At 72.4% G+C, this 55,735-nt stretch carries 37 protein-coding genes and 3 pseudogenes; 21 read left to right on the forward strand and 19 right to left on the reverse strand.

Going from position 1 to position 55,735, the window contains the following annotated elements; translation table 11 throughout:
• Positions 1 to 396 precede the first annotated feature (396 nt).
• Together K7787_RS32510 and K7787_RS32515 are read left to right on the forward strand one after the other, a co-directional pair.
• Positions 397 to 1,245, forward strand: a pseudogene (locus tag K7787_RS32510) (ABC transporter transmembrane domain-containing protein); the annotation flags it as partial.
• Between the two features lie 186 nt (positions 1,246 to 1,431).
• Positions 1,432 to 2,235: pseudogene (locus tag K7787_RS32515) on the forward strand (ABC transporter ATP-binding protein); the annotation flags it as partial.
• A gap of 310 nt (positions 2,236 to 2,545) precedes the next feature.
• On the opposite strand, the gene K7787_RS23260 reads toward K7787_RS32515, so the two are convergent.
• Positions 2,546 to 3,913 (reverse strand): FAD-dependent monooxygenase, encoded by a 1,368-nt coding sequence (locus K7787_RS23260; RefSeq protein WP_247721199.1) that lies wholly within the window; start codon positions 3,911 to 3,913, stop codon positions 2,546 to 2,548.
• Between the two features lie 83 nt (positions 3,914 to 3,996).
• On the opposite strand from K7787_RS23260, the gene K7787_RS23265 reads away from it, so the two are divergent.
• The 5 genes from K7787_RS23265 (at position 3,997) to K7787_RS23285 (ending at position 10,384) form a co-directional block, all read left to right on the forward strand.
• A complete protein-coding gene (locus K7787_RS23265; protein WP_223002793.1) occupies positions 3,997 to 4,554 on the forward strand; it encodes a TetR/AcrR family transcriptional regulator in 558 nt (185 codons plus the stop codon).
• Positions 4,555 to 4,708: 154 nt separating this feature from the next.
• Positions 4,709 to 5,368 (forward strand): maltokinase N-terminal cap-like domain-containing protein, encoded by a 660-nt coding sequence (locus tag K7787_RS23270; protein ID WP_223002794.1) that lies wholly within the window; start codon positions 4,709 to 4,711, stop codon positions 5,366 to 5,368.
• Between the two features lie 470 nt (positions 5,369 to 5,838).
• Positions 5,839 to 7,896, forward strand: a complete 2,058-nt coding sequence (locus tag K7787_RS23275) for a M4 family metallopeptidase (RefSeq protein ID WP_223002795.1) — start codon at positions 5,839 to 5,841, stop codon at positions 7,894 to 7,896.
• Positions 7,897 to 8,143: 247 nt separating this feature from the next.
• Positions 8,144 to 9,790, forward strand: a complete 1,647-nt coding sequence (locus K7787_RS23280; protein WP_223002796.1) for a M4 family metallopeptidase — start codon at positions 8,144 to 8,146, stop codon at positions 9,788 to 9,790.
• Positions 9,791 to 9,862: 72 nt separating this feature from the next.
• Complete coding sequence (locus K7787_RS23285; protein WP_019983120.1) at positions 9,863 to 10,384, forward strand: DUF1990 domain-containing protein; 522 nt, start codon at positions 9,863 to 9,865, stop codon at positions 10,382 to 10,384.
• Positions 10,385 to 10,478: 94 nt separating this feature from the next.
• On the opposite strand, the gene K7787_RS23290 is transcribed toward K7787_RS23285, so the two are convergent.
• A complete protein-coding gene (locus K7787_RS23290; RefSeq protein ID WP_223002797.1) occupies positions 10,479 to 13,097 on the reverse strand; it encodes a glycosyltransferase family 1 protein in 2,619 nt (872 codons plus the stop codon).
• A gap of 614 nt (positions 13,098 to 13,711) precedes the next feature.
• Here K7787_RS23290 and K7787_RS23295 point away from each other — a divergent pair.
• From K7787_RS23295 to glgB, 4 genes are all read left to right on the forward strand, one after another.
• Positions 13,712 to 15,865, forward strand: coding sequence for an alpha-1,4-glucan--maltose-1-phosphate maltosyltransferase (locus K7787_RS23295; protein ID WP_223002798.1), 2,154 nt, complete (start codon positions 13,712 to 13,714; stop codon positions 15,863 to 15,865).
• The gene (gene treS / locus K7787_RS23300; protein ID WP_164393587.1) at positions 15,862 to 17,565 is read left to right on the forward strand and encodes a maltose alpha-D-glucosyltransferase; all 1,704 of its coding nucleotides are present in this window, start codon (positions 15,862 to 15,864) and stop codon (positions 17,563 to 17,565) included. The genes K7787_RS23295 and treS overlap by 4 nt, the downstream gene beginning before the upstream one ends.
• A 302-nt stretch (positions 17,566 to 17,867) precedes the next feature.
• The gene (locus K7787_RS23305; protein ID WP_223002799.1) at positions 17,868 to 19,346 is read left to right on the forward strand and encodes a maltokinase N-terminal cap-like domain-containing protein; all 1,479 of its coding nucleotides are present in this window, start codon (positions 17,868 to 17,870) and stop codon (positions 19,344 to 19,346) included.
• A 55-nt stretch (positions 19,347 to 19,401) separates the two neighbouring features.
• On the forward strand, positions 19,402 to 22,686 hold the full coding sequence (glgB, locus tag K7787_RS23310) for a 1,4-alpha-glucan branching enzyme (protein WP_223002800.1): 3,285 nt from the start codon (positions 19,402 to 19,404) through the stop codon (positions 22,684 to 22,686).
• 22 nt (positions 22,687 to 22,708) lie between these two features.
• On the opposite strand, the pseudogene K7787_RS23315 reads toward glgB, so the two are convergent.
• Both K7787_RS23315 and K7787_RS23320 read right to left on the reverse strand, forming a co-directional pair.
• Positions 22,709 to 23,967, reverse strand: a pseudogene (locus K7787_RS23315) (IS701 family transposase).
• Positions 23,968 to 24,045: 78 nt separating this feature from the next.
• Positions 24,046 to 24,462 (reverse strand): DUF5958 family protein, encoded by a 417-nt coding sequence (locus K7787_RS23320; protein WP_223002801.1) that lies wholly within the window; start codon positions 24,460 to 24,462, stop codon positions 24,046 to 24,048.
• Positions 24,463 to 24,854: 392 nt separating this feature from the next.
• Between K7787_RS23320 and K7787_RS23325 the strand changes: the two genes are divergently transcribed.
• Positions 24,855 to 25,844, forward strand: coding sequence for a helix-turn-helix transcriptional regulator (locus K7787_RS23325; protein WP_223002802.1), 990 nt, complete (start codon positions 24,855 to 24,857; stop codon positions 25,842 to 25,844).
• Positions 25,845 to 25,907: 63 nt separating this feature from the next.
• Here K7787_RS23325 and K7787_RS23330 read toward each other — a convergent pair whose 3' ends face one another.
• From K7787_RS23330 to K7787_RS23350, 5 genes are all read right to left on the reverse strand, one after another.
• Positions 25,908 to 28,175, reverse strand: a complete 2,268-nt coding sequence (locus K7787_RS23330; protein ID WP_223002813.1) for a HelD family protein — start codon at positions 28,173 to 28,175, stop codon at positions 25,908 to 25,910.
• Positions 28,176 to 28,310: 135 nt separating this feature from the next.
• Entirely contained in the window at positions 28,311 to 28,682 is a 372-nt protein-coding gene (locus tag K7787_RS23335) for a thioredoxin family protein (protein WP_078512169.1), read from the reverse strand.
• A gap of 5 nt (positions 28,683 to 28,687) precedes the next feature.
• Complete coding sequence (locus K7787_RS23340) at positions 28,688 to 29,107, reverse strand: MerR family transcriptional regulator (protein ID WP_223002803.1); 420 nt, start codon at positions 29,105 to 29,107, stop codon at positions 28,688 to 28,690.
• Positions 29,108 to 29,236: 129 nt separating this feature from the next.
• A complete protein-coding gene (locus K7787_RS23345; RefSeq protein ID WP_223002804.1) occupies positions 29,237 to 30,001 on the reverse strand; it encodes a DUF2127 domain-containing protein in 765 nt (254 codons plus the stop codon).
• Between the two features lie 139 nt (positions 30,002 to 30,140).
• The gene (locus tag K7787_RS23350; RefSeq protein WP_223002805.1) at positions 30,141 to 31,826 is read right to left on the reverse strand and encodes an MFS transporter; all 1,686 of its coding nucleotides are present in this window, start codon (positions 31,824 to 31,826) and stop codon (positions 30,141 to 30,143) included.
• Between the two features lie 115 nt (positions 31,827 to 31,941).
• On the opposite strand from K7787_RS23350, the gene K7787_RS23355 reads away from it, so the two are divergent.
• On the forward strand, positions 31,942 to 32,559 hold the full coding sequence (locus K7787_RS23355; RefSeq protein WP_043261309.1) for a TetR/AcrR family transcriptional regulator: 618 nt from the start codon (positions 31,942 to 31,944) through the stop codon (positions 32,557 to 32,559).
• 605 nt (positions 32,560 to 33,164) lie between these two features.
• Here K7787_RS23355 and K7787_RS23360 read toward each other — a convergent pair.
• Positions 33,165 to 34,598, reverse strand: coding sequence for a cation:dicarboxylate symporter family transporter (locus tag K7787_RS23360; protein WP_203622573.1), 1,434 nt, complete (start codon positions 34,596 to 34,598; stop codon positions 33,165 to 33,167).
• Positions 34,599 to 34,719: 121 nt separating this feature from the next.
• Between K7787_RS23360 and K7787_RS23365 the strand changes: the two genes are divergently transcribed.
• The 3 genes from K7787_RS23365 to K7787_RS23375 all read left to right on the forward strand — a co-directional run bounded on the left by K7787_RS23365 (position 34,720) and on the right by K7787_RS23375 (position 38,368).
• Positions 34,720 to 36,570: a sensor histidine kinase gene (locus K7787_RS23365; protein ID WP_223002806.1), complete on the forward strand. Its 1,851-nt coding sequence runs from the start codon at positions 34,720 to 34,722 to the stop codon at positions 36,568 to 36,570.
• Between the two features lie 266 nt (positions 36,571 to 36,836).
• Positions 36,837 to 37,517: a response regulator gene (locus tag K7787_RS23370; protein WP_372456680.1), complete on the forward strand. Its 681-nt coding sequence runs from the start codon at positions 36,837 to 36,839 to the stop codon at positions 37,515 to 37,517.
• 122 nt (positions 37,518 to 37,639) lie between these two features.
• Positions 37,640 to 38,368, forward strand: coding sequence for a helix-turn-helix domain-containing protein (locus tag K7787_RS23375; RefSeq protein WP_009190688.1), 729 nt, complete (start codon positions 37,640 to 37,642; stop codon positions 38,366 to 38,368).
• Positions 38,369 to 38,453: 85 nt separating this feature from the next.
• Here the strand turns inward: K7787_RS23375 and K7787_RS23380 are convergent, their stop codons facing one another.
• On the reverse strand, positions 38,454 to 39,479 hold the full coding sequence (locus tag K7787_RS23380; RefSeq protein ID WP_223002807.1) for an ATP-dependent 6-phosphofructokinase: 1,026 nt from the start codon (positions 39,477 to 39,479) through the stop codon (positions 38,454 to 38,456).
• Between the two features lie 217 nt (positions 39,480 to 39,696).
• Here K7787_RS23380 and pta point away from each other — a divergent pair, with 217 nt between their 5' ends.
• The 3 genes from pta (at position 39,697) to pyk (ending at position 44,608) form a co-directional block, all read left to right on the forward strand.
• Positions 39,697 to 41,778: a phosphate acetyltransferase gene (gene pta, locus K7787_RS23385; RefSeq protein ID WP_223002808.1), complete on the forward strand. Its 2,082-nt coding sequence runs from the start codon at positions 39,697 to 39,699 to the stop codon at positions 41,776 to 41,778.
• Between the two features lie 26 nt (positions 41,779 to 41,804).
• Positions 41,805 to 43,013: an acetate kinase gene (locus tag K7787_RS23390; protein WP_164393782.1), complete on the forward strand. Its 1,209-nt coding sequence runs from the start codon at positions 41,805 to 41,807 to the stop codon at positions 43,011 to 43,013.
• 164 nt (positions 43,014 to 43,177) lie between these two features.
• The gene (pyk, locus tag K7787_RS23395) at positions 43,178 to 44,608 is read left to right on the forward strand and encodes a pyruvate kinase (protein WP_009190684.1); all 1,431 of its coding nucleotides are present in this window, start codon (positions 43,178 to 43,180) and stop codon (positions 44,606 to 44,608) included.
• A 120-nt stretch (positions 44,609 to 44,728) separates the two neighbouring features.
• Here pyk and K7787_RS23400 read toward each other — a convergent pair whose 3' ends face one another.
• From K7787_RS23400 to K7787_RS23415, 4 genes are all read right to left on the reverse strand, one after another.
• Entirely contained in the window at positions 44,729 to 46,099 is a 1,371-nt protein-coding gene (locus tag K7787_RS23400) for a CsbD family protein (protein ID WP_247721200.1), read from the reverse strand.
• 94 nt (positions 46,100 to 46,193) lie between these two features.
• Entirely contained in the window at positions 46,194 to 46,775 is a 582-nt protein-coding gene (locus K7787_RS23405; protein ID WP_223002810.1) for a DUF6114 domain-containing protein, read from the reverse strand.
• A gap of 131 nt (positions 46,776 to 46,906) precedes the next feature.
• Positions 46,907 to 47,584: a DUF6230 family protein gene (locus K7787_RS23410; protein WP_019983695.1), complete on the reverse strand. Its 678-nt coding sequence runs from the start codon at positions 47,582 to 47,584 to the stop codon at positions 46,907 to 46,909.
• Between the two features lie 651 nt (positions 47,585 to 48,235).
• On the reverse strand, positions 48,236 to 49,207 hold the full coding sequence (locus K7787_RS23415) for a tetratricopeptide repeat protein (RefSeq protein WP_037725533.1): 972 nt from the start codon (positions 49,205 to 49,207) through the stop codon (positions 48,236 to 48,238).
• 423 nt (positions 49,208 to 49,630) lie between these two features.
• On the opposite strand from K7787_RS23415, the gene K7787_RS23420 reads away from it, so the two are divergent.
• Positions 49,631 to 50,377 carry a TetR/AcrR family transcriptional regulator gene (locus tag K7787_RS23420; RefSeq protein ID WP_247721201.1) on the forward strand — a complete coding sequence of 249 codons (747 nt, stop codon included), beginning with the start codon at positions 49,631 to 49,633 and terminating at the stop codon, positions 50,375 to 50,377.
• A 145-nt stretch (positions 50,378 to 50,522) separates the two neighbouring features.
• On the opposite strand, the gene icmA is transcribed toward K7787_RS23420, so the two are convergent.
• The 4 genes from icmA to K7787_RS23445 form a co-directional block, all read right to left on the reverse strand.
• Entirely contained in the window at positions 50,523 to 52,223 is a 1,701-nt protein-coding gene (gene icmA, locus K7787_RS23430) for a coenzyme B12-dependent isobutyryl-CoA mutase large subunit (RefSeq protein ID WP_164393774.1), read from the reverse strand.
• A gap of 129 nt (positions 52,224 to 52,352) precedes the next feature.
• Entirely contained in the window at positions 52,353 to 52,691 is a 339-nt protein-coding gene (locus K7787_RS23435; RefSeq protein ID WP_009190677.1) for a DUF3817 domain-containing protein, read from the reverse strand.
• Positions 52,692 to 52,857: 166 nt separating this feature from the next.
• Complete coding sequence (locus K7787_RS23440) at positions 52,858 to 53,367, reverse strand: MarR family winged helix-turn-helix transcriptional regulator (RefSeq protein WP_164393770.1); 510 nt, start codon at positions 53,365 to 53,367, stop codon at positions 52,858 to 52,860.
• Between the two features lie 11 nt (positions 53,368 to 53,378).
• On the reverse strand, positions 53,379 to 54,614 hold the full coding sequence (locus tag K7787_RS23445) for an MFS transporter (protein ID WP_223002816.1): 1,236 nt from the start codon (positions 54,612 to 54,614) through the stop codon (positions 53,379 to 53,381).
• Between the two features lie 338 nt (positions 54,615 to 54,952).
• Here K7787_RS23445 and K7787_RS23450 point away from each other — a divergent pair.
• Positions 54,953 to 55,735: DUF5937 family protein (locus tag K7787_RS23450; RefSeq protein ID WP_223002811.1), on the forward strand; the 783-nt coding region annotated here is incomplete at its 3' end.

Here is a 55,735-nt window from a genome sequence, read left to right on the forward strand (position 1 = left end):
GGCCCTGCAGAGGGGCGGCTGCCGGGTGACGGCTCACCGGAGGGACGGCTGCCGGTCGGTGGGGCCGCGGAGGCCCGGCCGTCGGCCGAAGGCCTCGGCGAGGGACGGCTTCCGGGCGGCCGCTCCTCGGAGGGACTGCCGTCGATCGCCGATCCCGGCAAGGAGCGAGCGCCGGACACCGACCTCAGCGAGGAGCGGCCACCAGTCACCGCCCCCGGCGAGGAGCGAGCGCCGGACACCGGACCGGGCGAGGAGCGGGCAGCGGTCGCCGGCCCCGGCGAGGGGCGGTCTTCGGCCGCGGGTGATGCGCGGGTCGTGGGGCGGGCGGCGGGTGGTGGGGGCGCGGAGTCTCCGGGGATCGCGGAGGGGCGGTTGCCGGTCGCCGGGGTTCGGGAGGTGCGGCGGGCCGCGGGGCGGCTGGTCCGGGCCGACGGGCGGGCCTTCACGGCCGTCCTGCTGCTGAACGTGCTCGCCGCCGCGGCGGCCCTGGCCGGGCCGTGGCTGCTGGGCCGGATCGTCGACCACGTCCGGGCGGGCGGCGGCCCGGACGGCGTGGACCGGATGGCGCTCGCCATCCTCATGTGCGCGCTGGCGCAGCTGCTGCTGGCCCGCTACGCCCGCTACCTGGGCCACCGCTTCGGCGAGCGCACCCTCGCCCGGGTGCGGGAGGAGTTCGTGGACCGGGCGCTGGCGCTGCCCGCCTCGGTGGTGGAGCGGGCCGGCACCGGCGACCTGACCACGCGCGGCACCGCCGACGTGTCGACCGTCGGCACCACCCTGCGCGACGCGGGGCCCGAACTGCTGGTGTGCGGGATGCAGGCGCTGGCCGTCCTGGTCGCGGTGTTCGTGATCGACCCGCTGCTGGGAGCCGTCGGCGTACTGACGCTGACGCCGATCTAGCTGGCGCTGCGCTGGTATCTGCGCCGGGCGCGGACCGCCTACCTCGCCGAGGGGGCGGCCACCTCCGATGTCGCGGAGATCCTCGCGGCGACGGCCGCCGGGGCCCGCACGGTGGAGGCGTTCGGGCTGGCCGGGCGGCGGGTCGCGGCGAGCCGGCGCGCACTGGACGAGGCCCGCCGCACCCGGCTGCACACCCTGTTCCTGCGCAGTGTGTTCTTCCCGGCGGTGGACGCGTCCTACGCCCTGCCGGTGGCCGGGGTGCTGCTGCTCGGCGGGTTCCTGCACGCGCGCGGCGCGGTGTCCCTGGGCGCGGTGGTGGCCGCCGCCCTGTATCTGCGGCAGTTGACCGAGCCGCTGGACCAGATCCTGATGCAGGTGGAGCAACTCCAGAGCAGCGGGGCCTCGTTCGCCCGCGTGGAGGGCGTGGCGCATGCGCTGCGGGCGAGCGGGACGGCCGGTTCGCCCGTACCGGCGGACGACCGGATCGACGTGGTGGGGGCGCGCTACGCCTACGAGCGCGGCGGCGAGGTGCTGGCCGGGGTCGATCTGACGGTGCGGCCCGGGGAGCGGCTGGCCGTGGTGGGGCCGTCCGGCGCGGGCAAGACCACGCTGAGCCGGCTCCTGGCGGGCGTGGACGCGCCGACGGCGGGGGCGGTGACGGTGGGCGGGGTGCCGATCGCGGACCTGGAACCGGAGCGGCTGCGCCGCCAGGTCGTCCTCGTCACCCAGGAGCACCACGTCTTCCTCGGCACGGTCCGCGACAATCTGCGCATCGCCGAACCGGCCGCCCCGGACGCGCGGTTGTGGGCGGCGCTGGCCGCCGTGGGCGCGGACGGGTGGGTACGGGAGCTGGAGTCCGGCCTGGACACCGAGCTGGGGGCGGAGGGCGTCCGTACGGACGGCTCGCGGGCGCAGCAACTGGCGCTGGCGCGGGTGGTGCTGGCCGACCCGCACACGCTCGTCCTGGACGAGGCGACCGCGCTGCTGGACCCGGCGACGGCCCGCCACACCGAACGCGCCCTGGCCGCCGTGCTGAAGGGCCGCACGGTCATCGCCGTCGCCCACCGCCTGCACACCGCCCACGACGCGGACCGGGTGGCGGTCATGGAGTCCGGCCGCCTGACCGAACTCGGCACCCACGACGACCTGGTGGCGGCCGGCGGCGCGTACGCGGCGCTGTGGCGCACATGGCACGGGGACGACGGAGGCACAGCCGAGCCCGGGACCGGGGACGACGAAGGCACCGCCAGAGCCGCCTCCGGGGACGGCGGCGGTTCCGCCCGGAACGGTGCGGGCTCCCCCAGGGACGGCGGGGCCCCACCCCGCGCGGTGTGAGTTCCACCGGGGCCGGCGCGGGCTCCCCCACGGGAAGGGCCGGGGACGCCCCTGCGGGAGCGCAGGGAACGGCCCGGCGGAGGTAAGCGGGGACAGCTCGGCGGAGGTGTGCGGGGGCGGCCCAGCAGAGGTGTGCGGGAACGGCCCGGCAGAGGTACGCGGGACGGCTCGGCCCAGGGTGGCGGCCGGGGGTGGCGCACCGGGCGGCCCCGCCGGGGCGGTTCGCCGGGCAGCCCCACCGGGCCCGCCCCTGAGGCCGAGGGCCGAGTACGCCGTGCCCCGAAGAGCCGGCCGGTCCGGGCGGGCCGCGTCAGGGCAGCGCCGGCGGGACCCAGTTCGCGTGCCGGAGGATGGCCCGCAGGGCCGCTCCGGCCGGGGCCAGGCGCAGGGCCGTATCGCGGGCCCCGGTGGCCAGCGGGTGGGACAGCCGCTGGCCCATGCGCCCGGCCTGCCGTGCCGCGCGGGCGACGGACTGGCTGCGCGGGCGGCGCAGCGCGTCGTAGCGGGTCAGCGCGGCCTCGATGCCCGGCTCGTGGGCCAGCGCGTGCGCGAGCGTGACCGCGTCCTCCAGCGCCTGGCAGGCCCCCTGCCCGAGGTTCGGCGTCATGGCGTGCGCAGCGTCGCCGAGGAGGGCGGTCCGGCCGACGGCGTAGGACGGCAGCGGTGTGCGCAGTTCGTGGATGTCGTGGTGCAGGACGGCCTCGGGCCGGGTGGCCGCCAGCAGCGCGGGGATCGGGTCGTGCCAGCCGGCGAACCGGCGGCGCAGTGCGCCGAGCGGGTCGGCGTACCGTGCGCCGGGCGGCGCGTTGAGCACGGCGTGCCACTCGGCCCGGCCGTCGCGGAAGAGGATGTGGCCGAATTCCGCTCCCCCGCCCCAGGTGAGCGCGAAGTCGCCGTCCACGTCGACCGGCCCCTCGGTGATCGCGCGCAGGACGGTGGAGCCGCTGTAGGCGGGGCCCGGGTGGTGCGGGAACAGGCGGGCGCGCAGGCGGCTGTCGACGCCGTCGGCGGCCACGACGAGATCGGCCTCCAGGACGTCGCGCCCGACGGACGCCGGCGGCGGCCCTCCGTCGGCGTCCTGCCGTACGGGCGCCGCCCCGGTCGGACCGCTGCCGCCGCCCCGCCGCGCAGGCGCCCCGGCCGGACCGTCCCCGCCCCCGCTCCCGCCCCCGCTCCCGGTGATGCCGTCGCCCGTGCCGTCGCCCGCACCCTCGTCGGCCCCGACGCCCACGACCACCCGCACCCGCCCCCCGCTCCTCTCCTCCACCGCGGTCACCTCCGACCCCGTCCGCAGGCATCCCGGCGGCAGGGTGGCGCGCAGGGCGCGGTGGAGGTCGGCGCGGGGGATGCCGACGATGGGCGTGCCCAGCCTGCGTTCCAGGGCCGCGCCGTCCATCCGGGCCAGCCACCGGCCGCCCGGGGTGCGGGTGCCGCCGGTGTACTGGGGCCGGGCCGCCGCGCGGACGGCGTCGCCGACGCCGAGCGCGTCCAGCGCGCGCAGGCCGTTGGCGTGCAGGGAGATCCCGGCTCCGACGTCGGCCAGGGCGGCGGCCCGTTCGGCGACCGTCACCTCCCAGCCGATCGCCCGCAGCCCGAGCGCGGCGGCCAGCCCGCCGATGCCCCCGCCCACGACCACCGCCCTGCCGACGCCACCGCCACCGCCACCGCTGCCGCCCATGACCGCCCCTTCCACCTCTTCTACAGGTGTAGAAGACCCTACTCCGCCCCGCCCCACCCTCTCTACAGGTGTAGAAATAAGAGGTGCCCACCGACCGACGCGCCCTCCTCGCCGACGCGGCCATCGACGTGCTCGCGGACAGCGGTATGCGCGGGCTGACCCACCGGGCGGTGGACCGCGCGGCCGGGCTGCCGGCCGGCACCACCTCCGCCTACTTCCGCACCCGCCAGGCCCTGCTCACCGCGCTGGTACGCCGTCTGGTCGCCCTCGACCAGGCGGAACTCCAGGAAGCCGGCGAGCGGACGCCTCTCCCGCGCACCCCAAAGGACCTGGTGACCGGCCTCGCCGCCCACATCGAGCACCGGCTCACCGGAGCGGGCCGGCGCCGCTCCCTGGCCCGCTACGCGTGCGCCATCGAGAGCGTGCACCACCCCGAGCTGCGCGAGATCCTCACCCCGCGCGAGAACGCGGCCCGCGACGCCGTGCGCGCGTTCCTCGCCGCACAGGGCGTGGCCGATCCCGAGGGACGTACCGTCACCCTGCTGACCTGCGTGGACGGTCTGGTCTTCGACCGTCTGGTGAACGGCGGGAACGTGCCCGCCGGGCAGCTGCGGGACCTGGTGGCCGCCGCGCTGCGGTAATGCGGCGCGCCGTCCGCCGGCCGAGTGCGAGGGTGTGAGCACCCGCAGACGCCCGCAGGCACCCGCACCCACACACAGGCCCCCGCGGACAACCGGCACATCGCCACCGCCGCTCGCCCATCCCCACCGACCCACCCGAAGGAGACCCACAGGCATGGCCGTCATCCACCACACCACCCTCGAGCCGACCAAGCTGGAGCTGCTCACCGACTGGCTCCCCACCCGCTCCTGGTACCAGGGGGCCTCCGGCGCGCCGGAGTTGGCCAAGGCGGGCGGCTTCCGGCTGGACGACCCGGAGGGCGAGGTGGGGATCGAGTTCCTGGTGGCCGCCGACTCCTCCGGGCCGCGCCCGGCCGCGTACCTGGTGCCGCTCACCTATCGCGGCGCCCCGCTCGACGGCGGTGAGGCGGCCCTGATCGGCACTGCGGAGCACGGCGTCCTGGGCCGCCGCTGGGTCTACGACGGCTGCCAGGACCCGGTGCTGGTCGCGCGGTTGGCGGCGCTGATCGACGGCCGGGCCGAGGCGCAGGCGCAGAGCGTCAGTCACACCCCCGACAAGGAGGTCACCGCCGCCCGCTCCACCGCGGACCCGCTGCCCGCCGGCTTCGCCGGGGCCGCCGACGCCGGGGAGGAGACCCGGCTGTCCGCGCCGGACGGCGCCACCCTGCGGCTGCGCCGGGTGCTGCGGGCCGAACCGGACGGGCGGCCGGTTGTGCCGCCGTCGGCGATCGGCCATGTCGTCGGCGCCTGGGGCCTGCCGGACGGCGCCCGCGCCCGCGGGCTGTTCGCCACGGTGCACCCCGCCGCCGGCTGACCGCACCGGGGCGTCCGGCCCCCGAACACCCGAGCCCTGTCGCACGTCGCCGTGCGGCAGGGCTCCGTGCCGCGCCGCCCGCCGCGGCGAAGTGGAGCAGCAGCACGCGCCGTTCTCGCATCCGGTCCGTATACCGAACATGAACATCCGGACAACGAACGATTTCCGGCCAAGTTGATGACGCGGTCCTGACAAGCACCGCGTCCTCCTGCCACTCTTCCCCTCGGTCGTTCACAGCCACACCACAGCACCCCCCACCGTTTCCCGGCTGTGGCCCGGCCGGCACCCCGCCCCCGGGCGCCGTGCACCGCGCACCGCGCACGCACCTCGGCACCACGCACAGCGCTTGACGCACCGCGTTCCACGCACCTCGCACTTCGGCACTTCGCAGTTCTGCCCGGACGGCTCACCCCCCGCCCGGATCTCCCCAAATGGCCGCGCGACCCGCGGCCACGCAGAAGGAGTCAGTGTTGAGTAGCAGCAGCTCTCGCAGACGCACCTCCCACATCACCCACCGCCGGGCCGCGGGCGTCGCCCTGGCCGGCGTCGCCGCCCTCATCGCCACGGCCGTCCAGTCGGGCGCCGCCAGCGCCGCGCCCACCCCGGCGCAGCACCCCGGGAAGGCGAACCCGGCGCACGTCGCCGTGCAGCTCACCCCCTCGCAGCGCGCCGAACTGATCCGCGACGCCGACGGCGCCAAGGCCGCGACGGCCAAGGACCTCGGGCTCGGCGCGCAGGAGAAGCTGGTCGTCAAGGACGTCGTGAAGGACGCCGACGGCACCCTGCACACCCGCTACGAGCGCACCTACGCCGGTCTGCCCGTCCTCGGCGGCGACCTGGTCGTGGACACCGCGAAGTCGGGGCAGACCGAGCGGGTCGTGAAGGCCACGAACGCGGCCGTGCAGGTGCGCAGCCTCACGCCGGCCGTGTCGAAGGCGACCGCGGAGAAGCAGGCGCTGCGCAGCGCGCAGGCGCTCGGCGCGGAGAAGACCTCGGTGGCCCCGTCCTCCCGCAAGGTGGTCTGGGCGGCGAGCGGCACCCCGGTGCTGGCGTACGAGACGGTGATCGGCGGGCTCCAGGACGACGGCACGCCGAACCAGCTGCACGTCATCACCGACGCGAGCACCGGCAAGGAGCTGTTCCGCTACCAGGGCATCGAGACCGGTGTCGGCAACACCCAGTACAGCGGCCAGGTCTCGCTGACGACGACCCAGTCGGGTTCGTCGTACACGCTGACCGACGGGGCGCGCGGCGGCCACAAGACGTACAACCTGAACCACGGCACGTCGGGCACCGGCACGCTGTTCAGCCAGACCAGCGACACCTGGGGCAACGGCACCACGTCGAACGCGGCCACCGCGGCCGCCGACGCCCACTACGGCGCGGCGGTCACCTGGGACTTCTACAAGAACACCTTCGGCCGCAACGGCATCAAGAACAACGGCGTCGGCGCCTACTCCCGCGTCCACTACGGCAACTCGTACGTGAACGCCTTCTGGGACGACAGCTGCTTCTGCATGACCTACGGCGACGGCTCGGGCAACAGCGACCCGCTGACCTCGCTGGACGTGGCCGGCCACGAGATGAGCCACGGCGTCACCTCCAACACCGCGGGCCTCAACTACAGCGGGGAGTCGGGCGGTCTGAACGAGGCCACCTCCGACATCTTCGGCACCGGCGTGGAGTTCTACGCCGCCAACAGCACGGACGTCGGCGACTACCTCATCGGCGAGAAGATCGACATCAACGGCGACGGCACGCCGCTGCGGTACATGGACAAGCCGAGCAAGGACGGCGCCTCGGCGGACTCCTGGTCCTCGGGGGTGGGCAACAAGGACGTGCACTACTCGTCCGGCGTCGCCAACCACTTCTTCTACCTGCTGAGCGAGGGCAGCGGCGCCAAGGTCATCAACGGCGTCAGCTACAACTCGCCCACCTCGGACGGGCTTCCGGTCGCCGGCATCGGCCGGGACAAGGCGCTGCAGATCTGGTACCGGGCGCTGACCACGAAGTTCACCTCGACCACCAACTACGCCTCGGCGCGCACCGGCACGCTCGCGGCGGCGGGTGAGCTGTACGGGACGACCAGCGCCGAGTACAAGGCGGTGCAGGACGCGTGGGCGGCCGTGAACGTCGGCTCGCGCTCCGACGGCGGCGGCGACCCCGGCGACCCGGGCGACGGCTCCACGTTCGAGAACACCTCCGACGTGCAGATCCCGGACTACGGCTCGGCGGTCACCTCGTCCATCTCGGTCACCGGGCGCACCGGCAACGCGCCCTCCAACCTCCAGGTCACGGTGGACATCGTGCACACCTGGAGCGGCGACCTGCAGATCGACCTGGTGGGTCCGAACGGGACGACGTACCGGCTCAAGAGCAGCGGCTACGACCCGACGCCGGACGTGCACAAGACCTACACGGTCAACGCGTCCTCGCAGACGGCCAACGGGACCTGGAAGCTGAAGGTCCAGGACAAGGGTCCGCAGGACACCGGCTACATCGACGGCTGGAAACTGACGTTCCCGTAAAGGTCTCTTGTAGACCGATGTGACCCCAGGTCAGGGCGCCGCTCCGGTGCTGGGACACCCGGTGCGGCGCCCGTTCACATCGCCGAAACATGAACCCTCTGGTCGCTTTTCGGCCAACATCACTTCAGGGTCATGACATGTACGCGTCCTAGATGCCAGTCTTCCTCCACCCGCCGCACAGCAACCTGACACCCGTTCCGGTCCGGCAACCCCACGCCGGGCGGACTCCCCCACAAAAGGAGCTCGTGTGACTCCCCGCTACGCGCGTCGCACCACCCTGGCCGTCGCCACCGCCGTCGCCGCCGGCGCCCTGCTCAGCACCGGTCTGACCACCAGCGCCTCGGCGCAGGTCCCGGCCGACGCCACCACCCTCGCCGCGGCGCCCACCGACCTGACCGCCGCGGCCCGCACCTCGCTCATCCAGCAGGCGCAGACCGACGCGGCCGAGACGGCGCAGAGCATAGGCCTGGGCGCCAAGGAGAAGCTCGTCGTCAAGGACGTCGTGAAGGACGCCGACGGCACGGTGCACACCCGCTACGAGCGCACCTACGCCGGCCTGCCCGTCCTCGGCGGCGACCTGATCGTCCACTCCAAGGCGGGCAAGACCGAGGGTGTGACCAAGGCCGTCAAGGCGGCCATCAAGGTCTCCTCGCTGACGCCGAAGGTCACCCCGGCCAAGGCCGAGAAGCAGGCCGTGGGCCTGGCCAAGGACGCCGGCTCGGCCGCCTCCGCCGCCGACCAGGCGCCGCGCAAGGTCATCTGGGCGGGCGACGGCACCCCGGTGCTGGCGTACGAGACGGTCGTCGGCGGGCTCCAGGACGACGGCACGCCGAACCAGCTGCACGTCATCACCGACGCGGCCACCGGCAAGAAGCTGTTCGAGTACCAGGGCATCGAGAACGCGACCGGCACCGGCAAGACCCTGTACTCCGGCTCCGTCAGCCTCACCACCACCCTGTCGGGCTCGACGTACCAGCTGTACGACACCTCGCGCGGCGGCCACAAGACGTACAACCTGGCGCACAAGACCTCCGGCACCGGCTCGCTGTTCACCGACGCCGACAACGTGTGGGGCACCGGCGCCGCCTCCAGCTCCTCCACCGACCAGACGGCGGCCGCCGACGCCGCCTACGGCGCGCAGGAGACCTGGGACTTCTACAAGGCCACCTTCGGCCGCAGCGGCATCAAGAACAACGGCGTCGGCGCCTACTCCCGCGTCCACTACGGCAACTCGTACGTGAACGCCTTCTGGGACGACAGCTGCTTCTGCATGACCTACGGCGACGGCTCCGGCAACAACCACCCGCTGACCTCGCTGGACGTGGCCGGCCACGAGATGAGCCACGGCGTCACCTCCAACACCGCCGGCCTCAACTACAGCGGCGAGTCCGGCGGTCTGAACGAGGCCACGTCCGACATCTTCGGCACCGGCGTGGAGTTCTACGCCAACAACGCCTCCGACAAGGGCGACTACCTCATCGGCGAGAAGATCAACATCAACGGCGACGGCACCCCGCTGCGCTACATGGACAAGCCCAGCAAGGACGGCGGCTCCGCCGACTACTGGTCCTCGTCGGTGGGCAACAAGGACGTGCACTACTCGTCCGGCGTCGCCAACCACTTCTTCTACCTGCTGTCCGAGGGCAGCGGCGCGAAGACGATCAACGGCGTCAGCTACAACTCGCCGACGTACAACGGCGCCGCGGTCACCGGCATCGGCCGGGACAAGGCGCTGCAGATCTGGTACAAGGCGCTGACCACGTACATGACGTCCACCACCAACTACAAGGGCGCCCGCACGGCGACCCTGAGCGCGGCCTCGGCGCTGTACGGCTCGACCAGCGCCGAGTACAAGGCGGTCGCCGCCGCCTGGACCGCGGTGAACGTCAGCTGATCAGGCTGTAGTCGACGCGCGGCGGCACCCGGGAGGCGGAATCCCCCGGGTGCCGCCCTACTCTTGGGTCCCATGTCTTCGGCCCACTTCACCTACGAGCAGGTCGGCGCGACCCGCGAACAGGGACACTGCCCGCCCGGCTTCCGCCCGATGCTCGTGCGCGCCCGCATCGGCGAGGGCGAGGCGGTGTTCCGGCGCGCCGCCGAGGCCGTCCTCACCTGGGAGATGCACCGCGCCCTCGGGGTCGGCGTCACCACGGCCGCCGAACGCGCCGCGCCCGGCGCGGACGTCACCGTCACGCTGGCCGGCGTCGTCAAGGCGCCCTGCCGCGTCGTCTGGACGGTCGAGGAGCCCCGCCGCGCCGGCTGGGCCTACGGCACCCTGCCCGGCCACCCGGAGTGCGGCGAGGAGTCCTTCGTCGTGGACCGCACCGGCGACGGCACGGTCTGGCTCACGGTCAACGCCTTCAGCCGCCCCGCCAAGTGGTACGCCCGGGCCGGCGGCCCCGCCACCCGGGCCTTCCAGCACGCCTACGCGCACCGCTGCGCGAAGGTGCTGCGCAACCTGTGCGCGGACGCGGACCCGGACGCCTGACGCGCGGCCCCGGACGCCTGACGCCCAAGGCCGCGCCTGCCCCCGCGCCGGAGCCCCGCCGCACCGCGGCGGCCCCGGTCCGCGGGGCGCGCGCTCAGCGCAGCAGCACCCCCGCCTCCTCCGTGGCCCCTTCCGAGGGAACCGTCATCAGGCCCATCTCCGCACCGGAGGCGAGCAGCCGGTGGGCGGGGAGGATGCGGACCGTGTAGCCGTAGGGGCCGGTGCGGTCCAGGGCGAGCGGGCCCTCGTAGACCCAGCGGCCGTCCGCGTCGGGGGCGCCCGCCGGCTTCAGCGGGACCGCGGTGGCGTCCTCGATGCGGTCCTCCTCGTCGACCCGCCCGGAGACGGCCTGCACCTCGATGTCCTCCGGGCCGAGGCCGCCGAGCCCGACCCGCACCCGCAGGCCGAGCGTGCTGCCGAGTTCGGCGGTGGGCGGGCCCGCGATGGTCTCCACGTGGTCGACGGTCACCTCCTGCCAGGCGCCCCGCACCCGCGCCTTCCACGCGGCCAGCTCGCGCGCCGCCTCCGGACCGAGCGCGCGGTGCGCGTGCGCCGCCGGGGTGTACAGCCGCTCGACGTACTCGCGGACCATCCGCCCGGCCAGCACCTTCGGGCCGAGCAGGGCCAGGGTGCGGCGGACCATCTCGATCCAGCGGTCGGGCAGCCCGGTGCGGCCGCGCTCGTAGAAGCGGGGCGCCACCCGCTGCTCCAGCAGGTCGTACAGCGCGGCGGCCTCCACGTCGTCGCGGTGGTCGGGGTCGGTGCCCGCGCCGTCCGCGGTCGGCACCGCCCAGCCGAAGTCGGGCTGGTACCACTCGTCCCACCAGCCGTCCAGCACCGACAGGTTGAGGCAGCCGTTGAGGGCCGCCTTCATCCCGGAGGTGCCGCACGCCTCCAGCGGCCGCAGCGGGTTGTTCAGCCACACGTCGCAGCCGTGGTACAGCTTCTGCGCCATCGCCATGCCGTAGTCCGGCAGGAACACGATCCGATGCCGCACGCGCGGGTCGTCGGCGAAGCGGACCAGCTCCTGGATGAGCCGCTTGCCGCCGTCGTCCGCCGGGTGCGCCTTGCCCGCCACCACGATCTGGATCGGCCGCTCGGGATGCAGCAGCAGGTCCATCAGCCGGTCGCGGTCGCGCAGCATCAGCGTCAGCCGCTTGTACGACGGCACCCGGCGGGCGAAGCCGATCGTCAGCACGTCGGGGTCGAGGACGCCGTCCACCCAGCCCAGCTCGGCGGTGCCCGCGCCGCGCTGCCGCCAGGACGCCCACAGCCGCCGCCGCACCTCCTCCACCAGCTGCCCGCGCAGCTCCCGGCGCAGCTCCCAGATGTCCTCGTCCGCGATGTCGGCGACCGAGTCCCAGCGGTCCGAGCCGCCCACCGACAGCGCGTCCTCGGTGCGCTGCGCCCCGATCTGCCGGGCGCCGAGCCGGAACACCTCCGGCGCCACCCAGGTGGGGGCGTGCACCCCGTTGGTCACCGAGGTGATCGGCACCTCGTCGGCGTCGAACCCGGGCCACAGCCCCGCGAACATCTCCCGGCTGACCTTGCCGTGCAGCAGCGAGACGCCGTTGGCGCGCTGCGCGAGCCTGAGGCCCATCACGGCCATGTTGAACAGGTTCGGCTCGCCGCCCGGGTACGTCTCCATGCCGAGCTGGAGGATGCGCTGCACGTCGATGCCGGGCAGCTCGGCCTCGGGCCCGAAGTGCCGGGCGACCAGTTCCCGGTCGAAGCGGTCGATGCCGGCCGGGACGGGGGTGTGGGTGGTGAACACCGTGCCCGCGCGCACCGACTCCAGCGCGGAGTCGAAGTCGAGCCCGGTGGCGGCCAGCTCCGCGATCCGCTCCAGCCCGAGGAACCCGGCGTGCCCCTCGTTGGTGTGGAACACCTCCGGCTCGGGGTGCCCGGTGAGCCGGCAGTACGTGCGCACCGCCCGCACCCCTCCTATGCCGAGCAGCATCTCCTGGAGGAGCCGGTGCTCGCTGCCGCCGCCGTAGAGCCGGTCGGTCACGCCGCGCTCGCCGAGGTCGTTCTCCTCCACGTCGGAGTCGAGCAGCAGCAGCGGGATGCGGCCGACCTGGGCCAGCCAGATCCGGGCGTGCAGGAAACGGCCCCGGGGCAGCGCGAGGGAGATCCGGGCGGGGCCGCCGTCGGCCTCGGCCAGTTGGGTGACGGGCAGCTCGTTGGGGTCGAGGACGGGATAGTGCTCCTGCTGCCAGCCGTCGCGGGAAAGGGTCTGGCGGAAGTAGCCGTGCCGGTAGAGCAGGCCGACGCCGATCAGCGGTGCGCCGAGGTCGCTGGCCGCCTTGAGGTGGTCGCCGGCGAGGATGCCGAGGCCGCCGGAGTACTGCGGCAGGGCGGCGGTGATGCCGAACTCGGGCGAGAAGTAGGCGATCGCGGCCGGCAGCCCCGGGGGCTGCTCCTGGTACCAGCGGTCGCCGCTCATGTAGTCGTGCAGATCGTCGGCGGCGGCGGTCAGCCGGCGCAGGAACCGGCGGTCGCCGGCCAGCTCGGCCAGCCGGGCCGGGCGCACGCTGCCGAGCAGCCGTACCGGGTCGCCGCCCGAGGAGGCCCAGCGCTCGGGGTCGACGGACTGGAAGAGGTCACGCGTCTCGGCGTGCCAGGACCAGCGCAGATTGCGGGCCAGCTCGCTGAGCGGTCGTAGGGGCTCGGGGAGAACGGGACGGACGGTGAACCGACGGATCGCCTTCACATTCCACCTCGGCGCGTTCGCTGATGGACGCACGGCACGGCACGCTTCGCCGAAAGCGCGCACGACGCCCTGCGCTTCGCTGGAAGGACGCACGGCACTGTGCGCCCCGTCACCCCGAACACCGTACCGGTCATGGTGCGGCCCCCGCTGGGACCGACGCCCCCGCACAGCCCGGGCGACCTGATCGGCTTCGTCCCGCCACGCCGGGAATCGGCCATTCTCGCGGGGCCGAGAGGCGGTGCGTGGTGGTGTGCGTGCGGGGTACGCGACCGGTGAGTGAGGTATCCGGCCAGGTCTCCGGCGTCCACGGGCGGCGGGGACCGGCTTGTCGAACACGTTTACGCAGCTACAGGGGGTCGCCGTGGCGGAGCACCGGTGCCGGCCCGGCCCCTGGCCGGAGACGGCCGGTCTTGTGTGCAGACATACGCGTGAGTAGTTAACAAAGTGCCGGAATGCTCACCCGAACAGGGTGGGAAGGCTCCTCCGGTACACCCGACCGGCCCCACGCACATTCACAGGTACATACGCGTCCCGGTTCCTCCGGACAGACCCCGCAGGACCCATCTCCCCACCCACCTCCGCCCACACCCTCGTTGACGCGGACAGGAGCGGTCATGCCCGCCACGCACCACCCGGCACCACCCGGCACCACCAGCAAGCGCCCCCGCGACGCCGGTCCACAGGCCGCGTCCGGGGCATCCGACGCACCTCCCTCGTCGCGGGACGCCGCCGCGGACGGGGCCACCGCCGTGGGGCGGATCCCCGTGCTGGACGTCCGGCCGGTCGTCCAGCACGGCCGCCGGCCCGCGAAGGCGGTGACCGGCGAGTCGTTCGAGATCACCGCCACCGTGTTCCGCGAGGGCCATGACGCCGTGGCCGCCAACGTGGTGCTGACCGATCCCGAGGGCCGTCCGGGTCCGTGGACGCCGATGCGGGAGCTGGCCCCCGGCACCGACCGCTGGGGCGCCACCGTCACCGCGGGCGAGCCCGGCCGCTGGACCTACGCGGTGGAGGCCTGGAGCGACCCCATCGCCACCTGGCGCCACCACGCGAAGATCAAGATCCCGGCGGGGATCGACACCGAGCTGGTGCTGGAGGAGGGCGCCCGGCTGCACGAGCGGGTCGCCGACGGCGTGCCGGCCGACGACGAGGGGCGGCAGGCCGTGCTGGCCGCCGTGGCCGCCCTGCGCGACGACAGCCGCCCGGCCGCCTCCCGGCTGGCGGCGGCGCTGACCCCGGAGGTGGAGGCCGTCCTCGCCCGGCATCCGCTGCGGGAGCTGGTGACCTCCTCCGACCCGCTGCCCCTCCAGGTCGAGCGCGAGCGCGCCCTGTACGGCGCCTGGTACGAGTTCTTCCCCCGCTCCGAGGGCACCCCCGAGCAGCCGCACGGCACCTTCGCCACCGCCGCCCGCCGCCTGCCCGCCATCGCCGCGATGGGCTTCGACGTCGTCTACCTCCCCCCGATCCACCCCATCGGCACCACCTTCCGCAAGGGCCCCAACAACACCCTCACCGCCGGCCCCGACGACGTCGGCGTCCCCTGGGCCATCGGCTCCCCCGAAGGCGGCCACGACGCCATCCACCCCGCCCTGGGCACCCTGGACGACTTCGAAGCCTTCGTCCGCCAGGCCGGGGAACTCGGCCTGGAGATCGCCCTCGACTTCGCCCTCCAGTGCTCCCCCGACCACCCCTGGGTCCACAAACACCCCGAGTGGTTCCACCACCGCCCCGACGGCACCATCGCCTACGCCGAGAACCCGCCCAAGAAGTACCAGGACATCTACCCCATCGCCTTCGACGCCGACATGGACGGACTGATCACCGAGACCGTCCGCGTCCTGCGCCACTGGATGGACCACGGCGTGCGCATCTTCCGCGTCGACAACCCCCACACCAAACCCGTCGTCTTCTGGGAACGGGTCATCGGCGCCGTCAACGCCACCGACCCCGACGTCGTCTTCCTCGCCGAGGCCTTCACCCGCCCCGCGATGATGCACACCCTCGCCCAGATCGGCTTCCAGCAGTCCTACACCTACTTCACCTGGCGCACCACCAAACAGGAACTGACGCAGTACCTCACCGAACTGTCGGGGGAGGCCGCCTCCTACATGCGGCCCAACTTCTTCGCCAACACCCCCGACATCCTCCACGCCTACCTCCAGCACGGCGGCCGCCCCGCCTTCGAGGTCCGCGCCGTCCTCGCCGCCACCCTCGCCCCCTCCTGGGGCATCTACAGCGGCTACGAACTCTGCGAGAACACCCCCCTCAGAGAAGGCGGCGAGGAATACCTCGACTCGGAGAAGTACCAGCTCAAACCCCGCGACTGGGCCGCCGCCGAACGCGAGGGCCGCACCATCGCCCCCCTCCTCACCCGCCTCAACGACATCCGCCGGCGCAACCCCGCCCTGCACCGGCTGCGCAACCTGCGCTTCCACCACACCGACAAGGACGAGCTGATCGCGTACTCGAAGCGGAGCGGCTCGAACACGGTTCTGGTGGTCGCCAACCTCGACCCGCACCACACCCAGGAGGCCACGGTCTCGTTGGACATGCCGCAACTCGGCCTGGACTGGCACGAGTCGGCGCCGGTGCACGATCAGCTCACCGGCGAGACCTATCACTGGGGCAGGGCCAACTATGTGCGTCTCGGACCGGGCGGGGCACATGTGCTCGTCGTCGGCGGGACATCCGGGGACCGGCCCCCGGCCGAGCACGGCACGGTTCTGCGACCGTCCAACCCGCAGATCGGAGGGTCACCCACCATATGATCGTCAATGAGCCTGTTCCGGACACCTTCGAGGACACACCCGCCAAGGACCGGGACCCGGAGTGGTTCAAACGTGCCGTCTTCTACGAGGTCCTGGTCCGCTCCTTCCAGGACAGCAACGGCGACGGCATCGGCGACCTGAAGGGCCTGACCGCCAAACTGGACTATCTGCAGTGGCTGGGCGTGGACTGCCTGTGGCTGCCGCCGTTCTTCAAGTCGCCCCTCAGGGACGGTGGTTACGACGTCTCCGACTACACCGCCGTGCTGCCCGAGTTCGGCGACCTCGCCGACTTCGTGGAGTTCGTGGACGCCGCCCACCAGCGCGGCATGCGCGTCATCATCGACTTCGTCATGAACCACACCAGCGACCAGCACCCGTGGTTCCAGGAGTCCCGCAAGGACCCCACCGGCCCCTACGGCGACTACTACGTCTGGGCCGACGACGACAAGCAGTACCAGGACGCCCGGATCATCTTCGTCGACACCGAGGCGTCGAACTGGACGTACGACCCGGTGCGCAAGCAGTACTACTGGCACCGGTTCTTCTCCCACCAGCCGGACCTCAACTACGAGAACCCGGCCGTGCAGGAGGAGATGATCTCCGCGCTGAAGTTCTGGCTGGACCTCGGCATCGACGGGTTCCGGCTGGACGCGGTGCCGTACCTGTACCAGCAGGAGGGCACCAACTGCGAGAACCTGCCGGCCACGCACGACTTCCTGAAGCGGGTGCGCAAGGAGATCGACGCGCAGTACCCCGACAAGGTGCTGCTGGCCGAGGCGAACCAGTGGCCGGAGGACGTGGTCGACTACTTCGGCGACTACACCACCGGCGGCGACGAATGCCATATGGCGTTCCATTTCCCGGTGATGCCGCGCATCTTCATGGCGGTGCGCAGGGAATCGCGCTACCCGGTCTCCGAGATCCTTGCCAAGACGCCCGCCATTCCGTCCAGTTGCCAGTGGGGCATCTTCCTGCGCAACCACGACGAGCTGACCCTGGAGATGGTCACCGACGAAGAGCGCGACTACATGTGGGCCGAGTACGCGAAAGACCCGCGGATGCGCGCGAACATCGGCATCCGCCGTCGCCTGGCCCCGCTGCTGGACAACGACCGCAACCAGATCGAGCTGTTCACCGCCCTGCTGCTGTCCCTGCCCGGCTCGCCGATCCTGTACTACGGCGACGAGATCGGCATGGGCGACAACATCTGGCTCGGCGACCGCGACGCCGTGCGCACCCCCATGCAGTGGACGCCCGACCGCAACGCCGGATTCTCCTCCAGCGACCCCGGCCGGCTCTTCCTGCCCACGATCATGGACCCCGTCTACGGCTACCAGGTCACCAACGTCGAGGCGTCCATGTCGTCGCCCTCCTCGCTGCTGCACTGGACCCGCCGCATGATCGAGATCCGCAAGCAGAACCTCGCCTTCGGACTCGGCTCGTACCGGGAGCTGCCGTCCTCCAACCCGGCGGTCATCGCCTTCCTGCGGGAGTACGAGGACGACCTCGTGCTGTGCGTGCACAACTTCTCCCGCTTCGCCCAGCCCACCGAACTCGACCTCAGCGCCTTCCACGGCAGGCACCCGGTGGAGCTGTTCGGCGGGGTGCGCTTCCCGGCCATCGGGGAGCTGCCGTATCTGCTGACCATGGCGGGACACGGCTTCTACTGGTTCCGGCTCCGCAAGGACGCCACGGTCTAGGCCCGCCGCGACGGCGGGTCCGGCTCCGGTCGTGACGGCGGGACAGGGTCCCGTCGTGACGGCAGGGCCCGGCCGGGTGCCGTCGTGACGGCGGGGCAGGGTCCCGTCGTGACGGCGGGGCCGGGTCCTGCCGTCGACGCGGGGCAGGGCGGGCCGTCGCGGCCGGCACGGCGGGCGATCCCCGGCGTGATCCGGACGGACGGCCCCAGGGTCCCCGGACGGGGCGGTTTCCGCCGCCCCGCCTGTGGGCACGCGTGAGTCACACCCGACCAGCGATTGGACGCGACGCCATGTCGGAAGCGATGTCGCAAGCCGTCACCCGCTCCACCGCCCCGAGCAGCCCCGGTCTTCTCGCCTCGCTGGACCCGCTGCTGCGGGAGTGGCTGCCCCGGCAGCGCTGGTTCGCGGGCAAGGGGCGGCCCGTCACCGGGTTCTCGCTGGTCGCGGCCACCGAGCTGCTGCCCTCCGACGCCAAGCTGGGCCTGCACCACCTGCTGGTGCGCGCCCACCAGCCGCTGCCGTCCGCGCCGGGCGGCGGCGTACCGCACCCCGGCGACTGCTACCAGCTGCTCATAGGCGTGCGCGAGGCGCTGCCGCCGAGGCTGGCGCCCGCGCTGATCGGCCACGTCCACGAGGGCCCGTTCGCCGGCCGCACGGTGTACGAGGCCCTGTACGACCCCCGGCCCGCCGAAGTGATCCTGGAGGCGCTGCGCGCCCAGGCCCGCATCGGCGGGCTGCGCTTCGAGCGGCGCGACGAGATACGCCCCGACCTGGTGCCGCGGATGGCGACCGCCGAGCAGTCCAACTCCTCGGTGATATACGGAGATACGTTTATCCTCAAGCTGCTGCGGCGGGTCCTGCCGGGCGTCAACCCGGATCTGGAACTGCCGCTGGCCCTGGCCCGCGAGGGCTGCCCCCGGGTGCCGCCGCCGACCGCCTGGATGACGGCCGAGGTGGCCGACGAGTCGTACGTCCTCGGGGTGCTCCAGCCGTTCGTGCAGGGCGCCACCGACGGCTGGGAGCTGGCGCTGCGCGAGCTGGCCAAGGGGGAGGACTTCAGCGCGGAGGCGCGGGCGCTGGGGCGCGCCACCGCCGAGGTGCACACCGCGCTGGCCCGGGCGCTGCCCACCGTCACCCTGGCCCACCTCCAGCTGCAGTCGCTGGTGGACGGCATGACCGAGCGGCTGCAGTCGGCCGCGCAGGCGGTGCCGGCGCTGCGGCCGTACGCGCCCGGCCTCCAGTCCGCCTTCGACGCGCTGGCCGATCTCGCCGCCGAGGGCCACACCTGGACCGCGCAGCGCATCCACGGCGACCTCCACCTCGGGCAGTGCCTGCGCGCCGCCTCCGGCGAGTGGTCGCTGATCGACTTCGAGGGCGAGCCGGCGAAGCCGCTGGCCGAGCGGCGGATGGCGCAGCCCGTGGCCCGGGACGTCGCCGGGATGCTGCGCTCCTTCGACTACGCGGCGCACTCGGCCGGCGGGCCGCCCGCACCGGGCTGGGCGGCGGCCTGCCGGGCGGCGTTCTGCACCGGGTACGCCGAGGCGGGCGGGCGCGACCCGCGCACCGATCCGGTACTGCTGCGGGCCTACGAGACGGACAAGGCGATCTACGAGGTCCTGTACGAGGCCCGCAACCGCCCCGACTGGCTGCCGGTGCCGCTCTCCGCCGTCCGGCGGTTGGCCACCGGCACGGAGGCCGACGCCGAGCCCGGTGCCGAGGCCTCGGACCCTGCCGGGTCCGGGGCCGGGACCGGAACCGGGGCCGGGGCCGACGCCCTGTGACCCACCGCACGACCGCATCCGACCTGTTCTGTCCTGTGCCGAGGAGGCTCCGCCCGTGACTGCCCGCCCCCCGTCCAGCGGTCCGGAACCGAAGCGGACGGCCGAGGCCGCCGGCGACGACCGGCCGACGCCCCCGAAGAAGACGCCTCCGGGGACGCCCGCGAAGGCCGCGGCGAAGAAGTCCGCCGCGAAGAAGACGGCGACGAAGGCTGCCGCGAAGACGGCGGTCGCGAAGAAGACGGCGACGAAGGCCGTCACGAAGAAGGCCGCGGCGAAGACAGCCGCCCCGGACACGGTGGCCGCCGCGAAGAAGGCTGCCGCGCCCGCGAAGAAGACGGCGGCCCGCAAGGCGCCCGCCGCCGGGAAGACGGCCGAGAAGGCGGTCGCGGCGAAGACCGTCACCAAGAGGGCGACGGCGCGGAAGGCGACGCCGGAGACGGCGTCCGCGAAGACGACCGCCGCGACGAAGGCTGCCGCGAAGAAGGTGCCCACGCGGAAGGCGGCTGCGGAGAGGGCGGTGTCCGGGACGGCGGCGGCCGAGAAGTCGGCGGCCAAGACGGTCGCCGAGAAAGCGTCGGCGGCGAAGGCGGTCACCAAGAAGGCCGCGGCGCAGAAAGCGGTCCCGGACAGCACGGCCGCGAAGAAGACGGCGACGGCCAGGAAGGCGCCCGCGAAGAAGACCTCCGCAGCCAGGGCGGTGGCGGCCCAGGCCGCCCCGAAGACCGCGCCCGCCCCGCAGGCCGCGACCGCCCCGGAGAGCGCGCCCGCCGCGCAGAAGACCACGGCGAGGAAGACGACCGCGAAGAAGACCGCCGCGCAGGCCGCCGCCGCGAAGAAGGCCACCGTGAAGAAGACCGCGGCGAAGAAGGCCCCCGCCGAGACCGCCGCCCCCGTCGGCACCGCACCAGGCGCGACGGCCCCGGACGCCGAGGCGACGGCCGCGCAGGCCCCGGACGTCCAAGCACCGACCGGCGAGGCGGTGGCCGCCAAGGCCCCGTCCGTACGGGCGCCCGGCGGCAAGGCAGCGCCCGGCGGCAGGGCGGCATCCGACGGCAGGGGCGCGTCCGGCGGCAAGGGCGCGTCCGGTGGGGCGTCCCCCGCCGGGGCGGGCGCGGTGCCCGCCTCCTTCGTCTCCCCGGAGGTGTCCCTCGCCGTCTCCCCCGCCGTGGACACCCTGGACCGGGAGCGGTTGCTGGCCGGCACCCACCACGATCCGCACGCGGTGCTCGGCGCGCACCCCGTGCCCGGCGGGGTCGCGGTGCGGGCGTTCAAGCCGTACGCGCTCGGGGTCGCCGTGGTCGCCGGGGACCTCCAGGTCGAGCTGCGTCACGACGGCGACGGCTTCTTCTCGGGGCTGCTGCCGGCCGGCGCCGTACCGGAGTACCGGCTGGAGGTGGCGTACGCCGGGGCGGTGCAGGTCACCGAGGACGCGTACCGCTTCCTGCCGACGCTCGGCGAGCTGGACCTGTACCTGATCGGCGAGGGCCGGCACGAGCAGCTGTGGCAGGCGCTCGGCGCGCACCCGACGACCCACCAGGGCGTCGAGGGCACCCGCTTCGCGGTGTGGGCGCCCAACGCGCGGGGCGTGCGCGTGGCCGGCACCTTCAACTTCTGGGACGGCACCGCGTTCCCGATGCGCTCGCTGGGCGCGACGGGGGTGTGGGAGCTGTTCGTGCCGGGGATCGGCGAGGGCGAGCTGTACAAGTTCGAGATCACCCGCCCGGACGGCTCGAAGACGCTGCGCGCGGACCCGATGGCCCGCCGCACCGAGGTGCCGCCGGCCACGTCGTCGATCATCACCGCCTCGCACCACGAGTGGCGGGACGAGGAGTGGCTCGCGCGGCGCGCCGAACTCCCGGCGCACGAGGCTCCGTTCTCGGTGTACGAGGTCCATCTGCCGTCCTGGCGGCCGGGCCTGACCTACCGCGACCTGGCCACCCAACTGCCCGCCTACGTCAAGGATCTGGGCTTCACGCACGTGGAGCTGATGCCGGTCGCCGAGCATCCCTTCGGCGGCTCCTGGGGCTACCAGGTCACCGGTTTCTACGCGCCGACCGCCCGGCTGGGCACCCCGGACGACTTCAAGTACCTGGTGGACGCGCTGCACCAGGCCGGCATCGGCGTGATCATGGACTGGGTGCCGGCGCACTTCCCGCGCGACGAGTGGGCGCTGGCGGAGTTCGACGGGCGCCCGCTGTACGAGCACTCGGACCCGCTGCGCGCGGCGCATCCGGACTGGGGCACGCTGGAGTTCGACTTCGGCCGCCGCGAGGTGCGCAACTTCCTCGTCGCCAACGCCCTGTACTGGTGCGAGGAGTTCCACATCGACGGGCTGCGGGTGGACGCGGTGGCCTCCATGCTCTACCTGGACTACTCGCGCGAGCCGGGCCAGTGGCGGCCCAACGAGCACGGCGGCCGGGAGAACCTGGACGCGGTGGCGTTCCTCCAGGAGATGAACGCCACCGTGTACCGCAGGGTGCCGGGCGTGGTGACCGTCGCGGAGGAGTCGACGGCCTGGGACGGCGTCACCCGCGCCACCCACCACCGCGGCCCGAGCGGCTTCGGCGGGCTCGGTTTCGGGCTGAAGTGGAACATGGGCTGGATGCACGACTCGCTGGAGTACATGAGCCACGACCCCATCCACCGCAAGTACCACCACGGCGAGATGACGTTCTCGATGGTGTACGCGTACAGCGAGAACTACGTGCTGCCGATCTCGCACGACGAGGTGGTGCACGGCAAGGGCTCGCTGGTGTCGAAGATGCCGGGCGACTGGTGGCAGCAGCGCGCCAACCTGCGCGCCTACCTCGCCTACATGTGGTCCCATCCGGGCAAGCAACTCCTGTTCATGGGCCAGGAGTTCGCGCAGGGCGCGGAGTGGTCCGAGGAGCGCGGCCCGGACTGGTGGCTGCTGGACCCGGCCTACGGCGCGGCGGCCGACCACCGGGGTGTGCTGGATCTGGTCCGCGACCTGAACTCCGTCTACCGCGACACCCCGGCCCTGTGGTCGCGCGATGTGCACCCGGACGGCTTCCAGTGGATCGTCGGCGACGCGGCCGACGACAACGTGTTCGCCTTCCTGCGCTACGACGCCGACGGCTCGCCGCTGCTGGTGGTGTCGCACTTCGCCCCGGTGGTGCGCCCCGACTACCGCATCGGCGTCCCCGACGACGTGCCGGCCTGGCGGGAGGTCGTGAACACCGACGCGGCCCGCTACGGCGGCAGCGACGTGGTCCGCCCGGACCCGCTCAAACCGGACCCCCAGCCCTGGCACGGCCGCCCGGCCAGCCTCCACCTGACCCTGCCCCCGCTGGCGACGGTGTGGCTCCGCCCGGCCTAGTACTCCAGTGCGACTTCGTGATCTATCCGGTCGCGGGGGCAGCGAGTCGTCGCAGGTAATGGCTGCGCCGGGCTGCGGCCTGGTGGGTTCTGCACCAGTTTGACCAGTGCAACACCCTGCGCGGGGATGTGTTTGGTGGGCTCAGCAGGGTGCCGAGTAGGTGGCGGATCTCGGGAACGGTCAGGTCGATGGGGTCGGGGTTGCGGGCGGGCCGGTTCGGCTGTGCGGTCCCGACCGGTGTCGCGTCGGCAGCGAGGGCGGCCAGGAATGCCAGGGCGAGCATGGCCAGAGTGATGTGCCGATGCCAGGGGGTCCAGTGGCGGACCTGGTAGTGATCCAGTCCGACCTCCTCGATGCACCACCTGGTCCCAGCCACTCTGACGCTTTCGGACAGCGGCACCCGTTTTGGGGACCAGCACAGATAGAAGGCGAGCTCGCCGCTGGTGGGTTGCGGCGGATCAGCAGGTGCCGGTGGCCGTCGGCGCCGATCTCGATCCAGGCCCAGTCGTAGTAGCGCGGCCCCTTCGCTCCGGCTCCTGCGCTCTGCCGGTGCCAGGCCGAGGCGGGCAGGCGGTCGGCGATAACATCCACCCGGGCAGCAGTTCGCCCCTGGTTGATCCGCACCCGGGTGCTGCAGGCAACGGCCAAGATGTAACCAGTCCGGCGGGACTCCAACAGCGCGCGTAGGCCGGGATCTTGACCGTATGCCTCATCGCCGGTCACCCAGGATGCGCCGATGCCGGCGTCCAACGCGGCCGCGATCATCTGCCCGGTCAGCGTGGGCTTGGTCGCGAACTCCACCTGGTCGGGCACCCCGGCACGGGTGCGGCGCTCGGCGTCCCGGGACCAGGACGTATCGGGCAGGTAGAGCCGACGGTCGATCAACGCCCGTCCTCTGCTGGAGGCGTAGGCAAGGAAGACGCCGACCTGGCTGTTCTCGATCCGCCCCGCGGTGCCGGTGTATTGCCGCTGCACGCCCGCCGAAGCGACGCCCTTCTTCAGGAAGCCTGTCTCGTCGACGATCAGCACGCCGTTGTCGGCACCGAGGTGCTCGAGGACGTAGGCGTGCACGTCATCACGGAGGGCGTCGGCGTCCCAGCGGGCGGTTCGCAGCAGCCGCTGCATCGGGCCAGGGCGGGCATGGCCGGCCTGCTCGGCCAGCCGCCAGCAGTTTTTCCGCTCGACGCCGGACAGCAACCCGAGCATGAACGCGCGGGCCGTGGCACGCGGCTCAACCCGGCTGAACCGGCCCGCGATCCGGGCCATGGCCTGGTCGAACATCGCCCGCCAACGGGCCGCGTCTATGCTGTGGCCCGCGGCCACAGCACGATCTTCAGGAGTCCACACAACCCCCGGTGATCACGGGGTGGCCGTTTCGTTGCCCGCTCCGGTCCTCAGGTGGTGCCAGGCATGCCCGCACCCGTCAGCACAGAAGCGGAGCCGCCGCCGATCATCAGCGACGCCAAGAAGTGCGACCAGCAGCCGGAATGCCTTGACCCGCTCGCCATGCGGAAGGTTGATGATCTTTGCCAGTTGCTCGGTGAGGCGTCCGCGCGTGACCAGCACGGCCGGGGTATGGGTGGGCCGGATGCCAACTCTGCGGATGCTCTCCGACCCGTCCTCGCTGGTTGCGCGGGTCTGGATACAGAACCCTGCCAGGTCGCGCAGGACTTCGAACTGCTCAGTGTCGGCGAGACCCTCGAACCAGCCGACGCCCTGGGTGAGCGGATGGATGCCTTGCGCCAACTCGTTCAGGATGACCGTGCGTCCGTCCATCCCGCTCCACCTCCATAACAAGCCCGGCTGCGTACCCCGCAAGGTCATCGAACCAGTCACGAAGTCGCACTGGAGTACTAGGGCGCCTCGGGTTCGGGCAGACCGAGCGGTAGGGATCTGCTGACGCCTGCAGGAGGTCGTTGCGGCCGTCGAGCCTGTCTCAGCTGCCCCACCACCGCCTCAAGCTCGGCCACTCATCGACTCCGTCCTGCGTCCGGATCCTGTCACCAACGCCAAAATCAAGGCACGTTGCGTCGCCCACCAAGCATCATTACCGACCAGTGGGGACATTAGCGAAAGATTTCGATCATTATAGGTTAATGGGACTAGATGTTCGAGAAACGCGCCCTACTCTGCTGCCATCACAGGGAGCGGAGTTTGGAGCGCAGAGCATGTCCGACGCATTCGATTGCGTTGCAGAGCACGTTCGGACCGCCTTCGGAAGCCAGCCGATTTGCGTCCATGTGGACAATGCGCAACAGTGCGAAATCAAGCGTCACCCTCAGTACGACGAGTTTCGCTCCAAAGCTGTAGTCGCACGAGCGGCCCGTCCCGCAAAGTCCCGCTTGTGGGATTCCATGGTGGCCATGGGAAGGCTGTCCGACATGCGCGGCGACGACAGATGGCGTATGGCCGTCGTGGACTGCCTGACCCCGTTTCTTCGCAAGCGCTCAGAGAGCATCTCCCGGACCTTCTATGCCGATCTGGAGGATATCCAGGCCGAAATGGTCGCATCCGCCCTCGACACCTGGGCCACCACAGCGACGGGAGTCACTCCGAGCGACGTACCAGGGATGATGCTCAAAGCGGCGGTCAACGCTGCTTATGCGTGCGCAAAAATCCACGACAATGAGAGCACCATCGGTGACTTAGACATCCTGCACACGCAAGAAGAAGCTCCGAAAGAATTCGCGATCAACGCCTCTGCAATCATCCATAACGCCAATCTTCGAGACCCGGCTGTCGCCGAGCAAGCCCTGGGTGAGAGCCATGGGGCCAAATTGCGGAGGTTCGTCCCCCTGCACGTCATCAATGCTTTCCACGATGACATCCGGACCGGCCGTCGCCCAGGTGTGCCGAACCGCCTCGCGACCGACTCGATGCTCGCGCGTATATTCGTCACGGGCGGCAATCATTACTATTACATCTCGGACTTCTACCCCGCGTTCGTCGGCCTTCCGGTCGCCGCAGAGGTATTGGGCATACCCCCATCTTCCGCTTATCGCATGATCCGGGCAGGTAATTTTCCCTGCCCCACGACGTTCATGGGGCGAAAGCATCAGGTGTACCTGAAGGCTCTCATGAGCCACCTGGACATACCTGACATCATCGTTCACCCGGACGACGTAGAGAACGGTGCGGCGCACGCCGGCTGGGATTGACGGGCACCGCAGGACTCCGAGTCTGCCCGACTCCGGCAGAGTCGGGCAGAGACTCAGAGCACGTCAGCCCGCCACCACCAGCCCCTCCGGGAGGGGCCCGGTGTGCAGGATTCCCAGCCGCTGCGTCGCCCGGGTCAGGGCGACGTACAGGTCGCTCGTGCCGTAGCGGGCGGGCTCGACCACCAGGACGGAGTCGAACTCCAGGCCCTTCGCCTGGCGCGGGTCCAGCAGGACGACCTGCCGGGTCAGGTCGGGCTCCGCGCCGGCCGTCACGCCGTCCAGCCGGGCGGCCAGCCGCCGGTGCAGGTCGCGCGGAGCGATCACCGCAAGCCGGCCCTCGGCCGGGGTGAGTTCGGCGACGGCCTTCTCCACCGCGCCGGGCAGGTCGTCGGTGGCGCGGGCCCAGGGCCGCACGCCCGTGGAGCGCACCGAACTCGGCGGCGTGAAGCCCGGGTCCTCCGCGCGGACCACGGCCGCGGCGACGTCCATGATCTCGGCGGGGGTGCGGTAGTTGACGCCGAGGCGGGTGTGCTCCCAGCGGTCGCCGACGTAGGGCTCCAGGATGTCCGACCAGGCGCCGACGCCGGCCGCCTCGGCAGTCTGCGCCGGGTCGCCGACCAGCGTCATCGAGCGGGTCGGGCTGCGCCGCATCAGCAGCCGCCACGCCATCGGCGACAGCTCCTGCGCCTCGTCCACGATGATGTGCCCGAACGCCCAGGTGCGGTCGGCCGCCGCGCGCTCGGCGGCGCTGCGGTGGTCGTCCTCCGCCTGCCGTTCGGCGAACCGCTCGGCGTCGATGATGTCGTGCGCCGAGAGGATCTCGGAGTCCTCGTCGTCCTTGTCGTCGAACTCGTAGGTCCGTGAGGCGTAGGAGACGTCGAGGACGCCCTGCGCGTAGGCGATCTGCGTCTCCCGCTCGCGTTCGGCGCGGGCGCGGACCACGCGGTCGTCCTCGCCGAGCAGTTCGGCGGCCTCGTCCAGCAGGGGCACGTCGGCGACGGTCCAGGCCCGGGTGACCGGGCGGCGGATCGCGGCGGCGTCCGCGTCGGACACGTACCCGCCGGGCTCGGCGAGGAAGTCGGCGACCAGGCGCTGCGGGGTGATCCGCGGCCACAGCTGGTCGATGGCGGACCACACCTCGGGGTTCTCGGCCAGCTCGTCGCGGATCTGGGTGATGTCGCTCGGGTCGAGGAGGTTGGAGCCGTCGTAGGGGTCGGTGCCGATGCGCTCGGCGACCATGTCGGTGAGCGTGTTCAGGATGTGGCCCTCGAAGTGCTCGCGGGCCGCGTTGTGCGGCAGCTTCGCGGCGCGGGTGCGTTCGCGGGCGACGTTGACCAGGCCGTCGTCCAGCATCAGGACCTCGCGGTCGTGCTCGATGGCGATGACGGGGTCGGGCAGCGCCTGCCGGTCCCGTACGACGGCGGCGAGCACGTCGGCCATGTCGGCGCGGCCCTTGACGGCGGCGGCCTCCGGGGTGTCGGCGGCGGTGGCCTTCACGCCGGGGAACAGCTCGCCGACGGTGGCCAGCAGGACGCCGGTCTCGCCGAGGGAGGGCAGCACCTCGCCGATGTAGCCGAGGAAGGCCGGGTTGGGGCCGACGATGAGGACGGCGCGCCGGGCCAGCAGCTCGCGGTGCTCGTAGAGCAGGTAGGCGGCGCGGTGCAGGGCGACGGCGGTCTTGCCGGTGCCCGGGCCGCCCTCCACCACCAGCACGCCGCGGTGCGGGGCGCGGATGATGCGGTCCTGGTCGGCCTGGATGGTGCGGACGATGTCGCCCATGCGGCCGGTGCGCGCCGAGTTCAGCGCGGCCAGCAGCACCGCGTCGCCGGTCGGGTCCTCGTGGCCGGTGCGGGTGGCGTCGCCGAGGTCGAGGATCTCGTCGTGCAGGGCGGTGACCCGGCGGCCCTCGGAGGAGATGTGCCGACGGCGCCTGAGGCCCATCGGGGTGTGGCCGGTGGCCAGGTAGAAGGGGCGGGCGACATCGGCCCGCCAGTCGATCAGGACGGGGGTGCGCTCGGCGTCGTCGGCGCGCAGGCCGATCCGGCCGATGTGGTGGCAGGTGCCGTCGGTCAGGTCGATCCGGCCGAAGCACAGCGAGCCGTCCACGGCGTTCAGCGCGGCCAGCAGCCCGGAGCGCTCGGCGACGAGGATGTCCCGCTCCAGTCTGGCCTGCATGGGCTTGTCGCCCTGCGCGAGCGCGTCGGTGACGGAGGACTCGGCATCGCCGCGCAGCGCGTCCACGCGCGCGTACAGACCGTCGACGAATTCCTGTTCCCGTCGCAATTCACCGTCGGTCAATTCGGTGTTTGACAATTCCGCTCCCGCCCGGATATACTGTGCTCACTGGACTTCCCCGCGACCGTTTCGAAAACGAAGTCGCGAACCACCGAATATACGCAGAGAAATCCCCCGGACGCAATTGTCCGGGGGATTTCCTCGTGTCCGGGGCCCGTACGGCCCCACCGGCTACCGCGCGGCGGGCGCCGCCCCGTCGAACACCACGTCCGGCAGCGCGTCCGCCACCTCCGCCAGCAGCCGCCGCTTGGGCCGCGCCCCCACCATGGACCGCACCGGCTCGCCGCCGCGGAAGACCATGAACGTCGGCATGGACAGCACCTTGTACGCGTTCGTGGTGTCCGGGTTGTGGTCCACGTTCAGCTGGACCACCTTCAGCCGCTCGCCCTCCTCCGCCGCGAGGGCGCTCAGCACCGGCGCCATCTGCCGGCACGGCGGGCACCAGTCGGCGGTGAACTCCACCAGCACCGGCCGGTCCGCCGCCAGCACCTCCCCCGCGAAGTCCGCGTCGGTCACCTCGGCCACACCCTGAGCCTGGCTCATCGCCGTCACCCTCCCAGTTCGCACACGGGTTCCGGACCCCCCGGAACCAGCGCCTCGGCCGCCAGCCCGTCCCGCGCCGCCTCCGCCCGCGCCAGCTGCTCGCCGACCTTCGCCCGTACGGCCGCCAGCTCGCCGATCAGCGCGTCCAGCTCGTCCAGCTTGCGCCGGTACACCACGAGCGACGCCGGGCAGGAGTCGCCCTCCGGGTGCCCGGCGCGCAGGCACTCCACGAACGGCCGGGTCTCCTCCAGGTCGAACCCGAAGTCCTGGAGCGTCCTGATCTGCCGCAGCAGCCTGAGGTCCCGCTCTTCGTACGTGCGGTGCCCGTGCTCGTCCCGCCGCGCGGGCAGCAGCCCCCGCGACTCGTAGTACCGCAGCGCCCGGGCCGTCGTCCCGGCCCGCGCGGCCAGCTCGCCGATTCGCATGAGGACGACGCTACGGCTTGACGCCGACGTCAAGGCAAGAGGCCGGGCGCGACGGTGCCCCACGACCGGCCGGCCGTGACGTCCGGCCGTGACGCGGGGCGACGCATCCGTGTCCGTGTCGGCGTCGGTTCAGACCAGCACCCCCGCCGACTCCTCCACCTCCAGCAGGGACGCGCTGCGGCGTTCCTCGTCGAAGGCTCGGCGGCCGCCGCGGAGGCCGAAGAGGCGTTTGGTGACGGCGATGTAGAGGACGGCGAGGATGTTGAGGACCAGGGTGGTGATCTTCAGCGCGCTGATGTGCTCGGTGAGTTCGTAGATCTCCAGCGGCAGGAAGGCCGCCGTGGCGACCACCGTCAGGTACTCCGCCCAGCGCTTGGCGTACCAGAGGCCCACCGCCTCGATGATCTCCACCAGCGCGTAGGCGAGGAGCAGTCCGGCGACCAGCAGCAGGGTGGAGTGCTTGTAGCCGAAGGTCTTCTGGATGGTGCCGACGACCGGCGAATGGTCGAGGTCGTAGTGGAAGTGCTTGAAGACCGGGCGCAGGACGTCCAGGTATTCCTCGAACAGCCGGCGCACCGCGTCCTGGCTGTTGCTGAACTTCCACACCGCCACGGCGACCAGGACGATGAACACGCCGCGCACCGCCCGCTCGACGGCGAGGAAGCGCAGGACGAACAGGTCGCGCAGCACCTTGCCGCGCGGCACCAGCGGGGCCTCGGCGGCCGGTCCGGAGCCGTGCGGGTCGCCGAGCACGAAGTCACCGCAGCGCAGGCAGCGCCACACCTCGCCGAGCGCGGTGTCGGCGTGCAGCCGGATCCGCAGCCGGGGGTCGTCCGGCGCGTAGGTCACGTGCCCCTTGCGCGCGCACGTACGCCGGTCCCAGTCGATCGCCATCCCCCGTCGCCTCCATCACTTGCGTCACTTGCTCCGTGTGCGCGCACGGCCGTGCCGCACCCGGTCGGTACGGCACGGCACGGTAGTGCATCGTCCGTCGCGGAGAGAGACGGCGGACGGGGAGTTTCAGTTCGCCCGGTCACCCCGGCTGGTTCGCCCCGCTGCCCACCAGTTCCTTCTCCTCGTCTTCGGCCGGCTCCGCCTCGGGGGCCGTGCCGCGCGGCAGGAGCAGGGCCACGGCGAGGGTGCCCACGCCGAGGACGACCGCGCCGACCAGGCTGGTGTGGGCCACCGCGTCGGCGAAGGCGGAGCCGACGGCGTCCTTCATCTGGCGGGCGCCCTCGGCGAGTTGACCCGCCTGCGCCTTGAGCTGCCCGGCCTGCTGGGGGTCGGACGCGTGGGCGGCCTGCGCCGCGAGCTGCCGCGCCTTGTCGCCGATGCCCTGCGCGACGGCGTACCCGGCGCCGACCGAGTCCTGCGCGGTGGCCAGGGCGCTCGCCGGGAGGCGGCTGCCGGCGGTGGCGTCGGAGAGGTGGTCGGAGTAGGAGGTCGCCAGCAGCGAGCCGAGGATCGCGATGCCGAGGGAGCCGCCCAGCTCCAGCGAGGTGTCGTTGACGGCGCCGCCGACGCCCAGCTCGGACTCCGGGAAGGAGCCCATGATCGCGTCGGTGCAGGGCGACAGCGCGAGGCCGATCGCGAGGCCGAGGATGATCAGCGGGGCCACGAGGTCGCCGTAGGAGGACCCGGCGTCGATGCGGGTGAGCAGGGCGAGCGCGGTGGTGCCGCCGACCATGCCCGCGCTGACCGTCCACTTCATGCCGACGCGCGGGGTGAGGTACCCGGTCAGCGCGGAGCCGGCGAAGACCGCGCCGGCCAGCGGCAGCATGCGCACGCCGGTGGCCAGGGCGTCGTAGCCGAGGACGAACTGGAGGTGCTGGGTGAGGTAGTAGAAGGCGCCGAAGACGGCGAGGAAGAACAGGGCGACGGCCAGGTTGGCGCCGGCGAAGCGGCGGTGGGCGAAGCGGCGCACGTCGAGGATGGGGCGCGGGTGGCGCAGCTCCCACAGGACGAACGCGGTCAGGCCCGCGCCCGCGACCACCGCCGCGGTGATCGCCTTGGCGTCCCAGCCGAAGTGCGGGCCCTGGATGATCATGTAGACGAGGGCGCCGGTCCACACCACGGACAGCAGTCCGCCGACGTAGTCGATCCGGTCGTGGTGACCGGCCTTGGACGGCGGGACGAGGACGAACGCGGCAACCAGGGCGACGGCGGCGACGGGCACGTTGATCAGGAACGTGGAGGCCCAGCCGTGGTTCTTCAGCAGTGCGCCGGCGACGACCGGGCCGGCCGCGATGGCGAGTCCGGCGGTGGCGGTCCACAGGGTGATCGCCTTGGCGCGTTCGGCGCGTGGGAAGGTCGCGGCGAGCAGGGAGAGCGTGGCCGGCATGATCAGCGCGGCGCCGACGCCCATCACGGCGCGGGCCGCGATGACGGTGGCCGCGCTGTCGGCGAGGTAGCCGAAGACGGCTCCGCCGCCGAACACCAGCAGGCCGAGGACGAGCGCGCCGCGCCGGCTGTACTTGTCGCCGATCGCGCCGAGCAGCAGCATCAGCGCCGCGTAGGGGACGGTGTAGCCGTCGATGACCCATTGCAGGTCGGAGCTGGACAGCCCGAGATCGCGGGTCATGTCGGGCGCGGCGACGGTGAGGGCGGTGTTGGCCATCACGATGATCAGCAGGCTCAGGCAGAGCACCAGCAGCGCCCACCAGCGCCGGGCGTAGGGGCGGTCCATCCGCTCCACCGGTTCGTTCATGACGAGTCGCATGGCAGGGGTTGCCTTCCTCGGAAGCGCGACGAAAATTGCACAGGCGTGTGCACTTACACAACCCTGTGCAATGTACGACGATGCACAAGGCTGTGCAAATCGAGCGGGGTGCAGAATGTCAGCCATGACCACGGGTAACAGCACGCGCGCCGACGTCAACCGGCGCCGCATCCTCGACGTCGCCCTCGCCGAGCTGCTGCGCGACCCCGACGCGTCCATGGACCAGATCGCGCGCGCCGCGGGCGTCGTACGGCGCACGGTGTACGGGCACTTCCCGAGCCGCGAGGCACTGATCAGCACGCTCGTGGACGACGCGGTGCAGGCGCTGGCGGACGCGCACGCGGCGGGGCGCGAGGGCGTGGCGGACCCGGCGGAGGCGGTGGCGCGCTCGGTGCTGGCGATCTGGCCCATCGCCGACCGTTACCGGCTGCTGGTGGCGCTGGCCCAGCGCACGGTCACCATGGAGGGCATCCGCGAGCGGCTGGCCCCGGTCCGCACGGCCTGTGCGGACCTCCTCCAGCGCGGCTTCGACCAGGGCGTCTTCAGCTCGCCGCTGCCCGCGCCCGCCCTGGCGCACGTGCACGAGCAGATCCTGTTCGCGCTGATGGAGGCCGTGAACGACGAACTGCTGCCGGCCCACGAGGCCGGCCGTTCGGCCGCCGTGACGGTCCTGGCGGCGGCGGGGGTGCCGGCGGCACTGGCGGGCGCGCTGGTCGCGCGCCTCGCGCACTGACGGCGGAGCGGCCGCCCCCCCTGGTCGGGGGACGGCCGCTCGGGGCGCGGGAAGGAACCGGGTGCCCGCTCGGGGCGCGAGAAAGAACCGGGTGCCCGCTCGGGGGGCGGGAAAGAACCCGGTGCCCGCTCGGGGCGCGAGAAAGAACCGGGTGCCCGCTCGGGGGGCGGGAAAGAACCCGGTGCCCGCTCACGGGCGGGAGAGAGCCGGGTGCCCGTTCGGGGGCGGGAAAGAGCCGGCGAGGCGCGAAGGAAGCCGGACGCCCGCTCGGGGCTCGGGAGGAAGCCCGCTCGGGGCGCGGGCGGAAGCCGGACGCCCGCTCGGTGCTCGGGCGGAAGCCCGCTCGGGGCTCGGGAGGGAGCCGGACGTGCTGCTCGCGGGGCGCGGGACAAGGCTAGGCACCCGCTCGCGGGGCGCAAGGGAAAGCCGATGCCCGGCCAGGGGCCGGGCACGGCCGGACGCCCGCTCGGGGCCCAGGAAGAAAGCCGGGCGCCCGGCCAAGGTTCAGGCAAGGCCGGGCGTCCGGAGTCGTGGGGCGCCCGCGCGGTGCGGGCGCCGGGGGAAGGCCCCTCAGGCCGCTCAGGCCCCCCAGGCCTCAGGCCCCCTCAGGCCTTGGCGAGCTGCTTCTCGTCGTCCTCCCGCGCCTTCGGCGCCTGGGCCGGGACGTCGTCGGAGTCGTCCAGCAGGGTCCGCTCGTCGAACGGCAGCTCGCCCGCCAGCACCCGCCGTACGCGGTCCTTGTCCACCTCGCCCGTCCAGGTGCCGATCAGCAGCGTGGCGACCGCGTTGCCGGCGAAGTTGGTCAGCGCGCGGGCCTCGCTCATGAAGCGGTCGATGCCGACGATGAGGCCGACGCCGTCGACCAGGGCGGGCTTGTGGGACTGGAGGGCGCCCGCGAGGGTGGCGAGGCCCGCGCCGGTGACGCCCGCCGCGCCCTTGGACGCGATCATCATGAACAGCAGCAGGGTGATCTGCTGGCCGATGGAGAGCGGCTGGTCCATGGCGTCCGCGATGAACAGCGAGGCCATGGTCAGGTAGATCATCGTGCCGTCGAGGTTGAAGGAGTAGCCGGTCGGCACGGTGATGCCGACGACCGGGCGGCTCACGCCCAGGTGCTCCATCTTCGCGATCAGCCGGGGCAGCGCGGACTCGGACGACGAGGTGGACAGGATCAGCAGGAACTCGCGGCCCAGGTACTTCAGCAGGTGGAAGATGTTGACGCCGGCCACCACCCGGGTCATCGCGCCGAGCACCACGATCACGAACAGCAGACAGGTGGCGTAGAAGCCGAACATGATCGTGGCGAGCGCCTTCAGCGCGTCGATGCCCGTCTCGCCGACCACGGCGGCCATCGCGCCGAACGCGCCGATCGGCGCCGCCCACATGATCATGGCGAGCACGCGGAACACCAGCCGCTGGATGTGCTCGACCCCGCGCAGCACCGGCTCGCCCTTGCGGCCCATGGCCTGCAGCGCGAACCCGACGAGCAGCGCGACCAGCAGGGTCTGCAGGACCTCGCCCTCGGTGAACGCCGACACCAGCGTGGTCGGGATGATCCCGAGCACGAAGTCGACCGGGCCCTCCTTCGCCGCGTCCGCCTGCGCGTGGCCGACGCCCTTGACGGCCTCGGTCAGGTGCATGCCGCTGCCCGGGTGGACGAGGTTGCCGATCACCAGGCCGATGGCGAGCGCCACGAACGACATGGCGATGAAGTAGCCGAGGGCGAGACCGCCCACCTTGCCGACCTTCGCGGCCTTGCGCACCGAACCGACGCCGAGCACGATCGTGCAGAAGATGATCGGCGAGATCATCATCTTGATCAGGTTCACGAAGCCGGTGCCGAGCGGCTTCAGCTCCTCGGCGAAATCCGGCGAGGCGAACCCGACGACGACGCCGAGCACCACCGCGGCGATCACCGCTACGTAGAGATAGTGGGTGCGGTCCCGCTTGGCTGCGGGGCCCGGTCCCGCTGCGGGTGCGGCAGGTGCCGTATCGGCTGCGCTGGTCACGGCGGCCCTCCTTGACGACGTCGTCGGCATCACCGGCGTGCGGCTCACGTCCGGGGAGATTCGGGGATGCCGTGACTATCTCCCGTGCTGTGAGAGCGGTCACCCTTCCGTTCATTTAGTTCACGCCACGGCCGGGAGGCAGACTTGCCGCATGCGTATACCCGCCCTCCCGAGACCGCGCAGCCTGGCGGGCCAGCTCTTCGCGATGCAGGCCGTGCTGCTGGCGCTCGTGGTGGCCGGATACGCACTGTTCACCTACGTCAGCGACCGCGGCCAGGCGGAGGGCGCGGCGCGCCGGCAGGCCACGGCCGTGGCCCGCTCGATCGCCGACTCCCCCTCCGTGCGGGCCGCGATCCGCGACCCCGACCCGACCGCCGACCTCCAGCCGTACGCGCTGAGGGTCCAGCGGGACACCGGGGTCGACTTCGTCACGATCATGACGCCGGAGGGCATCCGCTGGACCCACCCCGACCCGCAGCAGATAGGCCGCCCCTTCCTCGGCACCATCGCGCCCGCCCGGCACGGCGAGACCTTCACCGAGACCTACACCGGCACCCTCGGCCCGTCCGTCCGCGCGGTCACCCCCGTCCTCGACGGCGGCCGGGTCGTCGGCCTGGTCAGCGCGGGCATCCGGGTGGAGGCGATCAGCGCGCGGGTCCAGGAGCAGGTCACGGCGCTGTTCGGGGTCGCGGCCGGCATCCTCGCGCTGGGGGCGCTCGCCACGTACGTCATCAACGCGCGGCTGCGCCGGCACACCCACGGGATGAACGCCGAGCAGCTCAGCCGGATGCACGACTATCACGAGGCCGCGCTGCACGCCGTGCGCGAGGGGCTGCTGATGCTGGACGCGGGCTACCGGGTGGCGCTGATCAACGACGGCGGGCGCGAGCTGCTGGGGGTGGGCGGCGCGGCGGAGGTCGTCGGGAGGTCGGTGGCTCAGCTGGGGCTGCCCGCCCCGCTGACCGGGGCGCTGCTGTCCTCCGAGCCCCGGCTGGACGAGGTGCACCTGACCGCGTCGCGGGTGCTGGTGGTGAACACCTCCCCGGTCTCCGGCGGGCAGCGCCGGGGCACGGTGGTCACCCTGCGGGATGTGACCGAACTCCAGTCGCTGATGGGCGAGCTGGACTCCGAGCGCGGGTTCACGCAGGCGCTGCGCTCCCAGGCGCACGAGGCGGCCAACCGCCTGCACACCGTGGTGTCGCTGATCGAGCTGGGACGTGCCGAGGAGGCCGTCGACTTCGCGACGGCGGAACTGGAGCTGGCGCAGGCGCTGACCGACCAGGTGGTCTCGGCGGTGAGCGAACCGGTGCTGGCCGCGCTGCTGCTCGGCAAGACGGCGCAGGCCAACGAGCGGGGCGTGGAGCTGGTGGTGTCCGAGGACAGCGGCCTGGACGACGGACTCCTGCCGGCCGCCCTGCCCGCCCGGGACCTGGTGACGATCCTCGGCAACCTGGTGGACAACGCGGTGGACGCGGCGCAGGGCGGGCCGCGGCCCCGGGTGACGGTGACCGTGGCGGCGTGCGCGCGGGAGGCCGAGCTGGTGCTGCGGGTGGCGGACACCGGGCCCGGCGTCGATCCGGCCCACACGGACCTGGTCTTCCAGCGCGGCTTCTCGACCAAGGCGACCGCTGCCGGCGGGCGCGGCCTGGGCCTGGCCCTCGCCCGCCAGGCGGTCCACCGCCACGGCGGCACCCTGACGGTGACGCCGGCGGAGGACGGCGGCGCGGCCTTCGAGGCCCGCCTGCCCCTGGGGGACGGCCCGGAGACAGCCCCGCCCACCGGGACCGACCCGGCGACCGCCCCGCCCACCGGGACCGACCCGGCCGTCCCCCGGCCCTCCGAGGGCGGATCGGTGGACGCCTCGCATGCCGGGGACGGTCCGACCGCCTCGCCACGCCCTGAGCGAGACCCGGTCACCGCACCGCCCGCCGGGGACGGTCCGGCGACCGCCCCCGCAGCCGGCCCCGCCCCCACGACCACCGCCCCCGGAGGCAGGGCATGACCCACGACCAGGCGAACCGCGAGCACCGCGAGCACCGCGAGCCGAGCGGCAGAGCGGCCGACGGACCGAGCGGCCCGGCAGTCGCCGGATCGGGCGGCAGGACTGCCGACGGAGCAGGCGGCGCGGCGGGCGCGCGACCGGGCGGCGCGACAGCCGCCGGACCGGGCGACGCGGCGGGCGACAGGCCGGCGCGGGCGGCCCAGGGGCCGGCGGGCGGACCGGGAGCGGCGGGAGCAGGCGGGACCGGGACAGGCGGCGCCGCTCCGATCCGGGTGCTCGTCGTCGAGGACGATCCCGTCGCGGCGGACGCGCACGTGATGTACGTGGGCCGGGTGCCCGGGTTCGTCGCGGTCGGGAAGGCGCACACGGGTGCGCAGGCCCGGCGGGAGCTGGAGCGCACCCCCGTGGACCTGCTCCTGCTCGATCTGCACCTGCCGGACGTGCACGGTCTTCAGCTCGCGCGCTCCCTGCGGGCCGCCGGCCATCACGCGGACGTGATCGCGGTGACCTCGGCGCGGGACCTCGCGGTGGTGCGCGAGGGGGTCTCGCTCGGCGTCGTCCAGTACGTGCTGAAACCGTTCACGTTCGCGACGCTGCGGGACCGCCTGGTGCGCTACGCCGAGTTCCGCGCGGCGGCGGGCGAGGCCAGCGGGCAGGACGAGGTGGACCGGGCGCTGGCGGCGCTGCGCGCCCCGGGACCGGCCGCGCTCCCGAAGGGGCTGAGCGCGCCGACCCTGGAGCGGGTGACGTGCGCGCTGCGGGAGGCGGACGAGGGGCTGACGGCCGCCGCGCTCGCCGAGGCGGTGGGCATCTCCCGGATCACCGCCCGCCGCTATCTGGAGCACCTGGTGGAAGCGGCCCTGGCCGCCCGCAAGCCGCTGTACGGCCAGGTGGGCCGCCCGGAGCTGGTGTACCGCTGGGTGCGCGGAAGCGGCGGTTCCCGCTGAGCCCCCGTCGGGCTCCCCACATGCCCGTACCGCGGAACCTACGGAACCGTACTTTCCGACAACCCGTGATCCTGTGGGAACGGACCGTGGTCACCGCGGCGCGGGGCCCCTAGCTTGTGCCCGTGCACCGACCCTCAGCCCCACCGAACCAGCCCGCCACCGGCCCGTCCGACGCGTCCACGCCGCCGTTCAACGCCCCGGCCGCCCGCCGGATCCGCGCCGCCCTCGGCATGGGCCCCGAGCACGTGGCCCACACCCTGCGCGCCTCCTACGGACTGCCGTACGCGACCCCGGATCTCGTCACCGCCTGGGAACGCGGGATCGCCTCCCCGTCCAGCCCCGAACTCACCGCCCTCGCGGGCGCGTTGTGGTGCTCTCCGGGCGAACTGATCGGCCGGCCGCGCACCTTGCGCGAGCACCGCGTGGCGCGCGGGCTGCCGGCCGAGGAGGTGGCACGCGCGGTGGGTCTCGAACTCGCCCGCTACCAGCGGATGGAGGACGGCGACGGCTGGCGCGGCACCGAGCGGCAGTCCGCCGCGCTCGCCCGGGTGCTCGACCTGGCGCTGCCCGACTTCGTCGCCGTCACCGGCCGCGAGGCGGACCTCGCCGAGCTGCTGCGCAGCGCGGTCGGCACCCGCTGGCAGGCGTACGTCCGCCCGGTGGGCAAGCTGGTGCCGCTGGAGCGGCGGCAGCTGGAGCGGGCGCTCCAGCGGCTGCACCAGGACTACCAGGGGCAGGTGGTCGCCTCGCTCAGCTGGGGCGGCAACAGCGCCGCCCGGCAGTCGGGCGACGCCGGGCGCGACTTCCTGGACCGGATCGTGGAGCACTTCTGGGCGAAGGCGCAGCCGTAGCCACGGAAGGCACGGCCGTGGCCCGGGAGGCGCAGCCGGCACCGCCGCGCCTTCACCGGGGCGCTGACCCGCCCCGCAGCGCCGGCTAGAAGACCGACTCCGCCTCGTCCATCCGGTCCTTCGGGACCCGCTTCAGCTCGGTCACGGCCTCCGCGAGCGGCACCATGACCACGTCGGTGCCGCGCAGGGCGGTCATGTGGCCGAACTCGCCGCGGTGCGCGGCCTCCACCGCGTGCCAGCCGAAGCGGGTGGCGAGGACGCGGTCGTAGGCGGTGGGCACGCCGCCGCGCTGGACGTGGCCGAGGATGACCGGCTTGGCCTCCTTGCCGAGCCGGCTCTCCAGCTCGTACGCCAGCGCCGTGCCGATGCCCTGGAAGCGCTCGTGGCCGAACTTGTCGATCGCGCCCTTGCCGTAGTCCATGCTGCCCTCGGCGGGGTGGGCGCCCTCGGCGACGCAGATCACGGCGAACTTCTTGCCGCGGGCGAAGCGCTCCTCGACCATCTTGACCAGGTCGGCGGGGTCGAAGGGGCGCTCGGGCAGGCAGATGCCGTGGGCGCCGGCCGCCATGCCGGACTCCAGGGCGATCCAGCCCGCGTGCCGGCCCATGACCTCGACGACCATCACGCGCTGGTGGGACTCGGCGGTGGTCTTGAGCCGGTCCATCGCCTCGGTGGCCACGCCGACGGCGGTGTCGAAGCCGAAGGTGCGGTCGGTGGAGGAGATGTCGTTGTCGATCGTCTTGGGCACGCCGACCACCGGCAGACCGGCGTCCGAGAGCATGCGTGCGGCGGTCAGCGTGCCCTCGCCGCCGATCGGGATGAGCGCGTCGATGCCGAACCGGTGGATCATGTCGGAGGCGTTCTCGCAGGCCTCGCGCAGCCGGTCGCGCTCCAGGCGCGAGGAGCCGAGGATGGTGCCGCCGCGGGCGAGGATGCCGCTGACCGCGTTGAGGTCGAGCGTGCGGTAGCGGCCGTCGAGCAGGCCGGCGTAGCCGTCCTCGAAGCCGATGACCTCGTCGCCGTAGGTGGTGACCGCTCGGTGCACGACCGACCGGATCACCGCGTTCAGTCCCGGACAGTCGCCGCCCGCCGTGAGAACTCCGATACGCATCGCGCTGTGTCTCCTGCTCACTGTTGATACCGGTGATCCTGTCCGATTGTTTCACGTCCCCGGGGCGGCTACGTCTTGACGGGCGCCTTACTTAGCGGCGGGGGTATTGTCAAGAGGGCTCCGCTCGCCCGGCGGGCTTTTTTTGCACGCCGAGCACCTGCGGGAGCCTTCTCGAAGACCCGAGGACCCGAGGAAAACCGAGGAAACGGAGAGCCGCGTGACCCGCAGCGTGTACGTGACCGGCATCGACCGCGGTGACGGCCGCCAGGTCGTGGAGCTGGGAGTCATGGAGCTGCTGACCCGGCAGGTGGACCGGGTGGGCGTTTTCCGCCCGCTGGTCCACGACGGCCCCGACCGCCTCTTCGAACTGCTGCGCGCCCGCTACCGGCTCTCCCAGGACCCGACGACGGTCTACGGCATGGACTACCAGGAGGCGTCCGCCCTCCAGGCCGAACAGGGCACCGACGAACTGGTGTCCGCCCTGGTCGACCGCTTCCACCTGGTGGCCCGCGACTACGACGTGGTCCTCGTCCTCGGCACCGACTACGCCGACACCCAGCTGCCCGACGAGCTGTCGCTCAACGCCCGTCTCGCCAACGAGTTCGGCGCCTCGGTGCTCCCGGTCGTCGGCGGCCGCAAGCAGAGCGCGGAGTCGGTGCTCGCCGAGACCCGCAACGCCTACCGCGCCTACGACGGCCTCGGCTGCGACGTGCTGGCCATGGTCACCAACAGGGTCGCGCCCGAGGACCGCGACGAGATAGCCGGGCGGCTCGCCGGCCGCCTGCCCGTCCCCTGCTACGTGGTGCCCGACGCGCCCGCCCTGTCCGCGCCGACCGTCGCGCAGATCGCCCAGGCCCTGGACGGCAAGGTGCTGCTCGGCGACGACTCGGGCCTCGCCCGCGACGCGCTGGACTTCGTCTTCGGCGGCGCGATGCTGCCCAACCTCCTCAAGGCGCTCACCCCGGGCTGCCTGGTCGTCACCCCCGGCGACCGCGCCGACCTGGTCGTCGGCTCGCTGGCCGCGCACAGCGCCGGCACCCCGCCGATCGCCGGTGTGCTGCTCACCCTGAACGAGGAGCCCGGCGAGGAGATCCTCACCCTGGCCGCCCGGCTCGCCCCCGGCACCCCGGTCGTCTCGGTCACCGGCAACAGCTTCCCCACCGCCGAGCGGCTGTTCGCCCTGGAGGGCAAGCTGAACGCGGCCACCCCGCGCAAGGCGGAGACCGCGCTCGGCCTGTTCGAGCGGTACGTCGACACCGCCGACCTCAACAAGCGCGTCTCCGCGCCGAGCAGCGACCGGGTCACCCCGATGATGTTCGAGCACAAGCTGCTCGAACAGGCCCGCTCCGACAGGCGCCGCGTCGTCCTGCCCGAGGGCGCCGAGGAGCGCGTGCTGCACGCGGCGGAGGTGCTGCTGCGCCGGGGCGTGTGCGATCTGACGCTGCTCGGACCGGTGGACGCGATCCGCAAGAAGGCCGCCGACCTCGGCATCGACCTCGCCGACTCGCAGCTGATCGACCCGGCCGTCTCCGAGCTGCGCGACTCCTTCGCCGAGCAGTACGCCCGGCTGCGCGCCCACAAGGGCGTCACCACCGAGCTGGCGTACGACGTGGTCTGCGACGTGAACTACTTCGGCACGCTGATGGTCCAGGAGGGCCTGGCCGACGGCATGGTGTCGGGCTCCGTGCACTCCACGGCCGCCACCATCCGCCCGGCCTTCGAGATCATCAAGACCAAGCCGGACTCCTCCATCGTCTCGTCGGTGTTCTTCATGTGCCTGGCCGACAAGGTGCTCGTCTACGGCGACTGCGCGGTCAATCCGGACCCGGACGCCGAGCAGCTGGCCGACATCGCCGTCCAGTCGGCGGCCACCGCCGCCCAGTTCGGCGTGGAGCCGCGGATCGCGATGCTGTCGTACTCCACCGGCACCTCCGGCACCGGCGCGGACGTGGACAAGGTGCGCGAGGCGACCGAGCTGGTGCGGCTGCGCCGCCCGGACCTGATGATCGAGGGCCCGATCCAGTACGACGCGGCCGTGGAGCCGTCGGTCGCCGCCACCAAGCTGCCCGGCTCGGAGGTCGCCGGCCAGGCCAGCGTGCTGATCTTCCCGGACCTGAACACCGGCAACAACACCTACAAGGCCGTGCAGCGCTCGGCCGGCGCGATCGCGGTCGGCCCGGTCCTGCAGGGCCTGCGCAAGCCGGTCAACGACCTCTCCCGCGGCGCGCTCGTCCAGGACATCGTCAACACCGTCGCCATCACGGCGATCCAGGCCCAGGCCCGGCCGGCCGCCGGCTGAACCCACGGAAGAAGGCTTCGCACACCGTGACCGCGACCCGCGTCCTCGTCCTCAACTCCGGCTCCTCGTCGCTGAAGTACCAGCTGCTCGACATGCGCGACGCGAGCCGGCTCGCCGTCGGCCTGGTCGAGCGGATCGGCGAGCAGACCTCCCGGCTCAAGCACACCTGCGTCGTCTCCGCAGACACCCGCGAGCAGAACGGCCCGATCGCCGACCACGACGCCGCCCTCAAGGCCGTCGCCGAGGAACTGGCCAAGGACGGCCTCGGCCTGGACTCCCCCGACCTGGCAGCGATCGGCCACCGGGTGGTGCACGGCGGCATGTTCTTCACCGAGCCGACGGTCGTCGACGACACCGTGCTCACCGAGATCGAGCGGCTGATCCCGGTCGCGCCGCTGCACAACCCGGCCAACCTCACCGGCATCCGCACCGCCATGGCGCTGCGCCCCGATCTGCCGCAGGTCGCCGTCTTCGACACCGCCTTCCACACCACGATGCCGGAGTCGGCGGCCCGCTACGCCATCGAGACGAAGATCGCCGACCGCTACCGGGTGCGCCGCTACGGCTTCCACGGCACCTCGCACGCCTATGTCTCGCGCGCCACCGCTCGGCTGCTCGGCAGGGCGCCCGAGGACGTCAACGTGATCGTGCTGCACCTGGGCAACGGGGCGTCCGCCTCGGCGGTGCGCGGCGGCCGGTGCGTGGACACCTCGATGGGGCTCACCCCGCTGGAGGGGCTGGTGATGGGAACGCGTTCCGGCGACGTCGACCCGGCCGTCATCTTCCATTTGCAGCGTGTCGGCGGAATGTCCATGGACGAGATCGACACTCTTCTCAACAAGAGGAGCGGTCTGTTCGGCCTGTGCGGCGACAACGACATGCGGGAGATACGGCGCCGGATGGACGAGGGCGACGAGCAGGCGCGGCTCGCCTTCGAGATCTACATCCACCGCCTGAAGAAGTACATCGGCGCCTATTACGCGGTACTCGGCACGGTGGACGCGGTCGCCTTCACGGCCGGGGTCGGCGAGAACGCGGACTTCGTCCGGGAGGCCGCCGTGGCCGGCCTGGAGGGGCTCGGCCTGGCGGTGGACGGCGCCCGCAACGCCGTACGGGGCGATCAGGCGCGGCTGATCTCGCCCGAGGGCGCGCGGGTGGCGGTGGCCGTGGTGCCGACGGACGAGGAAATGGAGATCGCCAGCCAGACCTACGCACTGGTCGGAAAGGACGAGTGAGGGCGCGCCGGGGAACGCCGGCGGGGAAGCGGTGGAGAAGCACCGGAGAAAACCGCTGAGTAACTTCCGCGGAATTCCGGTACTCGCCTGAGCGGGAACGCGCCCATTTGTATCTTCCGCCAGACGGAATATTCCGCAGCGAAACAAACCGATAGGATCGCCCCATGCGCCGTTCGAAAATCGTCTGTACTCTCGGCCCCGCGGTCGACTCCCACGAGCAGCTCGTCGCGCTGATCGAAGCCGGCATGAACGTGGCCCGCTTCAACTTCAGCCACGGCACGCACGCCGAGCACCAGGGGCGGTACGACCGCGTCCGGGCCGCCGCCAAGGAGACCGGCCGGGCCATCGCCGTCCTCGCCGACCTGCAGGGCCCGAAGATCCGGCTGGAGACCTTCGCCGAGGGCCCGGTGGAGCTGGAGCGGGGTGACGAGTTCACCATCACCACCGAGGACGTCCCCGGCGACAAGCAGATCTGCGGCACGACGTACAAGGGGCTGCCGGGCGACGTCTCGCGCGGCGACCAGATCCTCATCAACGACGGCAACGTCGAGCTGAAGGTCCTGGACGTGGAGGGCCCGCGGGTCCGGACGATCGTCATCGAGGGCGGTGTGGTCTCCGACCACAAGGGCATCAACCTGCCCGGCGCCGCGGTGAACGTGCCCGCGCTGTCCGAGAAGGACATCGAGGACCTGCGCTTCGCGCTGCGCATGGGCTGCGACATCGTCGCGCTGTCCTTCGTCCGGGACGCCAAGGACGTCGCCGACGTGCACCGCGTCATGGACGAGGAGGGCCGCCGGGTCCCCGTCATCGCCAAGGTGGAGAAGCCGCAGGCGGTGGAGAACATGGAGGACGTCGTGATGGCGTTCGACGGGGTGATGGTGGCCCGCGGCGACCTCGCGGTCGAGTACCCGCTGGAGCGGGTCCCGATGGTGCAGAAGCGCCTGATCGAGCTGTGCCGGCGCAACGCCAAGCCGGTGATCGTGGCGACCCAGATGATGGAATCGATGATCACCAACTCCCGGCCGACCCGCGCCGAGGCATCCGACGTGGCCAACGCGATCCTGGACGGCGCGGACGCGGTGATGCTGTCCGCCGAGTCCAGCGTGGGCGCCTACCCGATCGAGACCGTCAAGACGATGTCGAAGATCGTCACGGCGGCCGAGGAGGAGCTGCTGTCCAAGGGCCTGCAGCCGCTGGTCCCGGGCAAGAAGCCGCGTACGCAGGGCGGTTCGGTGGCCCGTGCCGCCGCCGAGATCGCCGACTTCCTGGGCGGCAAGGGCCTGGTGGCCTTCACCCAGTCCGGCGACACCGCCCGCCGGCTGTCCCGCTACCGCGCGACCCAGCCGATCCTGGCCTTCACCACCGACGAGGCCACCCGCAACCAGCTGGCGCTCAGCTGGGGCGTGGAGCCGCACATCGTGCCGTTCGTCAACAGCACCGACGAAATGGTCGACCTGGTCGACCAGGAGCTGATCAAGCTCAAGCGGTTCAACGAGGGCGACGTCGTGGTGATCACCGCCGGCTCCCCGCCCGGCGTCCCCGGCACCACCAACATGGTCCGCGTCCTGCACCTGGGCGGCAACGGCCGCGACTGACGGCCGGGCCCGCCGGGCCCGCGTCCCGCAGACGACGGCCGAGGGCGCCCTCCGCACGGTGCGGAGGGCGCCCTCGGTCTTTCTCTGCGGCTCCCGGACGGGTTCGCGGCGACCGGCGGCTCAGACGCCGTCGGTCGTGTACTGGTGCAGTCCGGGCACCTTCAGGGTCCCGCCGAACTGGCCGGCCTGCACCACCTTCACCTTGGTGAAGTAGATCAGCGGGATGTCCAGCGGCGGCGGGCTGTCCGGGCTGAACGTGATCGGGATCAGCCCGAGCAGGTTGCCGGAGATGCTCTCGGTGTACATCACCGTGTCGCCGTCGGTGATGGTGGACGTGGAGCCCTTGGCCGCCTGCACGTGGTACGTCTTGCCGGACAGCTTGTCCTTCACCGTCTGGTGCAGGTCGCCGATGTCGGTGCCGGCCGAGATGACGTACTTCAGCACCTTCTTGACGGTGCCGTTGGCCGTGCGGACCTCCACGATGCCCTTGTAGTGGGCGCCCTTGAGCGTCAGCGAGCTGGCGTTCAGGTACCAGGGGTCGTCCGGCAGCGGGATCTTGTTGTCGACGCCGCCCTCGGCGTCGGTGGCCGCCGGGCACTCCTCCGGGTCCACCGAGGCGCTCGCGGAGGGACTCGGGCTCGGCGAGGAGGTGGCCTCCTCGGCCTTCTCCTTCGCGTCCTCGGCCTTCTCCTTGGCGTCCTCGGCCGCCTTGGACGCCGTGTCGGTCACGCCGTCGACGGTGTCCTTCACCGTGCCGGCGGCCTTGTCCGCGGTGTCCTTGACGGTGTCGGTCGCGCTCTTGCCGCCGGAACCGGCCGAACCGCCCTGGTCCGAACCGCTCGCGCCCGTGCTCGCCGACGGCGAGGCGGAGGCGGACGGCGTGGGCGACGCGCTCGGCGAGGAGGCGGCGCCCGAGCCCGACTTGCCGCCGGTCAGGACGTTCCCGATGCCGTCGACCGTGTCGCCGATCGCGTCACCGATGGCGCCCAGCAGACCGCCGTCCTTCTTCTCGGTCGCCGACGGGCTCGGCGTGGTGCTCGCCGCGCCGGAGCCGGAGGCCGCCGCACCGCCCTTGTCGTCGGAACCTGAATCCGACGAAGAGGACGTGCCCGGGGCCGCCTTGTCCGACGACGACGTGCCCGAGGCGGCCTCGTCCCGGCCCGCCGTGCCCTGGCCCGCCTTGTCCCGGCCCGCCTTGTCCGGCGAGGACTCCTCCCCCGAACCGGTGGCGGTGGCCGACGGAGAGGGAGTGCTCTCCGTCGCCGACTCGGACGCGCTCGCGGAGGCGGACGGCGAGGGCGACTGAGAGGACTTGTCCTTGTCCGCCTTCAGCGCCTCCACACAGGCCTGGTAGTCCTCGGCGTTCATCGTCTCGGTGGGCGACGCCGCGACCTTGTTGTTGTCGGCCACGGCCAGCGAGGCCGTGAAGCCCATGCCCACGATGACCGCCGTCGGCATCGCCGCCATGGCCATCGCCTTGCCGGCCGGCATGTGGAACCTGGTGAACAGCGGCTTCTTGGGCGCCGCGTGGCGCGGCCCGGTTCTCGCCCGGGGCTCCTCCGGATCAGCCCCCCGGGTCACCTCGTCAGCCGGCACTGTGCCTCCCGTTCGCCCCGTTGGCCGGGCTCGTTCCTGACAGGTCGTTCTCCCCCAGGGCCTCGAAGCCCTGGGAGGCACCACCGTCGCCCGCCGTGTCCGCCGCCGGGTCGCCGACGGTCCCGGGCTCGCCGCCCGCCGCCGGTCCGGCCGTCTCGGGGTCCTGCGGCGCGGGCGGCGCGCCCGGCGCCCACGACACGGCCATCGCCCCGCCGATGAGGGCGAAGAGAAAGCCCAGGAGGAAGCCGCCGAAGTTGGACACGGGGATGGACACCAGCGCCAGCAGGATCGACGCGACGCCCGCGAAGACCCGGATGTGCTTCTGGAACCAGAGGCTGATGCCCAGGACGACCAGCAGCACGCCGATGATCAGGGAACCGGCGCCCGCCGTGGTGGACATGGCGAGCGTCAGGTGGCCGAGCTGCAGATGCGCGTACGGGAAGTACATGATCGGAAAGCCGCCGAGCAAGACGAACAGGCCGGCCCAGAACGGCCGGGTGCCCCGCCAGGCGCGGAACTGCAGCCTCCGGCGGGTGAACTGGCCGGATGCGGCAGGAGTCTCGGCGCTCATGGAAAACAGCTCCCTGGTGCAGCGTTGCTGTGGTTGTGGTGCGGTGTGATGTGGGGGGTGTACGGGCGGGCGCGGCCCGCATGTGGCGGGGCGGGGGCGGCTCACTGCCTCCCCCGCCCGTCACCGGGTGCTCAGTAGCACTCGACGCCCTTGCCGCTGCCGCTCTTGAGCGAGAGGTGCAGCTTCGGGAGCGTGAAGGTGCCGGCGGTGGTGGCCCACGCCGTCGACTGCACGCCGACCAGCTTGGCGGTGTCGGCCTGCTGGGCGAAGCCGTACTTGCTCGCCTGCTCGTTGCCGCCCTTCATGCCGATGCCCTTGCCACCGAGCTTGGCGTCGCCCGTGTCACCGGCGGCCACACCGATGTCGATGTTGCCGAACTGGGCGTACCCGGTGGTGTTCAGGTCGGAGACGTCCATGTAGAGCTTGCCGGCCGAGACCTGCCCGCTCTCCTGGTCGCTCTTGCCCGCTTCCAGCCGCAGCGTGATGGTGCCGACGATCGGCAGGTTCGGCGTGACGACCGACTGGCACAGGTTCTTGATCGTCGCGTGGTCGAAGGACGACACCGCGACCGCGTGCGCGGTCTTCTCGCCCGAGAGCGTGTAGCCGGGGTCGAGCGCGCCGTACTGCGTGAACTTCGTGCCGTTGAGTTCGTCGGCCGTGACCTTGAACTCCTGGCCCGACACGCTGAACGACGCGGCGAGCGCACCCTGTGCCAGGGCGACGCCTATCGCTGCCGTCGCGGCGACGCTGGGCACCATGACCACAGCGAACCGCTTCCATCTGGTCCCGCCACGCACCTGGGACTCCATATTGTTCCTCCTTCTCGGACGTACATCTCCTGGCCTCGGCTCGCCCCGGGTTCGGCGGCTCGGCCGGGCAGGGATGGGAGAAGTGCTACGTCCTCGGGAAGGAGAGCGCCCGCGCTCGGCGGCGCGAACCGCGCCCGAATCACCGGCGATCACCCCCGAGCGACAACCACTGGTCGCGCCTGACACGCATCACGCACAACCTTGCTGGACAGGCTTCACCGAGCGGCGAAGACCCCCCTGTCCAAGGGCCGGCGCCACTGCCGTCGGCCCTGCCCGGTGGGGACCCAGAAGGCCCGTGACCCGGCCGGCTGCCGGGGATACGGGGAATGGACCGAGCGTCGCCGATCGTGGTGCATTCTCGCCGCCCGCACAAGGGGGTTCGTTACTCGCTAGTAACGGCCCGATAACCGGGGTACGACTCACCGGTCCCGGGCGGCGACACACGGTCGCAACATAGGCCAGGGCAAAACTATTGATCCCTGGACGAAAGGGGGCAGGAATCCACCCCCGACTTACTCGCAGTAACAGCGGCCGCGTTTACCAAGTTTTGGTAAAGCGCGGCCGCTGTGACGACGCGGCGGCAGATCTTTCACCCGGGCACCACACGCCCCGCCCCGCGGCGGCCGCCCGGCGCGGTGCCCCTGACCGGGGTCAGAACAGGGCTCGGGCCAGTGCCCGGCGCGCTCCCGCCACCCGCGGGTCGTCGGCCCCGACGACCTCGAACAGCTCCAGCAGTCTCAGCCGCGCCGCGTCCCGGTCCTCGCCGGCGGTGCGCCGCACGGTGTCGATGAGGCGGCCGAACGCGTCCTCCACATGACCGCCCACCAGGTCCAGGTCGGCGGCGGCGATCTGCGCCGGCACGTCGGCCGGCCGCTCGGCGGCCTCCTGACGGACCTTCTGCGGGTCCAGGCCCTGCACGCGCTGGAGCAACTCGGCCTGCGCCAGACCCAGTTTCGCCTCGGGGTGCGCCGGGTCGTCGGCCAGCACGTTCTTGTACGCCTGGACCGCGCCGGCCATGTCACCGGCGTCCAGCGCCTGCGCCGCCGCGTTCAGCAGCGCGTCGTACGGGCCCTCCTGTGGCTGCGCGGGCGCCTGGCCGCCCGGCTCCGCGTCCGGGTCGACGGCCAGACCGGTCAGCCCGAACCGCTGCTCGGCGACCTGCACCAGCTGGTCCAGCGTCTGGCGGATCTGCGCCTCGCCCGCCGCGCCCTGGAACAGCGGCAGGGCCTGGCCGGCGACGACCGCGAACACCGCCGGGATCCCCTGGACCCCGAACTGCTGCATCAGCAGCTGGTTGGCGTCGACGTCGATCTTGGCGAGGAGGAAGCGCCCGTTGTACTCGACGGCCAGCCGCTCCAGGACCGGGCTCAGCTGCTTGCAGGGCTGGCACCACTCGGCCCAGAAGTCGATGACGACCGGTACCTCGGCGGAGCGCTGCAGGACATCGCGTTCGAAGCCGGCTTCGTCGACGTCGATGACGAGATCGGCCGGGGAGACGGCGCCGGTCCCGCCCTCCCGGGCCGCTTGGGCGCGCGCCTGCTCCGCCTTCGCCTTGGCCTCCTGGGCCGCCTTCACCGCGGCGAGGTCGACGACTCCGCTCATGGACATGTTCCGTGGCTGCATGCGTCTATCCTCCCCGTTCCACGTGTCGAAGTGAAAACCGCTCGAAAGCCGGACCGCACGGACGTCCGGTCCCCACCGGACGCCGGCTGCGGAACTGGCGTCTCGCCTCTGCTGTTGTCGCCCCCGCGCCCGGCCGGATCGGCGGTGCGGGTGGCCCGGCGGCCGGCGCCCGCGGTCTGCGTGGTCGCCGCGTGCGGCCTGTGCGGCCGGCGGCGGACCGCGGTGGTACTGCGCCGTAGTGCTGTGCTGCTCCGGTACTGCGGTGCTGTGGCGTGCTGGTCTGCGTGTGGTCGTCGCTCGGCGCGGGGCGATGCCCACGCTTTCGCTACGACCCGTAGCGTAATGGCACTGAGTGCCTCCGCGAAACGGATTCCCGGTGATCTCCCTCACGACCGCACGGAATCCGCCGGTTATGGTCGGGACATGCACAGTCGCACCCCGTCGCCCGCCGCCCGCGCCGGCCGCCCGCGCAGCGCGACCGCGGACACGGCGATCCTGGCCGCCACCCGGGCGGCCCTGGTGGAACTGGGCTGGTCCAAGCTCACCCTCGGGGACGTGGCCACCCGCGCCGGGGTCGCCAAGACGACGCTGTACCGCCGCTGGGCGGGCAAGAACGAGCTGGTCGTGGACGCGGTGGCCGAGCTGTTCGACGAACTCCGGGTGCCCGACCGCGGCAGCCTGGCCGCCGACATCGAGGGCGTGGTCCTGCAGTTCGCGGCGATCCTGGCCCGCCCGGAGGCGCGCAGCGGCCTGATGGCGGTCGTCGCCGAGTCGACCCGGGACGACGCGCTGCGGGAGCGCATCCGCGCCTCGATCGTGGAACGGCAGAAACGGCTGGTCCTGGAGGGCCGCGCCCGCGCCCAGGCCCGCGGCGAACTCCCCCCGGAGGAGGACCCCGAGGAAGCGGCCCGCACGGTCGACCTCATCTTCGACGTGGTGGCCGGCGCGGTGGTCCACCGCACCCTGGTCAGCGCGCAGCCGGCGGACGAGAACTGGGTACGCGGCTTCACCAGAGTCCTGGTGACAGGCCTGACCTCCCTGCCCGGCCGCCCACAGGAGCACCAGACGGGGACGGCCGCCGACAGCCCGCCCGCACCTGGCAACAGGGCCGCCACCGACAGCCCGTCCGCACCTGAGCGCAAGGCGGCCGACAGCCCGTCCGGCGCTTGAGGACGAGGCCGTCCAGGCCGAAGCGGGGGTCTGGGGGCGGCAGCCCCCAGGGATGCTGAGGGTCCCCCCTGCCCGAGCGAAGCCGAGAGCTTGGGGCGGGTAAGGGCGGCGGGGGCGAACTCCCCACCGCCCGCACACCCCCGCCTCAGAACCCGGCAGGCTCCGTGTACACCCCCCACTCCTCCCGCAGCACCCCGCAGATCTCCCCGAGCGTCGCCTCCGCCCGCACGGCCTCCAGCATCGGCTCGATCATGTTCGACCCGTCACGAGCCGCCGCGAGCATCGCGTCCAACGACGCCCGCACAGCGCTCTCGTCCCGCCGCGCCTTCCGCGAGGCCAGCACCCGCACCTGCTCCCGCTCCACCTCGTGACTCACCCGCAGGATCTCCAGATCCCCGGTCACCGACCCGGTGTGCGCGTTGACCCCGACGACCCGCTTGTCGCCCTTCTCCAGCGCCTGCTGGTACCGGAACGCCGACTCCGCGATCTCCCCGGTGAACCACCCGTCCTCGATCCCCCGCAGAATCCCGGACGTGATCGGCCCGACCGGGTGACGCCCGTCCGGGTGAGCCCGCAGCCCGCGTTCCCTTATCTGCTCGAAGATCTTCTCCGCGTCCGCCTCGATCCGGTCGGTCAGCTGCTCGACGTACCACGAACCGCCCAGCGGATCGGCCACGTTCGCGACCCCGGTCTCCTCCATCAGCACCTGCTGCGTGCGCAGCGCGATCTCCGCGGCCTGCTCGCTCGGGAGCGCGAGGGTCTCGTCGAGGGCGTTGGTGTGCAGCGAGTTGGTGCCGCCGAGCACCGCCGCGAGCGCCTCCACGGCCGTCCGCACGACGTTGTTGTACGGCTGCTGCGCGGTGAGCGAGACTCCGGCGGTCTGCGTATGGAAGCGCAGCCACTGCGCCTTCTCGGACTTCGCGCCGTACACGTCCCGCATCCAGCGGGCCCAGATCCGGCGCGCGGCGCGGAACTTGGCGATCTCCTCGAAGAAGTCGACGTGCGCGTCGAAGAAGAAGGACAGGCCGGGCGCGAAGACGTCCACGTCGAGACCGCGGCTGAGCCCCAGCTCCACGTACCCGAAGCCGTCCGCGAGGGTGTACGCCAGTTCCTGCGCCGCCGTGGCCCCGGCCTCGCGGATGTGGTACCCGGAGACGGACAGCGGCTTGTACGCCGGGATGCGGGCGGCGCAGTGCTCCATCAGGTCGCCGATGAGGCGCAGGTGCGGCTCGGGCTGGAAGAGCCACTCCTTCTGCGCGATGTACTCCTTGAAGATGTCCGTCTGGAGCGTGCCGTTGAGGACGGCGGGGTCCACGCCCTGGCGCTCGGCGGCGACCAGGTACATGCAGAAGACGGGCACGGCGGGGCCGCTGATCGTCATCGAGGTGGTGACGTCGCCGAGCGGGATGTCCTTGAACAGGACCTCCATGTCGGCCGCGGAGTCGATGGCGACGCCGCAGTGGCCGACCTCGCCCAGGGAGCGCGGGTCGTCGGAGTCGCGGCCCATCAGCGTCGGCATGTCGAAGGCGACGGAGAGGCCGCCGCCGCCGTTGCCGAGGATCATCTTGTAGCGCTCGTTGGTCTGCTCGGCGTTGCCGAATCCGGCGAACTGCCGGATGGTCCACGTCCGCCCCCGGTAGCCGGTCGGGTACAGGCCGCGCGTGAAGGGGTACTCCCCCGGCCAGCCGATCCGCTCGAAGCCCTCGTAGGCGTCCCCGGGACGGGGGCCGTAGACGGGGTCGACGGGATCGCCGGAGAGAGTCGTGAAGTCTGCGTCGCGCTTGCGCGCGGCGTCGTACCGGGCCTGCCAGCGGCGGCGGCCCTCTTCGATGGCGTCAGCGTCCATACCCTCGAATTTACTAGGACGTCCTAGTAAATGTCGACGGGTAACCGCCGTACGCGTGGTGGCGTACGGCGGTGAGCGGCGCGGTGACGCCGTGCCGGGAGGCCGGCGCGCCGCCGCGAGGCGGTGCCTCTACGCCTCGGCGGCCACCGGCGCGGGGGCCTCGACCTTGGCCTCCAGCTCGCGGCTGATCCTGCGCTCCACGAAGAAGGCCGCGGTGGGGATGGTGCCGGCGAGCAGGACCCACAGCTGCTTGGCGACCGGCCACTTCGCCTTGGAGCCCAGGTCGAAGGCGACCACCAGGTAGATCACGTACAGCCAGCCGTGCGCGATGCCGATGACGGTGGTGAACTTCGCGGCCCCGTCGATCTGCAGGCCGTACTTGGCGATCACGCCGAGGGTCAGCAGGACCAGCAGCACGCCGGTGACGTAGGCCATGACGCGGTAGCGGGTCAGCACGCTTCGTTTCATGCCGACGAGCGTAACCGCCCGTTCCGGGAGATCTTGCCCCGGGTCGCCCCCGACGCGGCCCTCGCGCCGGAGGGCGAAGCGGACCTCGCGCCGGGGCGCGGTGCACCTCGTTCAACCACGACTCAGCCGTGACTCAGGGGTGGTTCAGCTACGGCTCAGGGGTGGCTCAGGACTCGTCGAAGTCGTGCGCCGCCACCCGTAGGGGTCTCAGCATCGCGAAGATCTCCGCGCACTCCTCCGCGTCGTACGCGCTCAGGCCGAAGTCCATCGCCATCAGATCGCGGGTGGCCGACTCCACGACCTCGCGGCCCTTGTCCGTGATCACGGCGAGCGTGCCGCGGCCGTCGTTCGGGTTGGGGCGCTTGGCCACCAGGCCGGCGGTGACCAGGCGGTCCACGGTGTTCGTCACGGACGTGGGATGCACCATCAGCCGCTCGCCGATCTTCGACATCGGCAGCTCGCCGGCCTTGGAGAAGGTGAGCAGCACCAGGGCCTCGTAGCGGGCGAACGTCAGTCCGTACGGTTTGACCACCGCGTCGACCTCGGCCAGCAGGATCTGGTGGGCGCGCATGATCGAGGTGATCGCCGCCATGGACGGCACGTTTCCCCAACGCTGCTTCCACAGCTCGTCGGCGCGGGCGATGGGGTCGAACGGGAGACTGAGGGGCTTCGGCACGGCATCAGACCCTACCCGTCGGTCATATCGCGGTCAGCCCCGTCTCGCCTGTCGGTCCTCCGGACCGCCACGGCCAGGGCCGCGCAGGACGCCGTCCCCAGGACGCCCGCCCCCGCCACCGTCGCCGTCACACCGGCGAACTCGGCCGCCACGCCCGCCAGGGCCATGCCCACGCCCTGGATCGTCATCAGGCCCGCCGTGAGCAGCGTCATCGCCCTGCCGCGCAGGTCCTCCGGTACGGCCGCCACGAACCACTGGTCCAGGCCCAGCGTGTACGCCGAGCCCGCGCCCGAGAGCAGCAGCAGGAGCAGGGAGGCGGTGAGGCCCGGGTGCCAGGCGTAGCCGAGGTACGGCAGCAGCATGCAGCAGACCAGCGGGAGCGCGACGCGTTCGCGGGTGGCCGGGCGCAGGCGGGCGCCCGCGTACAGCTCGCCCGCGATCGTGCCGATCGGCAGCGCGCACATCAGGAGGCCGAGGCCGGTGGAGCCGGTGCCCAGGGCGGCGGCGTACGGGGCGGCCAGGGCCTCGGGGACCACCGAGAACATCGGGGGGATCCAGAAGAGGAGCAGCAGGGTTCTCACCCTGGGGTGCGCCAGGACCTGGCGGGCGCCCTGGAGGGAGTCCGCCAGGAGGGGGCGGGCCGTGGTGGGGGCGGTCGCCGTGGTGGGTGCGGGCTGCCGTGCGGAACGTGCCGGGCGGTGCCTGGTGCCGCAGCGGAGCAGCGTCGCCGAGAGCAGGAACGTGGCCACCGTGATCAGCAGTGCGTGTCTTGGGCTGACCACCGTGAGCAGGATGCCGCCGAGGCCGTAGCCGACCAGGAGGGAGCTCTGCGAGACGATCCGCAGCAGGGAGCGGCCCAGGACGAAGAGGTCGCCGTCGCCCAGGATGTCGGCCAGCGTGGCCATGCGGGTGCCCTGGAAGACCGGGGACACCACCGCGAGGGCGCAGCGGAGGGCGAGCACGACGCCGATCGGCGCGCTCGACGTCGCCATCGGGACGACGCAGGCCGCGCAGACCAGGTCGCAGGTCACCAGCACCGTGCGGGCCGGGAAGCGGTCCGCCGCTCCGGCGAGGAGGGTGCCGCCGACGACGTACGGCAGGAAGCCCAGGGCGAAGGTGAGGGCGCTCCAGAGGGGGGAGCCGGTCAGGTCGTAGACCAGGACCGAGAGGGCGATCTCGCTGACGATCACGCCGAGGAGGGAGAGGGCGTGGGCGGCGAAGACCGCTCTGAACTCGGGGACGGCCAGGGCTTGGGCGTAGGTCGGGGGGTGGGACGGGGGGTGGGCGTAGGTCGGGGGGTGGTTGGGGGTCGGGGGGTGGTTGGGGGTCGGGGGGTGGTTGGGGGTCGGGTGTGACGGGAGTTGGGTCGGGGTCGGGGTCGGGGTCGGGGTGAGTGCGGGTTCGGTTGTGGGGGCGGGATCGGGGGTGGGTGCAGGTCCGGGGGTGCGTGCAGGTCCGGGGGTGCGTGCGGGGTCGGGCAGGGTCGGTGGGGCTTGCTCTTGCATGGGCCGCAGGCTGCCCGGTGGGGGCTGCGGGGCCTAAAGTTTCGGTCTCTGGCGAATCTTCCGGGGTGTTGGGATCAGCTATGCCGTTTCGGCTTGTTTTCGGGGACGACGACCTCATGCGCTGCCGGTTCGCCGTCTCGCCGCTGTGGGAGACGCAGGAGGCCGTACGGACTCTGGGGCGGCCCGACCGGCACGGGTACCACCCGCAGTGGCTGCGGCGCATCCGCGAGGCCGCCCGTGGGCTCGATCTCGCGCCGTTGTGGCTGCTCATGCCCCTGCGCGGGCACAGTCCCGATTTTCTGGGGCCGCCGCCGATCGGGCCCACCGCCACCTTCGAGGAGGAGATCGCCGGGGTACGGGCCGCCGATCCGGTCGCGGCGCGGGAGGACATCGCGCTGTCGCTCGCCGATACGCCCGGTGCGCTGGAGTCGCCCCGCGGGCGGGCCTGGCTCGCCGATCCCGAGCGGGCGGTGCGGGAGCTGGCCGATCTGACGGAGGCCGCCTGGCATGCGCTGGTCGAGCCGGAGTGGCCGCGGTTGCGGGCGCTGCTGGAGGCCGATGTCTCGTACCACTCGCGGCGGCTGGCCGAGGTGGGGCTGGAGGCGTTGCTGCCCGAGCTGGACCGGCGGCTGGCCTGGGACGGGCGGACGCTGACCGTGGACTGGCACGGGGAGCATGCGCGGGAGCTGGGCGGGCAGGGGCTGGTGCTGATGCCCAGCGTGTTCTCGTGGCCCGAGGTGGTCAGCGGGTTCGAGGAGCCGTGGCAGCCGACGGTGGTGTATCCGGCGCGGGGGCTGGCGGGGTTGTGGGCGGAGTCCGGTGGGGGGCGGGGGGCGGCTCTGGGGCCGGTGCGGGGGCGGGGG

Origin of the sequence: Streptomyces sennicomposti, assembly GCF_019890635.1 — a bacterium.
In the GTDB taxonomy this organism is placed as follows: Bacteria; Actinomycetota; Actinomycetes; order Streptomycetales; family Streptomycetaceae; genus Streptomyces; species Streptomyces sennicomposti.

Excerpts from the sequence above, each read along its gene's own strand:
- K7787_RS23260 (WP_247721199.1), bottom strand. The coding sequence starts at position 3,913 with ATGGGCGGCAGCGGTGGCGGTGGCGGTGGCGTCGGCAGGGCGGTGGTC.
- K7787_RS23270 (WP_223002794.1), top strand. The coding sequence starts at position 4,709 with ATGGCCGTCATCCACCACACCACCCTCGAGCCGACCAAGCTGGAGCTG.
- K7787_RS23285 (WP_019983120.1), top strand. The coding sequence starts at position 9,863 with ATGTCTTCGGCCCACTTCACCTACGAGCAGGTCGGCGCGACCCGCGAA.
- K7787_RS23295 (WP_223002798.1), top strand. The coding sequence starts at position 13,712 with ATGCCCGCCACGCACCACCCGGCACCACCCGGCACCACCAGCAAGCGC.
- treS (WP_164393587.1), top strand. The coding sequence starts at position 15,862 with ATGATCGTCAATGAGCCTGTTCCGGACACCTTCGAGGACACACCCGCC.
- K7787_RS23305 (WP_223002799.1), top strand. The coding sequence starts at position 17,868 with ATGTCGCAAGCCGTCACCCGCTCCACCGCCCCGAGCAGCCCCGGTCTT.
- K7787_RS23320 (WP_223002801.1), bottom strand. The coding sequence starts at position 24,462 with ATGGACGGACGCACGGTCATCCTGAACGAGTTGGCGCAAGGCATCCAT.
- K7787_RS23325 (WP_223002802.1), top strand. The coding sequence starts at position 24,855 with ATGTCCGACGCATTCGATTGCGTTGCAGAGCACGTTCGGACCGCCTTC.
- K7787_RS23335 (WP_078512169.1), bottom strand. The coding sequence starts at position 28,682 with ATGAGCCAGGCTCAGGGTGTGGCCGAGGTGACCGACGCGGACTTCGCG.
- K7787_RS23340 (WP_223002803.1), bottom strand. The coding sequence starts at position 29,107 with ATGCGAATCGGCGAGCTGGCCGCGCGGGCCGGGACGACGGCCCGGGCG.
- K7787_RS23345 (WP_223002804.1), bottom strand. The coding sequence starts at position 30,001 with ATGGCGATCGACTGGGACCGGCGTACGTGCGCGCGCAAGGGGCACGTG.
- K7787_RS23350 (WP_223002805.1), bottom strand. The coding sequence starts at position 31,826 with ATGCGACTCGTCATGAACGAACCGGTGGAGCGGATGGACCGCCCCTAC.
- K7787_RS23355 (WP_043261309.1), top strand. The coding sequence starts at position 31,942 with ATGTCAGCCATGACCACGGGTAACAGCACGCGCGCCGACGTCAACCGG.
- K7787_RS23360 (WP_203622573.1), bottom strand. The coding sequence starts at position 34,598 with ATGCCGACGACGTCGTCAAGGAGGGCCGCCGTGACCAGCGCAGCCGAT.
- K7787_RS23365 (WP_223002806.1), top strand. The coding sequence starts at position 34,720 with ATGCGTATACCCGCCCTCCCGAGACCGCGCAGCCTGGCGGGCCAGCTC.
- K7787_RS23380 (WP_223002807.1), bottom strand. The coding sequence starts at position 39,479 with ATGCGTATCGGAGTTCTCACGGCGGGCGGCGACTGTCCGGGACTGAAC.
- pyk (WP_009190684.1), top strand. The coding sequence starts at position 43,178 with ATGCGCCGTTCGAAAATCGTCTGTACTCTCGGCCCCGCGGTCGACTCC.
- K7787_RS23400 (WP_247721200.1), bottom strand. The coding sequence starts at position 46,099 with ATGCCGGCCGGCAAGGCGATGGCCATGGCGGCGATGCCGACGGCGGTC.
- K7787_RS23405 (WP_223002810.1), bottom strand. The coding sequence starts at position 46,775 with ATGAGCGCCGAGACTCCTGCCGCATCCGGCCAGTTCACCCGCCGGAGG.
- K7787_RS23410 (WP_019983695.1), bottom strand. The coding sequence starts at position 47,584 with ATGGAGTCCCAGGTGCGTGGCGGGACCAGATGGAAGCGGTTCGCTGTG.
- K7787_RS23415 (WP_037725533.1), bottom strand. The coding sequence starts at position 49,207 with ATGCAGCCACGGAACATGTCCATGAGCGGAGTCGTCGACCTCGCCGCG.
- K7787_RS23420 (WP_247721201.1), top strand. The coding sequence starts at position 49,631 with ATGCACAGTCGCACCCCGTCGCCCGCCGCCCGCGCCGGCCGCCCGCGC.
- icmA (WP_164393774.1), bottom strand. The coding sequence starts at position 52,223 with ATGGACGCTGACGCCATCGAAGAGGGCCGCCGCCGCTGGCAGGCCCGG.
- K7787_RS23435 (WP_009190677.1), bottom strand. The coding sequence starts at position 52,691 with ATGAAACGAAGCGTGCTGACCCGCTACCGCGTCATGGCCTACGTCACC.